The 48414-nt window shown below is 66.4% G+C and carries 41 protein-coding genes and 4 tRNA genes; 31 read left to right on the top strand and 14 right to left on the bottom strand.

Going from position 1 to position 48414, the window contains the following annotated elements; translation table 11 throughout:
• Positions 1 to 44: 44 nt before the first annotated feature.
• Positions 45 to 950, bottom strand: a complete 906-nt coding sequence (locus O3656_RS08630) for a LysR family transcriptional regulator (RefSeq protein WP_500063585.1) — start codon at positions 948 to 950, stop codon at positions 45 to 47.
• Positions 951 to 1038: 88 nt separating this feature from the next.
• On the opposite strand from O3656_RS08630, the gene O3656_RS08625 reads away from it, so the two are divergent.
• The 4 genes from O3656_RS08625 to manA all read left to right on the top strand — a co-directional run bounded on the left by O3656_RS08625 (position 1039) and on the right by manA (position 6880).
• Complete coding sequence (locus tag O3656_RS08625) at positions 1039 to 2100, top strand: YeiH family protein (protein WP_500063584.1); 1062 nt, start codon at positions 1039 to 1041, stop codon at positions 2098 to 2100.
• Positions 2101 to 2220: 120 nt separating this feature from the next.
• Positions 2221 to 3822, top strand: coding sequence for an ABC transporter ATP-binding protein/permease (locus tag O3656_RS08620; RefSeq protein WP_500063582.1), 1602 nt, complete (start codon positions 2221 to 2223; stop codon positions 3820 to 3822).
• On the top strand, positions 3819 to 5582 hold the full coding sequence (gene cydC, locus O3656_RS08615; RefSeq protein ID WP_500063581.1) for a thiol reductant ABC exporter subunit CydC: 1764 nt from the start codon (positions 3819 to 3821) through the stop codon (positions 5580 to 5582). Before O3656_RS08620 ends, cydC begins: the two co-directional genes overlap by 4 nt.
• 80 nt (positions 5583 to 5662) lie before the next feature.
• Positions 5663 to 6880, top strand: coding sequence for a mannose-6-phosphate isomerase, class I (gene manA / locus O3656_RS08610; RefSeq protein ID WP_500063580.1), 1218 nt, complete (start codon positions 5663 to 5665; stop codon positions 6878 to 6880).
• Between the two features lie 214 nt (positions 6881 to 7094).
• Here the strand turns inward: manA and O3656_RS08605 are convergent, their stop codons facing one another.
• The 6 genes from O3656_RS08605 to O3656_RS08580 form a co-directional block, all read right to left on the bottom strand.
• Positions 7095 to 7787 carry a type 1 glutamine amidotransferase gene (locus O3656_RS08605; protein WP_500063579.1) on the bottom strand — a complete coding sequence of 231 codons (693 nt, stop codon included), beginning with the start codon at positions 7785 to 7787 and terminating at the stop codon, positions 7095 to 7097.
• A 33-nt stretch (positions 7788 to 7820) separates the two neighbouring features.
• Positions 7821 to 8894 carry a hypothetical protein gene (locus O3656_RS08600; RefSeq protein ID WP_500063577.1) on the bottom strand — a complete coding sequence of 358 codons (1074 nt, stop codon included), beginning with the start codon at positions 8892 to 8894 and terminating at the stop codon, positions 7821 to 7823.
• Entirely contained in the window at positions 8891 to 9523 is a 633-nt protein-coding gene (locus O3656_RS08595; RefSeq protein WP_500063576.1) for an ABC transporter ATP-binding protein, read from the bottom strand. Before O3656_RS08595 ends, O3656_RS08600 begins: the two co-directional genes overlap by 4 nt.
• Positions 9508 to 10551 (bottom strand): hypothetical protein, encoded by a 1044-nt coding sequence (locus tag O3656_RS08590; RefSeq protein ID WP_500063575.1) that lies wholly within the window; start codon positions 10549 to 10551, stop codon positions 9508 to 9510. The genes O3656_RS08595 and O3656_RS08590 overlap by 16 nt, the downstream gene beginning before the upstream one ends.
• Before the next feature lie 24 nt (positions 10552 to 10575).
• Entirely contained in the window at positions 10576 to 11199 is a 624-nt protein-coding gene (locus tag O3656_RS08585) for a hypothetical protein (protein WP_500063574.1), read from the bottom strand.
• Positions 11200 to 11524: 325 nt separating this feature from the next.
• Positions 11525 to 12718: a cobalamin-independent methionine synthase II family protein gene (locus tag O3656_RS08580; protein ID WP_500063573.1), complete on the bottom strand. Its 1194-nt coding sequence runs from the start codon at positions 12716 to 12718 to the stop codon at positions 11525 to 11527.
• Between the two features lie 322 nt (positions 12719 to 13040).
• On the opposite strand from O3656_RS08580, the gene ilvD reads away from it, so the two are divergent.
• Positions 13041 to 14888 (top strand): dihydroxy-acid dehydratase, encoded by a 1848-nt coding sequence (gene ilvD / locus O3656_RS08575; RefSeq protein WP_500063572.1) that lies wholly within the window; start codon positions 13041 to 13043, stop codon positions 14886 to 14888.
• Between the two features lie 23 nt (positions 14889 to 14911).
• The gene (gene lplAB / locus O3656_RS08570) at positions 14912 to 15961 is read left to right on the top strand and encodes a lipoate-protein ligase LplAB (protein ID WP_500063571.1); all 1050 of its coding nucleotides are present in this window, start codon (positions 14912 to 14914) and stop codon (positions 15959 to 15961) included.
• A gap of 67 nt (positions 15962 to 16028) precedes the next feature.
• Here the strand turns inward: lplAB and O3656_RS08565 are convergent, their stop codons facing one another.
• Positions 16029 to 16649 (bottom strand): MarC family protein, encoded by a 621-nt coding sequence (locus O3656_RS08565; protein WP_500063570.1) that lies wholly within the window; start codon positions 16647 to 16649, stop codon positions 16029 to 16031.
• Between the two features lie 47 nt (positions 16650 to 16696).
• On the bottom strand, positions 16697 to 17395 hold the full coding sequence (locus tag O3656_RS08560; RefSeq protein WP_500063569.1) for a YggS family pyridoxal phosphate-dependent enzyme: 699 nt from the start codon (positions 17393 to 17395) through the stop codon (positions 16697 to 16699).
• A 115-nt stretch (positions 17396 to 17510) separates the two neighbouring features.
• Here O3656_RS08560 and O3656_RS08555 point away from each other — a divergent pair, with 115 nt between their 5' ends.
• From O3656_RS08555 to O3656_RS08530, 6 genes are all read left to right on the top strand, one after another.
• Positions 17511 to 17900, top strand: a complete 390-nt coding sequence (locus O3656_RS08555; protein WP_500063568.1) for a YccF domain-containing protein — start codon at positions 17511 to 17513, stop codon at positions 17898 to 17900.
• A 19-nt stretch (positions 17901 to 17919) separates the two neighbouring features.
• Positions 17920 to 18429: a Cys-tRNA(Pro) deacylase gene (gene ybaK / locus O3656_RS08550; RefSeq protein ID WP_007589475.1), complete on the top strand. Its 510-nt coding sequence runs from the start codon at positions 17920 to 17922 to the stop codon at positions 18427 to 18429.
• A gap of 154 nt (positions 18430 to 18583) precedes the next feature.
• Positions 18584 to 18862, top strand: a complete 279-nt coding sequence (locus O3656_RS08545; RefSeq protein WP_500063566.1) for a type II toxin-antitoxin system RelB/DinJ family antitoxin — start codon at positions 18584 to 18586, stop codon at positions 18860 to 18862.
• 28 nt (positions 18863 to 18890) lie between these two features.
• Positions 18891 to 19151 (top strand): type II toxin-antitoxin system YafQ family toxin, encoded by a 261-nt coding sequence (locus tag O3656_RS08540; RefSeq protein WP_500063588.1) that lies wholly within the window; start codon positions 18891 to 18893, stop codon positions 19149 to 19151.
• A gap of 41 nt (positions 19152 to 19192) precedes the next feature.
• Positions 19193 to 19876: a Pr6Pr family membrane protein gene (locus O3656_RS08535; protein WP_500063565.1), complete on the top strand. Its 684-nt coding sequence runs from the start codon at positions 19193 to 19195 to the stop codon at positions 19874 to 19876.
• A 53-nt stretch (positions 19877 to 19929) separates the two neighbouring features.
• The gene (locus tag O3656_RS08530) at positions 19930 to 20394 is read left to right on the top strand and encodes a bleomycin resistance protein (protein WP_500063564.1); all 465 of its coding nucleotides are present in this window, start codon (positions 19930 to 19932) and stop codon (positions 20392 to 20394) included.
• Positions 20395 to 20437: 43 nt separating this feature from the next.
• Here O3656_RS08530 and O3656_RS08525 read toward each other — a convergent pair whose 3' ends face one another.
• A complete protein-coding gene (locus O3656_RS08525; RefSeq protein ID WP_500063563.1) occupies positions 20438 to 23188 on the bottom strand; it encodes a DEAD/DEAH box helicase in 2751 nt (916 codons plus the stop codon).
• A gap of 253 nt (positions 23189 to 23441) precedes the next feature.
• Between O3656_RS08525 and O3656_RS08520 the strand changes: the two genes are divergently transcribed.
• The 4 genes from O3656_RS08520 to O3656_RS08505 all read left to right on the top strand — a co-directional run bounded on the left by O3656_RS08520 (position 23442) and on the right by O3656_RS08505 (position 28153).
• Positions 23442 to 24926: an alanine/glycine:cation symporter family protein gene (locus O3656_RS08520; protein WP_500063562.1), complete on the top strand. Its 1485-nt coding sequence runs from the start codon at positions 23442 to 23444 to the stop codon at positions 24924 to 24926.
• 116 nt (positions 24927 to 25042) lie between these two features.
• The gene (locus O3656_RS08515) at positions 25043 to 25810 is read left to right on the top strand and encodes a fumarylacetoacetate hydrolase family protein (protein WP_500063561.1); all 768 of its coding nucleotides are present in this window, start codon (positions 25043 to 25045) and stop codon (positions 25808 to 25810) included.
• 103 nt (positions 25811 to 25913) lie between these two features.
• Positions 25914 to 27359: a purine-cytosine permease family protein gene (locus O3656_RS08510; protein WP_500063587.1), complete on the top strand. Its 1446-nt coding sequence runs from the start codon at positions 25914 to 25916 to the stop codon at positions 27357 to 27359.
• Complete coding sequence (locus tag O3656_RS08505; RefSeq protein WP_500063559.1) at positions 27356 to 28153, top strand: purine-nucleoside phosphorylase; 798 nt, start codon at positions 27356 to 27358, stop codon at positions 28151 to 28153. Before O3656_RS08510 ends, O3656_RS08505 begins: the two co-directional genes overlap by 4 nt.
• Positions 28154 to 28235: 82 nt before the next feature.
• Here O3656_RS08505 and O3656_RS08500 read toward each other — a convergent pair whose 3' ends face one another.
• Complete coding sequence (locus tag O3656_RS08500; protein ID WP_500063558.1) at positions 28236 to 29408, bottom strand: MalY/PatB family protein; 1173 nt, start codon at positions 29406 to 29408, stop codon at positions 28236 to 28238.
• A 144-nt stretch (positions 29409 to 29552) separates the two neighbouring features.
• Here O3656_RS08500 and gltX point away from each other — a divergent pair, with 144 nt between their 5' ends.
• The 5 genes from gltX (at position 29553) to pulA (ending at position 35771) form a co-directional block, all read left to right on the top strand.
• On the top strand, positions 29553 to 31058 hold the full coding sequence (gene gltX, locus O3656_RS08495) for a glutamate--tRNA ligase (RefSeq protein WP_500063556.1): 1506 nt from the start codon (positions 29553 to 29555) through the stop codon (positions 31056 to 31058).
• Positions 31059 to 31257: 199 nt separating this feature from the next.
• A tRNA-Gln gene (locus O3656_RS08490) sits at positions 31258 to 31329 on the top strand.
• A gap of 27 nt (positions 31330 to 31356) precedes the next feature.
• A tRNA-Glu gene (locus O3656_RS08485) sits at positions 31357 to 31429 on the top strand.
• 20 nt (positions 31430 to 31449) lie between these two features.
• A tRNA-Glu gene (locus tag O3656_RS08480) sits at positions 31450 to 31525 on the top strand.
• Positions 31526 to 31682: 157 nt separating this feature from the next.
• Entirely contained in the window at positions 31683 to 35771 is a 4089-nt protein-coding gene (gene pulA, locus O3656_RS08475) for a pullulanase-type alpha-1,6-glucosidase (RefSeq protein WP_500063555.1), read from the top strand.
• A gap of 79 nt (positions 35772 to 35850) precedes the next feature.
• Here pulA and O3656_RS08470 read toward each other — a convergent pair whose 3' ends face one another.
• Entirely contained in the window at positions 35851 to 36588 is a 738-nt protein-coding gene (locus O3656_RS08470; RefSeq protein ID WP_003793025.1) for an IclR family transcriptional regulator, read from the bottom strand.
• Positions 36589 to 36759: 171 nt separating this feature from the next.
• Between O3656_RS08470 and leuC the strand changes: the two genes are divergently transcribed.
• From leuC to O3656_RS08445, 5 genes are all read left to right on the top strand, one after another.
• A complete protein-coding gene (leuC, locus tag O3656_RS08465) occupies positions 36760 to 38160 on the top strand; it encodes a 3-isopropylmalate dehydratase large subunit (RefSeq protein ID WP_500063554.1) in 1401 nt (466 codons plus the stop codon).
• 75 nt (positions 38161 to 38235) lie between these two features.
• Entirely contained in the window at positions 38236 to 38868 is a 633-nt protein-coding gene (gene leuD / locus O3656_RS08460) for a 3-isopropylmalate dehydratase small subunit (protein WP_016461243.1), read from the top strand.
• A gap of 68 nt (positions 38869 to 38936) precedes the next feature.
• Positions 38937 to 40262 carry a UDP-N-acetylglucosamine 1-carboxyvinyltransferase gene (gene murA, locus O3656_RS08455; protein WP_500063552.1) on the top strand — a complete coding sequence of 442 codons (1326 nt, stop codon included), beginning with the start codon at positions 38937 to 38939 and terminating at the stop codon, positions 40260 to 40262.
• A gap of 4 nt (positions 40263 to 40266) precedes the next feature.
• Positions 40267 to 41211, top strand: a complete 945-nt coding sequence (locus tag O3656_RS08450; RefSeq protein WP_500063551.1) for a diacylglycerol/lipid kinase family protein — start codon at positions 40267 to 40269, stop codon at positions 41209 to 41211.
• A 50-nt stretch (positions 41212 to 41261) separates the two neighbouring features.
• The gene (locus O3656_RS08445) at positions 41262 to 42035 is read left to right on the top strand and encodes a lysophospholipid acyltransferase family protein (RefSeq protein ID WP_500063550.1); all 774 of its coding nucleotides are present in this window, start codon (positions 41262 to 41264) and stop codon (positions 42033 to 42035) included.
• Here O3656_RS08445 and O3656_RS08440 read toward each other — a convergent pair.
• Complete coding sequence (locus tag O3656_RS08440) at positions 42032 to 42673, bottom strand: AMIN-like domain-containing (lipo)protein (RefSeq protein WP_500063549.1); 642 nt, start codon at positions 42671 to 42673, stop codon at positions 42032 to 42034. The two genes, O3656_RS08445 and O3656_RS08440, sit on opposite strands and share 4 nt — an antisense overlap.
• A gap of 64 nt (positions 42674 to 42737) precedes the next feature.
• Between O3656_RS08440 and O3656_RS08435 the strand changes: the two genes are divergently transcribed.
• The 5 genes from O3656_RS08435 (at position 42738) to O3656_RS08415 (ending at position 47222) form a co-directional block, all read left to right on the top strand.
• Complete coding sequence (locus tag O3656_RS08435; protein WP_500063548.1) at positions 42738 to 43757, top strand: NAD(P)H-dependent glycerol-3-phosphate dehydrogenase; 1020 nt, start codon at positions 42738 to 42740, stop codon at positions 43755 to 43757.
• Between the two features lie 50 nt (positions 43758 to 43807).
• On the top strand, positions 43808 to 44944 hold the full coding sequence (locus O3656_RS08430) for a D-alanine--D-alanine ligase family protein (RefSeq protein ID WP_500063547.1): 1137 nt from the start codon (positions 43808 to 43810) through the stop codon (positions 44942 to 44944).
• A gap of 52 nt (positions 44945 to 44996) precedes the next feature.
• Positions 44997 to 45914 carry an ATP-grasp domain-containing protein gene (locus tag O3656_RS08425; RefSeq protein WP_500063546.1) on the top strand — a complete coding sequence of 306 codons (918 nt, stop codon included), beginning with the start codon at positions 44997 to 44999 and terminating at the stop codon, positions 45912 to 45914.
• Between the two features lie 91 nt (positions 45915 to 46005).
• A tRNA-His gene (locus O3656_RS08420) sits at positions 46006 to 46081 on the top strand.
• 82 nt (positions 46082 to 46163) lie between these two features.
• Complete coding sequence (locus O3656_RS08415; RefSeq protein ID WP_500063545.1) at positions 46164 to 47222, top strand: NAD(P)-dependent alcohol dehydrogenase; 1059 nt, start codon at positions 46164 to 46166, stop codon at positions 47220 to 47222.
• 444 nt (positions 47223 to 47666) lie between these two features.
• On the opposite strand, the gene O3656_RS08410 is transcribed toward O3656_RS08415, so the two are convergent.
• Positions 47667 to 48011 (bottom strand): IS3 family transposase, encoded by a 345-nt coding sequence (locus O3656_RS08410; RefSeq protein WP_500063543.1) that lies wholly within the window; start codon positions 48009 to 48011, stop codon positions 47667 to 47669.
• Between the last annotated feature and the right edge of the window lie 403 nt (positions 48012 to 48414).

The following is a 48414-nucleotide window of genomic DNA, read 5'->3' as shown; positions in this document are numbered from 1 at the left end:
CGAGGCCGTGGCTTCTTTATGTGGTCGCGATGCAAAATTGGTCGTTACCGGTCAGTTCGCGCGATGACGTCCAGGAAGTCTCGTATGTGAGGGGGCGGAGTCGTCCCGGCCCAGATGGCGGTGAGCGGGCGGGTGATCTGGAGATTGTTGATCCGAACTCGCACGAGTCGGCCGGCGCGGGCGTCCTCGGACACGGCGAGGGAGCTCAATACGCCGGGGGCTATGCCGGCCATAATCGCGCTGCGAACGCCGAGCGTGGTCGTCAGCACGGCTGCGGGCTCGGCTGCGAGGGGAAAGCCCGCCTCGGTGAGGGCGTTCTCGAGCGCTTGTCGGGTGCCGCTGCCGGTCTCGCGGAGCACCAACCCAGTGCCCGCCAGTTCACGGACGGACACCCGGCGGGTCTTCGCCCATCGGTGACCGTGCTGCACAACGACTTCGATGGTGTCGTAAGCGACGGTGACCGACCGGAGGCCGGCGGGAACGACAGGGGTCTCGACGAGCCCGAGGTCTGCGGTTCCCTCGCGTATGGCCTCGACGACCGTGCTGCTGTTGGCGGCTGTGAGTTGAACGACCGGGCCGTCATTGCCGTGAGAGATGCGCCACCGGGCGATCCAATCCGGTAGGAGGTGTTCTGCGATCGTGAGGCTCGCGGCGATGCGCATCATCTTCCCGCGATCCGTGCGGAGCGAGTTGACAGCATCCGAGAACTCGTCGGCCGCTGTCAGCAGCGTTGTTCCCCAGCCAACAACCAGCTCGCCTGTCGGAGTCAGTCGGGAGCCCCGTGCGGAACGCACCAGCAGTCGCATGCGCAGATCTTTTTCCAGGTTCCGGATGCGCAGAGATATCGCCTGCTGACTCACGCCCAACTGCGCGCTTGCCGCCGACATGCTGCCTTCCTTCGCGACGAGCGCCAAGACTCGCAGTGCCTCCAAGTCCGGCTCGTAGCGCATCTTCCACCTCCCAGCCACAAGCATAACTTGTATAGCGGACCGTATCTGCCTCTACTCGCGCAAGTGAGTCCCATGAAACAATGGATGCATGACACAGACACAGAACATTGCGACTGCCCGACCGGAACACACGCTGCTTGCCCGAGTCCGCGCGCTCCTGCCCGGGCTTGTCCTCTGCCTGGCCGCGGCCGGAGCATCGTACGGGGTCAGCCTGCTGCTGCCGGGAGTCAGCCCGTTCATTATCGCGATCGTGCTTGGCATACTCCTGGCCAACGTCGTCCGGCTGCCAGCAGCGGCCTCCGACGGCATCGACTTCTCCGCGAAAAAGCTCCTGCGCGCCGGCATCGTCTTCCTCGGACTCCAGCTGGTACTGACCGACATCCTCGACCTCGGAGCCCCAATGCTGGTCGTCGTCGTGTGCATTGTCGCCGGCGGTCTGCTCGGCACCGTTCTCCTGGGGAGGCTGCTGCGGGTTCCATCCGGGCTCTCGCTGCTCATTGCCTGCGGATTCTCCATCTGCGGCGCGGCAGCCGTGGCGGGCGCGGCAGGGGTCACCGACCCGGACGACGAGGCCGAGGAAGACACCATCACCGCGGTCGCCCTCGTGGTGATCTTCGGAACGCTGATGATTCCCCTCGTCCCACTGCTCGCGAACCTGCTTGGCCTGGGCTCCGAGACGGCCGGGATGTGGGCCGGGGGTTCCATCCATGAAATCGCGCAAGTCGTCGCGGCCGGAGGCATCATCGGCGGCGGAGCGCTCACGGTCGCGGTCATCGTCAAACTCGCCCGAGTGCTGCTGCTCGCCCCGGTCGTGGCCATCCTCAGCATCCGGGAGCGCCGTCTCAGCCGTACGGCAGGCGAACCCAGTCAACAGAGGTCGAGTTCGAAGCTGCCGCCCATCGTCCCGCTGTTCATCATCGGGTTCATCGCCATGGTGCTCCTGCGTTCCTTTATCCCTCTGCCGGACTTCGTGCTGACGACCGGCAGGCTGCTGCAGACAGGGTTGCTGGCTGCAGCGATGTTCGGACTCGGCTGCGGCGTCAAGATTCGGAACCTCATCAAGGTGGGCCTCAAGCCCTTCGCCCTGGCCGCGCTCTCCACCCTCCTCGTCGCCACCATCGCCTATTGCGGAGTCACCCTCGCCGGCTGAACATGGCTGGCACCAGGGCGTCACTACGCGCCGCAAACGGTCCAAAGTGACACTGGTGTCAGAACCTAACTAAGGCTATCCTTGGTTGTGTACTCGTGTGTGTCATGCGATAGGAGAACGATGAAACGCGCGATCGTGGTCGTCTGCTCATGGGCAGCGGCCCTGTGCCTGGCGCTCGCCTACCTGGCGATCGGCTGGGGAATCGACAGTGTTGTCGACGGGCATTCCTGGTCGACGTGGTGGATTGCCGTGCTCGGCGCTCTCGGATCGGGTGGGTTCGCGTGGGCGGTCAGTGCCCTGGGCGCATCTCAGATGAACCAGATGGAGCCCGCGCTGCGTCATTCGATGATCCGCCAGGTCTTCGCCCTGGGGCCCTCGCAACGCACCAACGAGCGCGCCGGACGCGTCGTCAACTCTGCCACCGACGGCGTCGAGCGCGTCGCCGCCTACAAAGGCATTTTCCTGGCCCCCATGATTGCGTCGCTGACGACCCCGATCCTCGTCGTCATCGTCATCGCCCTCACGATCGATCCGGCCTCGGGCGGATTCCTCGCGATCGCGATCCCGCTGGTCCCGATCTGCGTCATGGGCTTCCGCAAGGCTTTCAAGCCGGTGTCCTCGCGCTACCGGCACTCCTCCCGCCAGCTCGCCGCCAAGGAACTCGACGCCATCCAGGGCCTGGGCGACCTGGCCCTCATGAACGCCGGCAAGGACATGGGTCAGCGCCTGGCCGAGGCCGCCGAAGAAGTCCGCTCGAAGGTCATGAGCTACCTGGCCGGTAACCAGCTGATCCTCCTCGTCATCGACTCCGTCTTCTCCCTCGGCATGATCACCGGCGCGATCGCCCTCGCCCTCATCCGCTACCGGCAGGGCGCGATCAGCGTCGGCGAGGGCATCTCCCTCGTGCTCCTCTCCTCGATCATGCTCGACCCGCTGGACCGCATCGGCCAGTTCTTCTACATCGGCATGGGCGGCATCGCGGCCAACAAGGAAATCAAGAAATTCATTTCTCAGACTCCTCCCGTCACCGATGAGAAGGGAGTGAAGGTACCCGCGCTCCCGTCCGCCCCCGGCGAGATCGCCCTGTCTGACGTGTCCTTCTCCTACACCGCGGACACCCCGGTCCTGCAGGGCGTAAACCTGACCGTCACCCAGGGCGAGCACGTCGCGCTCGCGGGTCCCTCGGGTGCCGGAAAGTCGACGATCTCGGCGCTGCTGCAGGGCTTCCTGCGTCCGACTCGAGGCCGCGTGAGCCTCAACGGCGTCGACCTGGCTTCCGCGCCCCTGTCGTGGGTACGAGCCCAGAGCGCGGTCGTCGAGCAGACCACGTACCTGTTCTCCGGCACGCTGCGCGACAACCTGCTCCTGGCCGCCCCCGCGGCCACGGACGATCAGCTCATTGAGGCCCTGCGCGCCGCCCACCTCGGCGAATTCTTTGAGTCGCTGCCCGGCGGCCTCGACGCCCGCGTGGGTGCCCGAGGCCTGGCCGTGTCCGGCGGTGAGGCCCAGCGCATCGCGATCGCCCGCGCATTCTTGAAGAACGCGTCGATCATGATCCTGGACGAGCCCACGGCCCACGTGGACCTGGCCTCCGAGCGCGAGATCCTCGCCTCCCTGGAGACCGTGTGTGCCGGGCGCACGACCCTGACGATCTCTCACCGTGACGCCACCATCAAGGGTGCCGACCGCGTCGCGACCCTGCAGGAAGGAACGATCCGATGACCCGCAGGCAACTGTCTCTTCGACTCCTGTCGATCACGCGGCGCGTCCTGCCGCCCCTCGCGGCCTCCATCGCCGCCCGCATCGTCTTCCTCATGATCGGCATCGCCCTGTTCGCCCTGGGCGGCTGGGCCGTCGCCGGCCTCGCGTCGGGGGAGAGCGCGTGGAGCATCGCGCTGATCATCGGCTGTGCGATTGGCCTGAGCTTGCTCAAGGGCCTGGCCCGCTACCTCGAGCAGTTCGCCGGTCACTTCGTGGCCTTCCACTGTCTGGCGATGCTGCGCAACTACTTCTACGACCAACTTGAACCCCAGGCTCCGGCGGGCACGGACCGCCTGGATTCGGGCGACATCATGAACCGCGTGACGAAGGATATCGACCGCGTCGAGGTCTTCTTCGCGCACACGCTCGCCCCCGTCACCACTGCGATCATCGTCCCGATCCTGTCGATCGTGTGGATGGGCACCGCGGTGTCCTGGACGCTGGCCGCCGTGCTGGCTCCCTTCCTGCTGATCGTCGGCGCGGTCATTCCCTTCCTGGGTTCCGGCTCCACCGCGCGCGCGGCGCGTGAGCTGCGCGAGGCCCGGGGCGCGATTGCCGCCCACGTGACCGACTCGGTGCAGGGCGTGCGCGAGGTTCTCGCCTTTGGGGCCGAGGATCGCCGCGAGGCCGAGATGAGCGTGATCGAGGAGCGCATCTCCTCGGGGCTGGGCACCCAGGGCCGCTGGATCGCGCTGCGCCGAGGCCTCAACCAGGCCGCCGTCGCCCTCGGCATCGTCACGGTTGCCATGGTCGCGGGCTCGAACGTGCTCGCCGAAACGCTGACGCTGCCCCAGGCGGGCCTCGCCCTCGGTATCGCGATGGGGTCCTTCGGCCCGGTCCTCGCGGTCGAGGAGTTCGCCGCCGACCTGGATCAGGCCTTCGCCTCGGCCGCCCGGGTCTTCGCGATCACCGACCGCGCGCCCGTCGTCGCCGACCCGGCCGACCCCAAGCCGCTGACCCCCGGCGACATCGAGATCACCGACGTGACATTCGCCTACCCGACGGACGAGGACGTGCCCGCGCCCGCCCCCACGGTCCTGCACGGCGTCAGCATCCACATCCCCGCCGGCAAGCGCACCGCCATCGTGGGCGCCTCCGGATCGGGCAAGTCGACGCTGGCCTCGCTGCTGACCCGCACGTGGGACCCTGCCTCGGGCACCGTCACCATCGGCGGAACGAACGTGGCCGAGGTGTCTTTGCACGACCTGCGCGCGACGGTCGCCTCCGCCCCCCAGCGCCCCTACCTGTTCAACGACACGCTGCGCGCCAACCTGCTGCTCGCCGCGCCCGACGCGAGCGAGGCTGACCTGGAGCGCGCGCTGGAGGCCGTGGACCTCACCGACTGGCTGGCCACGGAAAAGGACGGCCTGGATACCGCTGTTGGCGACATGGGCGAGCGCCTCTCGGGCGGCCAGCGTCAGCGACTGGCCCTGGCCCGCGCGCTCCTGCGAGACGCCCCGATCTACGTGTTCGACGAGGCGACGAGTCAGGTCGACCCGGCCACCGAGGCGCGCGTGCGCGAGGGCATCGCCCGCGTCGCGAAGGGCCGTACGATTGTCGAGATCGCCCACCGCATCAGCGCCGTGCGTGATGCCGACCAGATCATTGTCATGGACGCGGGCCGCGTCGTGGAGACCGGCACCTACGCCGAGCTCCGTGCGCGCGGCGGGGCGCTTGCTGCCCTCGAGGCGCGCGAAACTGCTGCTCAACCCAACGCCTAAGTGACGCGAGCGCGCGGGGGATGGGGCCACGGCCTCGTCCCTCGCGTGTTTGAGCGCCCGATACCGATAGGATTCGACCTATGGAAAGACTGATCGGCTGGACGAAAGCTGACGCGTGGGGCTCCACGAACGCGATCCCCGAGTTCCTGGGGGCCGCCGCCGGGGACGACCCGGTGTCCGAGGTGTGGTTTGGCGCCCACCCGGACGGACCGACACTGCTCACGGGCGGGCAGACCCTCGCCGAGCACATCGGCGAGGACCCCAAGCGAGCCCTCGGCGGAGGCCTGCTCTACGCGTTCGGACCGACACTGCCGTACCTGGCGAAGATCATCGCCCCCGCCCAGACCCTGAGCCTGCAGGTGCACCCGACGAAGGAGATCGCGCGCGAGGGCTACCTCCGCGAGGAGGTCCTGGGGATTGAGCGCACGGACACGCGCCGCGTCTACCGGGACATGAACCACAAGCCCGAGATGATCTACGCGCTCACCGAGTTCAGCGCGCTCGTGGGCTTTCGCGTGCCGCGCAAGGCCCGCCAGCTCCTCGTCGGCCTGGAGGGCGAGCTCGCCGACCGCCTGCGTCACCGCCTCAAGCTGTCCACCGTGCGCGGGGGCCTGCGCTCCCTGGCGACCTGGATCTTCGACGAGGACTCCCCAGCGACCCCCGAGCTCGTCGAAGAGTTTGTGGCCGCGTGCCGCTCCCGCCTCGCGTCCGGCACGTCCCCCTCGCCGCGCACCGACGAACTCGTGAGCGTCCTGGGCGAGAAGCACCCGGGCGACCCGGGCATCATCGTCGCCTTCCTCATGAACCCGGTGTCCCTGCGCCCGGGCGAGGCCGTCTACATCCCGCCGCGCCAGATCCACGCCTACCAGTCGGGCCTGGGCATCGAGGTCATGGCCTCCTCCGACAACGTCGTGCGCGCGGGCCTGACCGGTAAGTACGTGGACTCCGCCCAGCTCGTGGAAATCACCGAGTTCTCGGCCCTGCCGCCCGTGCGCGTGGCACCCGAGCACCCCTCGGCGACAACGGACCGTTTCCTGGCACCCGCCCAGGAGTTCGAGCTGTCGGTGACGACGCTGGCACCCGGCAAGCACGCCTCCCGCGTGGACGAGGTCGCCGTGCCAGGTGAGGGCCCGCGCATCGTCATCGCGACCTCCGGTTCGGTCACCCTGCACGTGAGCGAGGAGCAGGGCGGGGACAGCGTGGAGCTGAGCCGTGGCCAGGCCGTGTTCGTCTCGGCCGCCGAGCGTCGCGTGTGGGCGTACGGCACGGGCTCGTTCGTGCAGGTCGCGGCCCCCTGACCGGGTGCGTCGCGCGCCGCGACGAGGCTGTGAATGGGAACGTTGTCAAGTCGTCCCACGTGGTGGTCTTGGTTCCTGGAAAAGCCTTGTAGCTGCGGCTTTTTCCTTTAAAATAGAAGCCGGGCCTCATCTCCGCTCGCTGCGACGAGGCCCGATTGTCAATCGCAGTGTGGGTACCGCGTGGGGGTGCCCGCACTGCGATTCTGTGTGCGCCTTAGAAGACGCCGCTGACCCAGTCGGCGAGCGTCTTGCAGGTGGAGGCCAGCTCGCCCTCGTGGGCGTCGTATCCGGCCACGATGTCTTCGGTATCAACGTCCTCGTTGTTCACAGCCCACACGGTCGCGGTCTCGCGCGTGACCTCGGGGTGGAACTGGACGCCCAAGGCCGTGCCGTAGGAGAAAATCTGCGTGTATTTGTCCGAGCGCGCCCACTCGCGCGCGCCGTGGGGGAGCTCCACGATGGCGTCGCCGTGGTCGGCGAACACCGTGTGGGTCGAGGCCAGGGCCATGCGCAGGGGGACGGCTCCGCCGCCGCCCGCCTGGTCGTTCGTGCCCCAGGCCAGGGAGATGACGCCGTATTCGGGGCCCGCCGGGTCAGCGACGCTGACGCGCCCGCCGAAGGTCGCGGCGATCAGCTGGGCGCCCAGGCAAATGCCGAGCACTCGGATGCGTGCGGCGACGCAGCGGCGCACGAGTTCGCGTTCTGCTTCCAGCCACGGCCAGGCCTCGTCGTCGTAGGCGTTCGCGCGGCCACCCAGCAGGATGAGGGCACCCGGCAGGGGAGCGACCGCCAGGTCCTGGAGACGCTGCGGGTCCTCCCAGGCGCGCACCACCTCGTGACCGCCGAGGAAGGCGGACAACTGACCCACCGGAACGATCGGGTCGTTTTGAATCACGAGGATGTTCATACATCAATTGTAGTCGCGATCACGCGCAGACACCTATCGGCCCTTAAAGAACGTGAACAGCTGGCGCTCGCGGATCGTCATGGAGGCAATCACGACACCTATGAGCGTCCACGACGCGGCACAGACACCCTCGGTTGCGACCAAACGGATGAGATCGGAGCGATCGTCGGGCGCTGCTCCGCTCAGGATCGTCAGACATATGCCGGAGGTGAGGATGCATGCGCCGCCCACCCACGCCACGGCCTCGAACAGTTGGAGGACCGTCGTATCCGACGTGCGGAGCCCAGCGTGCAGAGCCGAGGCGATCTCGAGGCGACGCCACCATGTGGCAGCGGCCCCTAGCGCGGCACCGATTGCGCTCGCGGCGATCCACGCCCACCAGGTCGGCCTATATCGCAGTCGCCCCGCCGCGTCGAAGGTCGTCCCGCGCGTTGGGTTCATGGCCAGGACCTGGGCATTCTGGTCGTCGCTTCCAACGAGGGTTGAGCGCACCAGGGCATCGACGTCGTCGCTGTGCGGCCAGGATTCGTACCAGCACTCATCGAAGGTCCCCATTGCTGGCACGGGGGCGAGAGCAGCGTAGGCGTAGCCGGGACGACGCCCGTCGTTCTCGTCCCACGGGTACGTGCCCGCGACCTCGGCCTGCCCGTGTGCGAGGGGGAGAAGGGTTCCTTGAGTGGTGCCGAGGTCCTCGGCTACCTGCTCAGGGAGCAGAATTCCCGTCGGATCGGCCGTTGTTGTCCCCAGGAGAGAGACGGTTCCGGGCGTGGCCTCATACAGAGGTAGCGACGAGGCAGGAAGGGCGAGCGGGGACAAGCCGGATTCGACCGAGCGAACGGCTCCTGCACGCACCCCGGGGATTCGCGACAGCGCATCGCAAGTGGCCCCGTCGATGCCGCCTTGCGATTGGAGGACCCGCACTGATCCCAGATGGACACGGAAAGAGGCAGCCTCAACGCTGACGGAACGAAGGGAGAACGCATCGGCGCAGATGATGCCTCCGACCAGGGCGGTGGCGAGGACGGTCAGAATCCCAATGCGGGCCGTCCCGCTCAGGCAGTCCCTCCAGGCCTCGGACAGGAGTGCGCGCCACGAGAGTGTGCTCATCGCTGTTCCTCCTCCTGGAAGTGGGCGAGGTCGATGATGGCATCGCACTGCGCGCGAATCGACGGATCGTGCGTCGCGATCACGACGCTCACCCCGTCCTCGCGCAGCGAGCCGAGCGTGGAGGCGATGTCGCGAGCCGTGGATTGATCAAGCTGCGCGGTCGGTTCATCCACGAGGAGCAGGGTGGGGGAGCATGCGAGCCCGCGCGCGAGGAGCACACGCTGAGCCTCGCCGCCCGACAGATCCCGAAATGGGCGGGTCGCCAGATGCGCCAGATTGAAAGCGTCGAGGAGCCGGTGTGCCTCCACATCGGCCTGCGCCCGGCTCATGCCGCGGGCCAGCAGGGGCAGCGCCACGTGGTCAATCGCGCTGCGCGCGCGAACGCCGAACGGGTTCTGGAAGACCCACGCAATGCGGGGGTTCTGCTCACCAGACGGATGGGGGACGCTGATCGTACCCTCGGCTGGAGTTTCCCATCCCGCGATCAGCGACAGCAGGGTTGATTTGCCAGAACCGGACGGGCCGATGATGGCGGTGAGGGCACCGTCCTCGCAGCGGGCGCTCAGATGGCGAAAGAGCCACGGGCTTGCGGCGAACTTGTGCCCGACGTTGTCTAGCTCGACGGACATGAGCGTCCCTCGACGGCGGTGTCGACGGCGGAGAGCGGGGTCGTTGGCAGGACGTAGGTTCGGCCAAGCTGTGAAGAAACGATAGAGACGGGGATTGGCGCGCCGTCCTCGAAGACGCACGCGTTCGTTGCGTCTCCGACTACTGAGGCCGGCGGGATGACCGTGACGGTGATGGGGGAGGCGAGCTTCCAGGAGACGGGCAGCTGAACGGGTCCATCGCCGCTCGGTGTGGAACGGATGAAGGCTGTGTATTCGCGCGAGGAGAGGATCGTCGCCGTCAGGGTGGGGTCGGTGATGATGCCGTCAGAGGGGACCGGGTAGTCCGTATCCCCCAGGGTGATGACGTGGTCCTCGGGATACGCGTCCGGCGGGACGGAGAGGCGCAAGGCGTCGCGGGAGTCCTCAAGGGTGAGGAGAACGGTCTGTGTATCGACGCTGTCACCCAGGTGAACGGGGACCGACGAAGGGGTGACGGTCGGCGCTGGAATCCACAGGACGCGAGAGGCTTCGATACGGGAGGGGACACCTCCAGCTCCGTCGCTCACGCCCATCGCCGAGGCCAGGGCCGCTCGCGTGGCGGCCGTGACCCGCTGAGAATCTGCGGGAGCCGCATAGCCGAGCCGCGCAAGCTCAGCGTTCAGGGCCGCAATGTCTGGTCCGGTCGCTCCGTCCACCACGTCCTGATAGAGAGGAGTGGACAGGGCTAAGGCAAGAAGGGGAAGGCCATCAATTTCGCAGGGAATGGAACCTGACGTGATGGGAGTTCCCGGTGCTGCCTGGAGGGCCGTGATGCGCCCGGCGATGGGGGAGGTAAGTTCGTGAGGCGAGGCCGGGGGAATTGTGAGGGTGAGGGAGCGCGTGTCGGTGAACTCGCGTGTGGTGACGGGGACCGTCGACGGAGCAGATGACGATGCCAACGAGGCCGGGGTGGGCGGCGAGGCAATGAGGATACCCGCGCTGACCCCGCCCGCACCGGCGATGAGAGCGACAAACGCGGTGAGGGCGAGCCAGCGGCGAGAAGATGCCATCTCAACTCCTGAGGGTGGTTGTGGTCATTTGCTGGGGTCTTCGACGCATCGTTGCCAAATGTCGGGACCCTGGGATGGGTCGATGAAAGGCAGTGCGCTGTCGAGAGGCGTTCCGCTCTCGCGAGCGCGCGCGAGCTCTTGGGCCGTGAAGGACGGCTCAACCGCCTTATTACGGATCAAACACTGCGTGTACAGCTCGTTGAAATCCCGGTGATCCGGGTTGACTCGCATGTCGAACTCGAGCGCCTCGATGATCGGCTGACCGGCATCGGTGGAACAGCTGGAGACAAACTCCTGTTGCTGTTCGGCGGATATGGAGGAGCCAACCGGCTGATCGGGGACGCTCAGCGTGCCACCTGGGCCGAACGATGCGCCGGTGACGCCCTTGTCTGTTAGGCAGCTCAGCACTCGCTGACGCATGTCCTGTAGTTCTGCCTCGCTGATGGCAGAGTCGGCGAGGACAGATTGGACAAACTCGTTGGACGCCCACTCACTGCGCGCCTGCTCAATGTCGGCCGCCCACGGCCCCTCCGCCGCGGGCGTGGTCTGTTGGCAGCCACAAGCCGTGGCGACGATGACAAGAGCGGCAGCGAGCAAACCAACGCGCGAACGGATGGAGTACGTGCCCTCCCTGGTGTTTGCTCCCATGATGTTCTCCCTCGAACAGCCTCGACAATGGGTGCTTACTTCCAGAATAACGAAGAAAGGGCTCCGTTTTCCGCATGACGGAGAAATGAATTGAGAGGGGGATGATCAGATGACCCCAGACGTGCCGCAGCCCCCAATCCCGGAACCCGACGCGGTGTGCGATCCCCACCGCGGCGAGCCGACCCGGAAACGGGGGCTGCAACACACAATCCATTGTGTGACGCCAAGCTCAAAGAACGGGGAGCTTTGGCTGAGAAAACCCTGGGAAAAGCGCGCGGGGTGGATACTCATCCACCCCGCGCGCCCCAGGCCAGCAGTCAGGCGATCACTTCGATGCGAGACGAGCGCCCTCGGCAAGAGCCTCCAGCTTCGCCCACGCAATCGACGGGTAGATGCGGCCGCCCAGGCCACAGTCCGTCGACGCCACTACACGCTCGTCGCCCACAATGTCCGCGAACTGGCGGATACGCTGAGCCACCAGCTCCGGGTGCTCCACAACGTTCGTCGAGTGCGACACGACGCCCGGGATCAGGTACTTGCCCTCAGGCAGTTCGATGTCGCGCCAGATCGTCCACTCGTGCGCGTGGCGAGCATTCGCCGCCTCGAACGTCAGGCCATTCGCGTTCACCAGCAGAGCCAGATCCACGATGTCCTTGAACGGGATATCCGTCGTGTGCGGGCCGTGCCACGAACCCCAGCACACGTGGAAACGCACCAGAGACGGGTCAATGCCCTCCAGCGCGTGGTTCAGCGCGTCAATACGCACGCGCGAGAATGCACGGTAATCCTCAACAGAGGGCTCCGGGTTCATCTGATCCCAGCCCTCCGCGATATCCGGCGCATCAATCTGCACCGTCAGGCCCGCGTCCGTAATGCGCTTGTACTCCTCGCGCAGCACATCCGCGCACGCCCACACCACGGCCTCGTCGTCCTCGTAGAACGCGTTGGCCACGCGAGCCGCCGAACCCGGCGAAATCGCCGCCACGAAACCATCCGACACGGGCTTGCCTGCCGCCTCCAGCGCGTGCTTCGTGCCCGTAATATCGCGCTCCACGGCCTCGGCACCGATATAGGTCAGCTCACCCGTGATCGTCGGGAACGCGATCGGGTTGCGGTTCGCAATGTGAATACCCGAATCCGGATCCGCGTATGCGTCCGCGAAACGCTGCCAGTCGCGGCGCTCAGCGAACGACGAGAAAGACAGGCGACCGTCACGGCCAGCCGGAGGACGCACATCAAAACGCTGCACGTCCTCAAAGGACAGCCCACCGAAACGCGAGAAGGAATACGTCCACCACGCGCCGTAATCAACCGTGTCGATCATCGCGTGACCGTACTCGCCGTCATTGACGATATCCAGGCCAATCTCAGCCTGACGCTTCACAACGCCGTCAACCTGATCCTGCAGCAGCGACGTGAAGTCAGCCTCGCCGAGCGAACCCTCACGGCGCGCACGATTCGCCTCGATCAGCTCGGGGGTGCGGGGCAGGGAACCAACATGAGTGGTGCGAATGGTCATCGCAGTCCTTTCTCTAATCTGTGCACCCAGCCTACGTTTCGCGCGTCGAGAACGAGGCCGAATGTCCGAAGCGTGACCAATGCGATCAACTACTCATCTGACAAGACGCTAATTCACGCACGTGCTCCTTGCGTTTTCCTTGCAATCACGCCCACAAGCGTCCACCCACTGACACGGCGACCCACTCACCACAGTCCCCGAAATCCCGCGCGAAAACCGCCCCCACCCAGCCCCGGCCTCGTCCATGAGACGAAACCCGCACGGAAACGCAGCGCCCACGCTCCTACTGTTGAGTCATTACAAGGCAAAAGAAAGGCACATCATGAGTCGCCCGCTGCGCTCGGCAACATCCACTCAAGGCCGCAACATGGCCGGAGCGCGCGCCCTGTGGCGCGCCACGGGCATGACGGACGGCGACTTCGGCAAGCCGATCATCGCCATCGCCAACTCCTACACCCAGTTCGTCCCCGGCCACGTGCACCTGAAGAACATGGGCGACCTCGTCGCCGGAGCCATCGAAGCGGCCGGCGGCGTCGCCAAGGAATTCAACACGATCGCCGTCGACGACGGCATCGCCATGGGACACGACGGCATGCTCTACTCCCTGCCCAGCCGCGACCTCATCGCCGACTGCGTCGAAACCATGGTCAACGCGCACCGCGCCGACGCCCTCGTGTGCATCTCGAACTGCGACAAGATCACCCCCGGCATGCTCCTGGCCGCCATGCGCCTGAACATCCCCACCATCTTCGTCTCCGGCGGCCCCATGGAATCCGGTGCCGCCGTCGACGGCGTCGTCGAGCACCGCCTCGACCTGATCGACGCCATGGTCATGGCCGTCGACGACTCCGTCAGCGACAACCAGCTCGCCAGCATCGAAGCCAACGCGTGCCCCACCTGCGGCTCCTGCGCCGGCATGTTCACCGCGAACTCCATGAACTGCCTCAACGAGGCCATCGGCCTGGCCCTGCCCGGCAACGGCACCACCCTGGCCACCCAGATCGAACGCAAGAAGCTCTTCACCGAGGCCGGCACGCGCATCGTCGACATGTGCCGCGCCTACTACGACAACGAGGACGACTCGGTCCTGCCGCGCTCCATCGCCACCAAGGAAGCCTTCGAAAACGCCATGAGCCTGGACGTGGCCATGGGCGGCTCCACCAACACCGTCCTGCACATCCTCGCCATCGCCAACGAGGCCGGCGTCGACTTCACGCTCGACGACATCGACGCGATCTCGCGCCGCGTGCCCTGCCTGTGCAAGGTGGCCCCCAACTCCACGACCTACCACATCGAGCACGTCCACCGCGCCGGCGGCATCCCCGCCCTGCTCGGCGAGCTCGACCGCGCGGGCCTGCTCCACCGCGACGTCCACTCCGTCCACTCTGACAACCTGGAGAACTGGCTGGGCGCGTGGGACGTGCGCAGCGGGAGCGCCACCGACGAGGCCAAGCACCGCTTCCTCGCCGCCCCCGGCGGCGTGCGCACCACCCAGGCTTTCTCGACCGCCAACCTCTTCGAGTCCCTCGACACCGACTCCGTCTCCGGCTGCATCCGCTCCGTCGAGCACGCCTACACGAAGGATGGCGGCCTGGCCGTTCTCTACGGCAACATTGCCGCCAACGGCGCGATCATCAAGTCCGCCGGCATCGACGAGTCCCTCTTCCACTTCGTCGGCAAGGCCTTCGTCGTCGAATCCCAGGAGGAAGCCGTCGAGGCCATCCTCAGCAAGCAAGTCAAGGAAGGCGACGTCGTCGTCATATTGTACGAGGGCCCCAAGGGCGGCCCCGGCATGCAGGAAATGCTCTACCCGACCTCCTACCTCAAGGGCCTGGGCCTGGGCAAGAAGTGCGCCCTCATCACCGACGGCCGCTTCTCCGGCGGCACGTCCGGTATTTCTATCGGTCACATCTCGCCCGAGGCCGCGGCCGGGGGTGCGATCGGCCTTGTGCGCACCGGCGACGAGATCGAAATCGACGTCAACAACCGCGTCCTGCGCGCTAACGTGAGCGACGAGGAACTCGAGCGCCGCCGCGCCGAAAAGGGCGCCGCGCCGTGGAAGCCCTCCAAGCCTCGCCCCCGCCAGGTCTCCGACGCCCTGCGCGTCTACGGCATGCTCGCTGCGTCCGCCGACAAGGGCGGCGTGCGCGTCCTGCCCGACTGGGCGTGAGCGGAGCGCCTACAATCGTGGGCATGCATGGAGAGTACAAAGTCCCCGGAGGAAAGCTCGTCGTCGTCGACACCGACGTGGAGGAGGATCGCCTCGCGCGCGTGAGCGTGTCCGGCGACTTCTTCCTCGACCCCGACGACGCGCTCACCCGGATCACCGCGTCCCTCGAAGGGGCCCCGGCCTCGTCGAGCGCGAAGGATCTGGCTGCGCGCGTGGAGGGTGCCCTCCACGAAGGCGACACCCTCATGGGGGTGACCCCCGAGGCCGTCGGCATCGCCGTACGCCGCGCGCTGGGTGCCGCCCTGTCGTGGGACGACATCGACTTCGACGTCATCCACGGCCCCGTCGTCGACCCGATGATTAACGTCGCCATGGATGAAACCCTGGTCGAAGACGTGGCCGCGGGGCGCCGCAAGCCGTTCATGCGCCTGTGGGAGTGGAACGGCCCGCAGGTCGTCATTGGTTCCTTCCAGTCCTACCAGAACGAAATCCAGCAGGACGGCGTGGATCGATACGGCATCACCGTGTCGCGGCGCGTGACCGGCGGCGGTGCCATGTTCATGGAGCCCGGCAACTGCATCACCTACTCGCTCGTCATCCCCACCGCCCTCGTGGAGGGAATGAGCTTCGAGCAGGCCTACCCCTACCTGGATCAGTGGGTCATGGAGGTCCTCGAAAAGCTGGGCATCAAGGCTAAGTACGTGCCGCTCAACGACATCGCCTCCGAGTTCGGCAAGATCGGCGGCGCCGCGCAGAAGCGCTGGGCCAACGGCTACATGGTCCACCACGTGACCATGGCCTACGACATCGACGCCATCAAGATGAACGAAGTCCTGCGCATCGGCATGGAGAAAATCCGCGACAAGGGCACCCGCAGCGCCGTCAAGCGCGTGGACCCCATGCGCTCTCAGACCGGCCTTCCCCGCGAGGAGATCCTCCAGGCGTTCTTCGATCACTTCAAGGAGAAGTGCAACGCCACGGTCGGCACCATCACCGACGAGGACCTTGCAGTTGCGCGCGAGCGCTGCGAGACGAAGTTCGCGCGTGAGGAGTGGGTGCACCGCATCCCCTGAGCGCCCGCGTTTTCGTGGCTGCCCGCTTCAGTTTCGTCTCATCGACGAGGCCGGGGCGGGCTTCCGCTTAGAAGAGCTGGAGTGCGCGCACCCCGTGGATGATGAGCTCGACGCCGATGACGAGGATCAGGAAGCCCATGATGCGCACGATCGCGCCGACTCCGGTGGCACCCAGCTTGTCGATCCAGGGCGTGCCGTAGCGCAGCAGCAGCGCGATGACGGCGGCTGTCACCGCGATTCCCAGGACGATGCCGACATGAAAACCGATGGCCGTGTTGCGGGCGGCCAGCGCGATAACCACGCCGATCGAGCCGGGCCCCGCGATGAGGGGGAGTGCCATGGGGGAGAAGGATACGTCCGGCTTGGAGGTCGCGTGCTGAGCCTCCTCGTGGGTGGCACGGCGCTTGTTTTCCAGCATCGAGAAACCCGAGTGCGCGACGACCAAGCCACCCGCGATCTGCAGCGAGGGTAGGTCGAAGCCGAAGAAATGCATGATGAGCGAGCCGCTGACCGCGAACACCGTCAGGATGGCGAACACGTAGATGCCTGTCTTCCATGCCTGCGAGCGCACAGCAGCCGGAGCATTGTCGGCGGTGAGTCCTGCGAACGCCGCGAGACCCCCGATCGGGTTGGTGATCGGGGCGAGCGCAAGGATCGCGGCGGACATTCCAGCGAGAACAGTCATCATGCGGACAATCCTAGTCGTCGCTGTGCTCGCGCGAACGAGCGGTCCGCTCAGGCGCGGCGTTCTCCGAAGATAGCGGTCCCCAGGCGCACGATTGTCGCCCCCTCGGCGATGGCCCACTCCAGGTCGCGGCTCATGCCCATCGAGAGCGCCAGGTCCGACTCTTCGACGCCCAGGCGAGATGCGGCCTCGTCCCTGATGCCGCGCAGCTGCGCGTAGGCGGCGCGCACGTCGGCCTCGACAGGGGAGTTCAGGCCCACCGTCATGAAGCCCGCGAGCTGCAGGTGGGCCGAGGCCTCGACCGCGTCGATCAGCTCGGAGACGTCGGCGGGGTCGCAGCCGTGCTTCGTGGCCTCGCCCGAGACGTTCACCTCAACGAACACCGGGAGCGTGCCGGTCGCGCGCGCGTCGATCTTCGCAGCCAAAGAGGGGGAGTCCAGCGACTCGATCGCGTCCACGCAGGCCAACGCGTGGTTGATCTTGTTGGACTGCAGGGGGCCGATTAAGTGGATGCGCGCGCCGGGCACCTCGCGGATCGCCTCCACCGTCGCGCGCGCCTCCTGCACGCGGTTGTGGCCGAGCAGGATGGGCAGGCCCGCCTCACGCAGGGCAGCGGCGGCTTCGCGGCATTCCTCGGGCGTGCGCGTCTTGACCGCCAGCTCCAGGTGCACCGAATCGGTGCGGCCGCACGCGGATGTCGCGCGGTCGATGCGGTCGCGGGCAGCGGCGATGGCCTCGGGAATACTCATGCCCTCATGGTACGCGCGGAGTAACTTTCAGGGGCCAATCAGGGGCGACTCAGGGACATCTGAGCGGCGCGGCGTGTCAGACTAGTATGTTCACAGATCAACGAAAGGACACGCCATGCGTACCCTGCTCAACATCATCTGGTTCCTCTTCGGAGGGCTCCCGCTCTTCCTGGGATACCTCCTCGCGGGTGTCGTCGCCTGCATCTTCATCGTCACGATCCCCGCGGGCGTGGCCTGCTTCCGCATCGCCGGATACGTGCTGTGGCCCTTCGGTAAGAGCGTCGTCGACCAGCCGGGCGCGGGCACGGGCTCGGCTCTCATGAACCTCGTGTGGTTCCTCGTTGCGGGCCTGTGGCTCGCCATCGGCCACGTCACCACCGCCGCCGCGCAGGCCATCACGATTGTCGGCATCCCGCTGGCCATCGCCAACCTCAAGATGATCCCGATCACCTGCTTCCCCTTCGGCAAGGCCGTCATCGACGACCCGAGCGCATCCATCCTCTGACGCGTCCTACACTGGGGTCATGGCTCGGAAACACAACAAAGAACACGGCGGCGGCCCCACCCACGCCATCGAGGCGCTCACGGCGGCCGGCGTTGCTTTTACCATCCACGAGTACGAGCACGACCCGGCCGCCCGGGCGTTCGGTGAAGAAACCGTTGAAAAACTGGGCATTGACCCCACCCAAGCGTTTAAGACGCTCATGGTACGCCTGGAGCCCACCGGCGAGTTCGTCGTCGGTTGCGTGCCCGCCCTGGCTCACCTGTCCATGAAACTGATCGCCAAGGCCGCAGGTGCGAAGAGCGCCGCCATGGCCGACCCTGCCGTCGCACAGCGCCGCACCGGCTACGTCGTGGGCGGGATCAGCCCACTCGGGCAAACCACTGCGCACCGGCTGTTCATCGACTCGGCGTGCCTGGACCACGAGACCATGATCGTCTCGGGCGGGCGCCGAGGCCTGAGCGTCGAACTGAGCCCCCTCGACCTCGTCGAGCTGACGGATGCTGAGGTCACGGACCTCGCCCAGGTCTGACCCCGGCCGGATTTAAACTCCGACTCGGCTGTTTGAGCATGCCGACTTCAATTGCGGGAATCCAGTCGATACCCGTGCATACTCAGGCATCTGTCACACATCTGATGGGCGTTGTACAATGAAAGTCGTACATTCGTCTGAAAGGTGTGGCGATATGAAAACGGCGACGCTGAACATGCGTGTGGATCCAAGTGTGAAGGAAGAAGCTGAGAGGGTGTATGCCCAGTTCGGCATGAACCTCACGGATGCTGTCAATGTATTCCTTCATAAGTCGATCATGGAGGGCGGCTTGCCCTTCGACTTGCGCCAACCTCGCTATAACGCTGAAACTGAGCTAGCTATGCGCGAGGCTCGCGACATCGCCGCAGGGCGTGTTGCCGCTACCCGTTACGCGTCCGCGGCACAAGCGTTCGCGGATGTCGATGATGAGTGAGCCTCAGCGGGGCCAGCGTGCCCTCGTGATGACCAGTCAATTCAAGAAGGATTTGAAGAGGGCTCGTAAACGAGGGCTTCCTATCAAGGAGCTTGAAGCGGTCATTGACCTCATTCTTGCGGGTGAAGTGTTGCCTCCCCAGCGGAGGGATCATCTCCTGACTGGGAACTATGCGGGTTTTCGTGAATGTCATATTCGGCCAGATTGGCTGTTGATTTATCTGGATGAGCCGGAGATCTGCGTCGTGACGGCAATTCGTACGGGATCCCACTCAGACCTGTTTCAATAACCGCTGTTTGCTTCCGTGAGATACGAGATCATATGGTTGACATGACTGAACTAAGCCGCCGCGGGCGCGCCGCCTACTGGGTGGTTGCCGCCCTCGCCTGGGCGGGCGTCGCTGCCACCCTCATCATTACGGCCTTCGATGGCTACGCTGCGCCGACATACGTCGAGGAGGGCCTGTTTGCAGGCGCCGCTCACGGCTGGGCGGGTGCGCCCGAGCGTCTCATCAATTGCCTGTCCTACTTCACCGAGCTATCCAACATCATGGTTGCGATCATCTCGACCCTCCTCGCGCGCCGAGGCCGCGTCGGGGCGTGGGGGAGGGCCACGCACCTGTGCGCGCTCATGATGATCACCGTGACCGCCATCGTTTATGCGATCCTCATCGGCCCCTACGAGGTCCTCTCCGGCTTCGCGCTCGTCACCAACCCGCTGCAACATATCGTTGTCCCCGCCGCCTTCGTGGGGACTGCTGCGCTCGCGGGTCCGCGCGGCGGCATTACGTGGGCGACGCTGGGACGCGCCCTGCTGATTCCGGTCGCGTGGGTGGCGTACACGCTCGTGCGAGGCTCCTTCACGCACCAATACCCCTACGGCTTCGTGAACGTCTGGCGCATCGGCTACGCGCAGGTCGCCATCAACATCGTCGCGATCCTGATCGGTGCCCTGCTTTTCATGGCGCTCTTCGCGGGCGCGGACTGGCTGATTCGCAAGGCGTCTCGGCGCTGACGGTCTGTGCGTCTCCCGGACACAGTCCCGTATGGGGTTGCTAGAGTGAGGCAATGAGCAGCGAACCCGGCCTCGTTCCAGAACTTGCAGTCACGGACTACGAGGCCTCCAAACGATTCTGGTGCGACCTCGTTGGCTTCTCTCTGAGATACGAGCGTCCCGAAGAGGGATTCGGATACCTCGTTTTAGGTAGCGCGCACCTGATGCTCGACCAGATCAACCAAGGCAGGACGTGGGCGACCGGCACGCTTGAGGCCCCACTCGGTCGCGGGATCAACCTCGAGATCCAGGTTGCACCTCTGGACGCCGCGTGGGAGCGCCTCACGCAGGCGCAGTGGCCGATCTTTGTTGAACCCGAAGAGAAGTGGTACCGGGCGGGCGATGTGGAGATCGGCGTCCGGCAGTTCCTCATCCAGGACCCCGACGGATATCTCGTGCGCCTCCAGGAGGAGATCGGAGAGCGGCCCATGTCCAAGGCGCATCCGGATCGGCCGTGGGATCTACACAGCAGCGACTGAGGGCCGCTGTTTCGCCCACGCGGTGAAGGTGGGGTGACGAACCCTAGCGCGGCCCGACCGTGACCGTCGCCAGGGCAACCCTGCCAGCCTCGTCCGAGGCGGGCACGTCCACGAGGGCGACGATGCGCCAGTCCATGTCCTCCTCCGGGTCGAACAGGGTCTGCGTGGCCAGCCAGAACGTGCCGGCCGCAGCCTGATCGACTGCGTCCGCGATCGCCTCGATGCGCACGGCCTGGGCGTGCTCGAAATCAGAGGAAACCACAGCGGGGGCCAGCTCCAGCACGTCCTCGCGGGTCGGGGCCTCGTTCAGGGAACACAGTGACAGGGCGCGCGCACGCTGGTCGATGCCGATCCACTCGTGCTCCGCCCAGTAGCGCTCGAGCACCGCGTCCCACTCGTCCTCGCCCCACGGGGCGACCACCGGGGTGCGCGAGGCCTCGTCCAGACGCGCCAAGGCCTCGACGTTGTCGCGGCTCATCGCCTCCACGCGCTCGAACAAGGCACCGCGGATCGCCGTGCGGAACGCGTGACGGTTCGCGCTGAAGGGAACGGTCCCGTCCTCCCGCGCGCCAAACGCCAGCTCCGCGCCCTCCGTGCCGTCGCCCTCGGACGCGGGGAGGGCCTGACCCGTGGACATGGCCTCCCACTCGTCCAGCAGCGAGGAGTCGACCGCGCGGATCAGCGCCGACAGCCACGCAATGATCGAACGCAGCTCGTCCGTCATCAGCTCGTCCGGCACGATCTGGCGCAGCGCACGGTATGCGTCCGTCAGGTAGCGCAGCACGATGCCCTCGGAGCGACCCACGTCGTAACGGCCCACGATCCCCGTGAACGTCAGCGCGTTCTCGATCATCTCGCGCACCACCGACTTCGGGGAAATCTCCTGATCCTCAATCCACGGGTTCGCGTGCAGGTACACCGCGAACGCGTCGCCCAGCAGATCAGCCAGCGGGCGCGGCCACGTCACCTCTTCCAGCGCGGCCATGCGCTCGTCGTACTCCATGCCCTGCGCCTTCATCGCGGCCACGGCCTCGGCCCGTGCCGCCTTCTCCTGCGCGAACAGGAGCGGACGCGGATCCTCCAGGACCGACTCGATGACCGAAACGACGTCCAGGGCGAAGGTCGGGGACTCCGGATCCAACAGTTCGAGAGCCGCCAGCGCAAAGGGGGAGAGCGGCTGGTTGAGCGCGAAGTCATCCGGCAGGTCGGTGGCCGCACGCAGGCGAGGCTCACCCGACGCCGAGGCCTCGGCTGAAGACACGTGCTCGACGACGCCCGCCTGCTTCATCGACGTGTAGATCTCACCTAGGCGGCGCAGGTGCGGGTTGCGATCCGTGGGCGGATCGTCGTTGTTGCGCGCCAGCCACACGAGGTGCTCGCCCGGGTCACGCCCGGCCGTAGGCGCACCGGCCAGCACGTTGAGGACCATCGCGTGCGTCATCTCGAAGCGACTGGTGAGCTGCTCGGGAGCCGCATCCACCAGGCGCTCGAAGGTCGAGCGCGTCCACGAGATCTCGCCCTCGCCCGGGCCCTTGCGTTTCTTCGCGGACTTCTTCGCGGCGCGCTTGGCCTCGCGGGCGTCGCGTGCGGCCTCCTGTGCGGCGCTCAGGCGTGCGCGCTCGCGGGCGGCGTCGACCTCGTGCTCGGGGGCCAGGACGCGCACGAAACCGACCGTGTCGAAGCCGGCGCGGCCCGCGCGGCCCGCGATCTGGTGGAACTCGCGCGCGCTCACGTGACGCATGCGGCGCCCGTCGTACTTGACGAGCGACGTCATCAGCACCGTGCGGATCGGCACGTTGATGCCCACGCCCAAGGTGTCCGTGCCGCACACGATCGGCAGCAGGCCCGCCTGCGTGAGGCGCTCGACGAGGCGGCGGTAGCGCGGCAGCATGCCCGCGTGGTGCACGCCGATGCCCTGCGCGAGCAGAGACTTCAGGGTCTGCCCGAAGCCCTTCGTGAACGACACGCCCGCCAGCTGGGCGGCAATCGCCTTCTTCTGCTCGGGCGAAATCAGCGAGGAACGGTCAAAGGACTGCGCGGTGGCCACCGCGTCGCGCTGGGAGAAGTGCACGATGTAGACGGGCCAGCGGCCCTCGCTCAGCAGCCGCTCCACCGTGTCGGGCAGGCGGTCCACGACGTACTCGAACTCGAGGGGCACGGGACGCTCCGCGTCGTCGATGAGGGACACGTCGCGCCCGGTGCGCTCCTTCCACGCGCGCTCGAAACGCGTCGTGTCGCCCAGCGTCGCGCTCATCGCCACCACCTGCGGGGTCCGCAGCTCCAGGAGCGGCACCTGCCATGCCCAGCCGCGCTGACGGTCCCCGTAGAAATGAAACTCGTCCATGACGATCATGTCCGCATCCAGCGTGGGCCCCTCACGCAGCGACTGGTTCGCGAGGATCTCGGCCGTGCAGCAGATGATGGGCGCGTCGGCATTCAGGGAGACGTCACCGGTCACCATGCCGACGTTATCCGCGCCGAACAGGGACACCAGATCGAAAAACTTCTCCGACACCAGTGCCTTGAGTGGTGCCGTGTAGTAGGACCGACCCCCGTGTGCCATCGACGTGAAGTGCGCGGCCAGCGCGATCATCGACTTGCCCGACCCCGTGGGGGTCGCCGCAATCACGTGGTTACCCGCCAGGATTTCGACCAGGGCCTCCTCCTGGTGGGGGTAGAGCGGACGCCCGGTTCCCTGCGCCCACGACACGAAGGCCTCGTACAGGGCATCGTCGTCGCCCAGGCGGCCCTCGTCCTCCAGGTCGTCCAGGATCTCGTTCAAAGTCGCGCTCATACTCCCATTGTCCCAGAGTGCGCCCACGTCTGCGTCCCCGCACCGCCGGGCCCTTCCCGCAGCTCATCGACGAGGCCTGGGCCAGTCAGGCGGAGACGCGTGGCCGTGCACGTGGCGAGACGTCGCCTGCCGGGTACGAAGCCCTGTGGCAAGATGAACGGGTCCCATTACAACGCGCGGGTGCGTCCCGCGAAGCGCGCGAGGCCCCGCGACGCAACCATGGCCTCGTCGATAGACACCCCGGGAGGCTCCTGTGGAACACATTGCCCAGATCGAGCAGCACATCGCTGACTGGATCACGATGCACCTGACGATCTTTATCCTGATCGGCGTGGGCCTCGTCCTGACGGTCGTCTCCCGCGCCGTGCAGCTGCGTCTCTTCCCGGAGATGGTGCGCACGGTTCTCGGATCGCGCAAGGGAGCCGACGGCGGCATCTCCTCCTTCCAGGCCTTCGCGATCTCACTGGCCGCGCGCGTGGGCATCGGCAACGTGTTCGGCGTGGCCGCGGCGCTTATGTTTGGCGGCCCGGGCGCGATCTTCTGGATGTGGGTCGTGGCCCTGGTCGGCATGGCGACCGCGTTCTTCGAGGCGACGCTGGCCCAGATCTTCAAGGTGAAGCACTCCGATGGTTCCTTCCGCGGCGGCCCGGCCTACTACATCAAGCGCGGCATGAAGAACCGCGTCCTGGCCAACGTCTTCGCCGTCATCACGGTAGTGACCTGCGGCGTCGTCATCACGTCCGTGCAGTCCAACGCGATTGCGGGCACGCTCACGAGCGCCTTCGGGGAGGCCGCCAAGCAGCCCCTGCCCGGCGCGGGCGGCTTCTCCGCCGCCCAGCTCACGGTCGCCGGCCTCATCTTCGTCTTCTCCGCGATGGTCATCTTCGGCGGCATCCGCACCGTCGCCCGCGTCACCGAGTGGATGGCCCCGATCATGGCGACCGTCTACGTCATTATGGTCGCCATCGTCTGCCTCATGAACATCACGCAGTTCGGCACCGTGCTGGGCCAGATCTTCACCTCGGCCTTCTCCGTGGACGCCACCGTCGGCGGCCTGGGCGGCGGCATCATCGCCGCGATGGTCAACGGCACCAAGCGCGGCCTCTTCTCCAACGAGGCCGGCCAGGGTACCGCTCCCAACGCCGCCGCGACCGCGACCGTGTCCCACCCGGTGCGCCAGGGCCTCATCCAGTCCCTGGGCGTCTTCATCGACACCATCGTCGTGTGCACCGCGACCGCCTTCGTCATCCTCATCGCAGGCGAAAAGGTGTGGGGCAGCGCGGACGTGAACCCCTCGAACCTGACGACCCTGGCCGTCGCCCACGAGCTGGGCGCGTGGACGATCGTCCCCATGGCGATCCTCATCTTCGTCCTGGCCTACTCCTCAATCATCGCGGCCTACGTCTACTCCGACACGAACATGTCCTTCGTCTTCGGGGATGCCCGCTGGGCGAGCTGGACCGTGCGCGTCGTGTGCGTGCTCTCTGCGACGATCGGCGCGCTGCTGACCCTGGACGTCGTGTGGAACGCCGTCGACATCGCGATGGCGGTCATGACGATCACGAACCTGGTCGCCCTGGTCTTCCTGGCCCGCTGGGTGCTCGGCGCGCTGCGCGACTACGAGACTCAGCGTCGAGGCGGCATCGAGGAACCCGTCTTCGTGGGCGAGAAGAACCCGCTGCTGCCCGGCGACGTTCCCGGCAGCGTCTGGAAGCGTCCCAAGCACAAGAAGAAGTAATAGCTGCCGACCACCTCGCCGGGTGCGCCGGGCACATGTCGTGCCTCGCGCACCCGGCGTCGTGTATGTCGGCGCTGCTCGGCGCAACGCTCGCGCGGCTGCGTTAGGCTACCGGCATGAGAATCGCACGTTTTTCCGATGGTACGAACCCGGTGTACGGCGCCCTCGAGGAGGGCTCGACGAGGCTCGTGGGGCTCAAGGGTGACCCGCTGTTCTCGCCCGTGGAGCCTTCCGGCCAGATCTACGAGCTGGACGATGTCCGCCTGCTCTCCCCGGTGATCCCGCGCTCGAAGGTCGTGGGTATCGGCGATAACTACTCGGATACCCCGATTCCGGCCGATGAACGCCCCGAGCCGCCGATCTTCCTGAAGGCCAACACCTCGGTCGTGGGCCCCGACGACCCGATCGCGATCCCCGCCTGGTCGAACAAGGTCGCCTTCGAGGGCGAGCTCGCGATCGTCATCAAGTCCCTCGCCAAGGACGTGAGCGCCTCGGACGCGCCGCAGGTGATCCTCGGTTACACGATCGCCAACGATGCGACCGCCCGCGACGCGATGACGGGCGGCCCCTGGTCTCGCGGTAAGTCCTTCGACTCGGCGTGCCCGCTGGGCCCGTGGATCACGGTCGACCCCGCCCTGGATGTTACCAATCTGTCGATCCGCTCCTACCTGAACGGCGAGATCGCTCAGGACAGCACGACGGCGCACATGATCTGGAACCCGTTCGAGCTGGTGTCCTACGTGTCTCACCAGATGACGCTGCTGCCCGGCGACGTGATCGCCACGGGTGCGCCCGCGGGTGCGCAGGTCGTTCAGGCTGGTGACCGCGTGGAGATCGAGATCGAGGGGATCGGGCACCTGACGAATCCTGTCGTCCGAGCCTAATCGTGTGACCTGTGTGATAGGATTACGTCGTTCTGACAATATCTCCGTCGCATAGGAGCACACCGTGAGCGAACCCCAGTCATCGGGCGCTCTGGCCGTCGAAATGGCCGGCCTGGACGTCATCCCCGAATCCGAACGTAAGGGAAAACCCTCTGACCTGTTCATGCCGTGGTTCGCGGCGAATATCTCGGTCCTGGGCATCTCGTGGGGCTCGTGGGTCCTCGGCTTCGGACTCTCCCTGGCCCAGGCGATCGTCGTGTCCGTCGTGGGTGTCGCGCTCTCGTTCGTCGTGTGTGGCCTTGTCGCCATCGCGGGCAAGCGCGGCTCCGCCCCGACGCTGGTCCTGTCGCGCGCGGCCTTCGGTTTCAACGGCAACCGGATTTCCGCGGCGATCTCGTGGATCCTGACGGTGGGCTGGGAGACCTTCCTGGCGATCATGGCCGTCCAGGCCACGGCCACGGTCATGGGAGCGCTCGGCTTCACGAATCACGTCGTCGCCCAGATCATCGCGCTGATCCTCGTCGTCGTCCTGGCGGCCGGCTCGGGCATCCTCGGCTTCGAGGCGATCATGAAGGTCCAGACGTGGATCACCTGGGCCACCGCAGCCCTGACGATCGTTTACCTGGTTTTGGTCGCTCCCACGATTGACTTCGCGGTCCTCTCCTCGCGTCCGTCGGCCCCGCTGACCGCGGTGCTCGGCGCGGGCTGCATGCTCCTTGTGGGCTTCGGCTTCGGCTGGATCAATGCGGCTGCGGATTACTCGCGTTACCTGCCGCGCGCTGCCTCGACGAAGGGTGTGGTCGGCTGGACGACGCTGGGTGCGGCGCTTCCCACGGTCGTCCTCGTCTTCTTCGGCATCCTCCTGGTTGGCTCGGCCGATGAGTCCCTCTCTGAGGCGATCGGTAATGATCCGATTGGCGCGCTCACGACGCTGTTGCCCACCTGGTTCCTCGTGCCCTTTGCTCTGGTTGCGATCCTGGGCCTGATTGGCGGCATCGTCATGGACATCTATTCCTCGGGCCTGTCGCTGCTGGCCACGGGCGTGCCCGTCTCGCGCCCCGTTGCCACGGCCATCGACGGTACGATCATGACGGTCGGAACGATCATCGTCGTGTTCTTCGCGGATTCCTTCCTCACGCCCTTCGCGGCGTTCCTCACGACCCTGGGCGTCGTCATCGCCGCGTGGGGCGGCGTCATGCTCGCGGATATCGCGCTGCGTCGCAAGGACTACGACGAACCCTCGCTCTTCACCCCCTCGGGTCGCTACGGCTCGGTGAACTGGGGTGCCGTCGCCTCTCTGATCGTCGGCTCGCTCGTGGGCTGGGGCCTCGTCGTGAACGCGAAAGCCTCCTGGCTGTCCTGGCAGGGCTACCTCCTCGGCCCCCTGGGTGGCCGCGAGGGTGACTGGGCGGGCGCCAACATCGGTATCCTCCTGGCGATGGTCGTGGGCTTCGTCGGCTACTGGCTGACCAGCGCGGGCCGCGTGCGCGCGCAGGAGAAGCTTCCCTCGCGCACCTACGCTGAGGGCGCAGAAGAGGGCGAGCAGTGAGCGTCGACCCGCGCTTCACTGAGGCTCTCTTGGACGACGAGGCTGTGGTCGGCGGTCGCGTCCTCACCTCCCTTGCGGGACGCCCGGATGCGCTCGTCGTGCTTGGTTCGGGCCTGGCCGAGGCCCTCGACGAGGCCTGGGGCGCGCCCGTCGCCACCGTTGCCCTGGGTGACATCCCCGGCGTCGTCGCGCCGGTCGCGGACGGTCACGGCGGCGAGCTTCGCGCCTACGAGACGCGTAGGGGAGTAGTCCTCGTGGCCACGGGCCGCACGCACCTCTACGAGGGGCTGGGGCCTCGTCCCGTCACTGCCCTGGCCCGTGCAGCTGTGGCCGCCGGTATTAGCCGCGCGGTTCTCACGAACGCGAACGGGTGCCTGAAAGACTGGGATCTCGGTGACGTCATGGCGATCACCGACCATGTGAACGTCAGCGGTGCCTCGCCCTTCGACGGGCCGCTGTTCTTGGACGTGTCGGCCGTGTGGGATGCGCAGATGACGGATGCGCTGCGCGGGGTGTGCCAACGCGAGGGAACGTACGGCATCCTGCGAGGCCCCGAGTATCAGACCATGGCAGAGAGCCGCATTCTCGCCGGCCTCGGCGTGGATTGCGTGGGCATGTCAACCGTCATGGAGGCCATCACGCTGCATGCCCTGGGCGTGCGCGTCGCCGGAATGTCGGTCGTCTCCGACCTGTCGTTCGCCGACGCGCCCACGGATCCGACCGCCGTCGTCGAGGCAGCCTCTGCCGCCCGCCAGACCGTGGTCGCAGGCATCGAGGCGGCCCTGAGCGCCTGAACGTGCCGGCACAGACGAGGCCGTGGCCGGGAGGTGGATAACCACCGTTCCCGGCCACGGCCTCGTTTCGCGCGAGAGAAGATCAGAGCAGGCCGAGGACCCGCTCGACGATCCGCGAGGCCACGTCGGGGGCGCACGCCAGGTTGATGCGCGCCCACGAGGCGTAGTCCGCGCCGAGGGTGCGGCCCTCGTTGGCGGCGATGTGGGCGCGCTCGCGCAGCGTCGCGGCGGGGGAGAGGGGTCCCAGGTCGACGCCTTCGAAGCCCCACCAGGTCAGGTACGTGCCCTCGGGGCGCACGAAGTCGATCGGGGTGTCGGCCAGGGCCCGTTCGACCAGGTCTACGTTCGAGCGGATCAGGTCCTTGACCTCGCTTTGCCAGGCGTCGCCGTGCTCGTAGGCGGCGATGGCGCCGAGCGTGCCGATGACGTTGGCGTCGTGGCGCACGTCGGCGGCGAACACGTCCCAGCGCTGCCGCAGCGCCTCGTCGGGCAGGATGACCTGAGCGGAGGGAAGTCCCGCGATGTTCCAGCCCTTCGACGCGGCGGTCGCGGTCACCGTGTGGGAGGCAAACGAGGGGCCGAGAGAGGCGTAGGAAACGAAGGGGATCGACTCATCGAGCACCAGGGAGGAGTGGATCTCGTCGGAGAACACGAGGGCGTCGTAGTCGGCGACCACGTCGTGCAGGGCGCGCAGCTCGTCCTCGCGCAGGACGCGGCCGACCGGGTTCCACGGGTTGCACAGGATGACGAGACCGGCCCCGGCCTCGAGCCCGGCGCGGATCCCCTCCAGGTCGAGCGCCCACCCGCGGCCCCCCGCGCGCGTGCCGCGCAGCGAGGGAACCTCGATGACGGGGTGGTCGAACTTGCCCGGAATCGTCAGGAAGGGCATGTAGGCGGGCGTGGGCACGATGATCGGGGCACCCGGGCGCACCAGGTGATTGATCGTCGCCTCGAGCGCGGGCAGGACCGAGGCCACGAGGCGCACCTGTGAGGCGTCCACATCCCAGCCGAAGCGACGCTTCTGGAACTCGGCGGTCGCCCCAGCCAGGCGCGGCTCCAGCCAGGTCGGCTGGTAGCCGAGCAGACCGTCGTCGATCGCTCCCTTCATCGCGTCGGCCACTTCCGGTGCCGTCCCGAAGTCCATCTCCGCCACCCACGCGCCGATCGTCGGTTCACCGCTCGCGGTCGTGATGCCCGTCCACTTGAGGGATCCGGTGCGGTAGAGGTGGGAGTCGGAAAAGAGTCGAACGGACACGCTGTCCTCCTGGATGAGTCGGTGGATGCGGCGCGGGCCGATCCCTGTGATGCAACCAGGGTATCCGCGCTCCCACCACGCGTCGCAGCGCGCCCACCCATCAAGCAAATGCAACAGCCACCGCTGGAGTAGGATGGAGGAATCATGAGTGAAACAACTGCCACCGGTGCCGACGTTCGCGTCCGCTTCTGCCCCTCGCCCACAGGAACCCCTCACGTCGGCATGGTCCGTACGTGCCTGTTCAACTGGGCCTACGCCCGCCACACGGGAGGAACCTTCGTCTTCCGTATCGAAGACACGGATGCCGCCCGTGACTCCCAGGAGTCCTTCGACCAGATCATCGAGTCCCTGCAGTGGCTGGGTCTCGACTGGGACGAGGGTATCGGTAAGGGCGGCCCGCACGGCCCCTACCGCCAGAGCGAGCGCATGGACATTTACCGTGACGTGGCCGCCCGCCTGCTTGAGGCCGGTTACGCTTACGAGTCCTACTCGACCCCCGAGGAGATCGAGGAACGCCACCGCGCCAAGGGTGAGGATCCGAAGCTCGGTTACGACGGCTTCGACCGCGATCTGACGGAGGAGCAGATCGCCGCCTACCGCGCCGAGGGCCGCAAGCCGGTCCTGCGTCTGCGCATGCCCGACGAGGACATTACGTTCACGGACCTGATCCGCGGCGAGATCACCTTCAAGGCCGGCTCTGTGCCGGACTACGTGATCGTGCGTGCCAACGGCCACCCGCTGTACACGCTGGTCAACCCCATCGATGACGCGCTCATGGAGATCACCCACGTGCTGCGCGGTGAGGATCTGCTCTCCTCGACGCCGCGCCAGATTGTCCTGTACCGCGCGCTCGAGGCGATCGGCGTCGCGAAGTTTATGCCGCGCTTCGGTCACCTGCCCTACGTCATGGGCGAGGGCAACAAGAAGCTCTCCAAGCGCGACCCCGAGTCGAACCTGCTGCTGCACAAGGCTGCCGGCATGATCCCCGAGGGTCTCAACAACTACCTGGCCCTCCTGGGCTGGTCGATTGCCCCGGACCGCGACATTTTCTCCATGGAGGAGATGGCCCAGGCGTTTGACATCTCGGACGTGAACCCGAACCCGGCGCGCTTCGATCAGAAGAAGGCCATCGCCATTAACGCCGAGCACATTCGTCTGTTGGATGGCGAGGACTTCCGCGGTCGCCTGGTTCCCTTCCTGCATCGCGACGAGCTGGTGTCGGCCGACTCCTTCGAGGCGCTGACCGATCGCGAGCGTGAGATCCTCACGGAGGCCGCTCCGCTCGTCCAGACGCGCATCCAGGTGCTCGGTGAGGCCTCGGGTATGCTTGGCTTTCTTTTCGTTGCTGACGACGCGCTGGAGATGGACGAGAAGGCTGTCTCCAAGCTGAAGGACAACGCCGTGGACGTCCTGGACGCCGCCATTGAGACCGTCGAGGGCCTCGGTGAGTTCACGACCACTTCGCTGGAGGAGTCCCTGCGCGCTCGCATCGTCGACGAGATGGGTGTCAAGCCCCGCCTGGCCTTCGGCCCGCTGCGCGTCGCCGTGACCGGACGCCAGGTCTCCCCGCCGCTGTTCGAGTCCATGGAGATCCTGGGTCGGCAGTCCTCGCTGGCCCGCCTGCGCTCCCTGCGCGCCTCCCTGGCCTGATCGCTGCGTTCGGCCCCGGCCTCGTGTCCTTTTTTCTGGGACGAGGCCGGGGCTTCGTCGTGCGTGGAGGAGGCTCGGTCGTGGGGGAGTAGCGCATGGGTGATCGGGACCACTGGCCTTCGATTTGGCATGGGGGCCTCAGTCCGCTACAGTTATCTCCTGTCGCCAGCGACGTGAAAACGAAGCGGGTGATACCCAATGGGGTATGGTGTAATTGGCAACACAGCTGATTCTGGTTCAGCCATTCTAGGTTCGAGTCCTGGTACCCCAGCGATCTGAAACGAAAGTTTCAGTGAAGGCCCCCATCGTCTAGCGGCCTAGGACGACGCCCTCTCACGGCGTTAACGCCGGTTCAAATCCGGCTGGGGGTACGGTTCATCAGTGAATCAAGGCCCCCATCGTCTAGCGGCCTAGGACGACGCCCTCTCACGGCGTTAACGCCGGTTCAAATCCGGCTGGGGGTACCAGTAACCTCGTCACCATTGTAGTGACGAGGTTTTTTGTTAACCACTCGGTCCGCGTTTTGTCTTGTCCTTTGCAGAAAAGTTTCGGAACCGTTGCAGTGTGTCTAACCTAGAAGCAGCCCCCATGGGAGGGGACCGCTTTTAGACGAGGGAGTCTGTCGTGACATACCGACTCAACAGGACGACGCTGCGCCGAGCGCTGGGCGTTGGCGCTGCAATTGCTGTGATGGGGGGTGTTGTGCCAGCCGCGTGGGCTGCTCCCGAGACGGATGCGTCAAACCAGGGCAGTGTGGCGACTACCGCCGATGCGGGAGGTGCGCAAGCGAGCGCGGACGTCCTGGTGACAATCCCCGGCAGCCATAACAAGGCGATGGGATGCGACGCCGATTGGGCGCCAGACTGCGCTAAGGCGGCGCTCACGCGTGACGCGACCGGTGTCTACAGCGCGACGTTCACCCTGCCGGCCGGAGACTACCAGTACAAGGTCGCTGAGGGTGGCTCCTGGGATACGGCCTACGGTGCCGGGGGCGCAGCGGGGGGAGCGAACATCTCCTATACACTCAACGAAACGACGTCTGTGACCTTCTATTACGACCGGGCGACGCACCGCGTGTGGAATACGGCGACCGATCAGACGGTGACGCTGCCCGGTACGTTCCAGAAGGCGCTCGGCTGTTCAGACAACTGGCAGGCTCAGTGTCTGGCGCCTCTGTTGGAGCCGACGGGCGATGGCACGTACACGTATTCGACCACCGCGTTGCCCGAGGGTGACTACGAGTTCAAGGTTGCCATCGGCGGATCCGACAACGAGAATTACGGGCAGGATGGCACCGTCGGCGGAGCCAACTATCAGTTTGCAACGAAAGCGAACAAGCTCGTGACCTTCACCTACGATTCTTCGACGCACAAGGTTGCTATCGCCAGCGCTGACGCCCCGGTCGCAGGCAACGGTGAGCAGCGCGCCTACTGGGTGACCTCGAACATTCTCGCGTGGCCGACCTCCCTTCTGCCTGAAGGCGTCACACGGGCGCAGGTGCTGGACGGCTCTGCGAAGCTGTCCTACGAGCTGGTGACCGCCCCTGAGGGTGGCGCAGGACTGTCGAACGGTGCGGTCACTGGGGCCACGACGACCGCCCTGACCGTGGCCGGCGACCTGCCCGCTGAAGTGACGACGGCGCATCCCAATCTCAACGGCTACATCGCGCTGAAGGCCCCCATCGACGAGGCCGTGGCTCGCGAGGCCCTCACCGGTCAGATCGCGGTCGCCCAGAAGTCGGGGGAGAGCGTCAACGCTTTTACCGGCGTGCAGATCGCTCCTGTCCTCGACTCCCTGTACGCGCAGGCGGCCACCCAGGCCTCGTATGGCGTGAATTGGAACGAGGCCGGAAACCCGACGTTCGCGCTGTGGGCACCCACGGCGAAGAGCGTGGCGCTGGTGTCGTGGAACACCTCCACGCCGAGCGGTTCCGACGCTGATATCCCAGGCGATGGCCTGCGCACCGAAGCGGTGCGTGGCGACGACGGTCGTTGGAGCGTGGACAACGCTGCCGGCGAGATCCACGAGGGCGCCCAGTACCTGTGGGAGGTCACCGTCTACGTGCCCGAAACGGGCAAGGTCGAGAAGAACCTCGTGACCGATCCCTACTCGGTGAGCCTGACAGTGGACTCGACGCGTTCGGTCGCAGTCAACATGAATAACCCTTCAACCGTGCCCGCCGTGTGGACGAACTCGAAGGCACCCGTCATCCAGGATGATGCGCAGCGCTCGATCTACGAGCTGCACGTGCGCGATTTCTCCGCTGCCGACACCTCGGTGCCCGAGTACATGCGCGGCACCTACATGGCCTTCACGCAGTTCGAATCCAACGGCATGCGTCACCTGGACGAGCTGGCCCGCGCCGGCATGAACACGGTGCACCTGCTGCCCACCTTCGACATCGCGACGATCCCCGAGAAGCGCGCCGAGCAGAAGACGCCAGCAATCCCCGAGGATGCTGGCCCGGCGTCCGAGGAACAGCAGGCCGCGGTGTCCGCAGTGGCGGACCAGGACGCCTACAACTGGGGTTACGACCCGCTGCACTGGATGGCCCCCGAGGGCTCCTACGCGACGTCCTCGCATCAGAACGGTGGCGCGCGCGTGCGTGAATTCCGCTCCATGGTGGGCGGGCTGCACTCGATCGGCATGCAGGTGGTCCTCGACCAGGTGTACAACCACACGCCCGCGGCGGGACAGTCGGCCACCTCCGTGCTTGACCGAGTCGTGCCCGGCTACTACCAGCGCCTCAATGCCTCTGGCGGTGTCGAGACCTCGACCTGCTGCTCGAACGTCGCGACCGAAAATGCGATGAGCGAGCACCTCATGATCGACTCGATGATCCACTGGGCGAAGTACTACCACGTCGATGGCTTCCGCTTTGATCTCATGGGCCACCACCCGGCCGCTGAGATGAAGCGCGCGCAGGAGGCTCTGAAGTCCCTGACGCTCGAGAAGGACGGTGTGGACGGTTCGCGCCTGTACATCTACGGCGAGGGCTGGAACTTCGGTGAGGTCGCGAACAACGCGCTGTTCACCCAGGCCACCCAGGGTCAGCTGGACGGCACGGGCATCGGCGCGTTCAACGACCGTCTGCGTGACGCCGTGCACGGCGGCGGTCCCTTCGACGAGGACCACCGCGTCTTCCAGGGCTTCGGCTCGGGCGCGTTCTCGGACTTCAACGGCCTCGACACCCGCCCGGAGTCGGAGCGTCGCGCCGACTACCTGCACCGCGTGGACCTGGTGAAGCTGGGCCTGGCGGGCAACCTGAAGGACTACACGCTGACCACCTACGACGGCAAGACCGTCTCGGGTGCCCAGCTGGACTACAACGGTCAGGGCGCGGGGTTTGCCTCCCAGCCTGCCGAGAACGTCAACTACGTGGATGCTCACGACAACGAGACGCTTTTCGACCTGGTCACCTACAAGATGCCGGCGGATGCTCCCATGGAGAACCGCGTGCGCATGTCGCTGATCAGCCAGGCCTCCGTGGCCCTGTCGCAGTCGCCCTCCTTCTGGGCGTCGGGCACGGAGATGCTGCGCTCGAAGTCCCTGGACCGCGACTCCTTCAACTCCGGTGATTACTACAACGCGATCGACTGGACCATGCACGACAACGGTTTTGGCCACGGCCTGCCCGTGAAGTCAAAGAACGGCGCGGCCTGGGATCACATGCGTCCGCTGCTGGAGAACCCCGATCTGAAGCCGAGCCCCGAGCAGATCGATACCTCCTCGGAGATCGCGATGGACTTCCTGCGCGTGCGCTCGTCCTCGCGCCTGTTCACGCTGGGCAGCGCCGATCTGATTCGTTCCAAGGTGTCCTTCCCGAACTCGGGTGAGGGGGCCGTGGACGGCACGATTGTCATGCTCATTAACGACGAGGCCGGGGCGGGCAACGACGTTGACGCGGCGCTCGACGGTGCTCTCGTCGTCTTTAACGCGACGGATAAGACCATGACGACGGCTGTTGATGGCCTGGCAGGGCGCGTCTTCAAGCTGCACGAGGCTCAGGCGAATGGCTCTGACGCGGTCGTCAAGGACGCATCCTTCGACGCGAAGACGGGTTCCGTGACGGTGCCCGCTCGCACGGTTGCTGTCTTCACGCAGGCGGCGGGCGACCGCATCGATCCGAACGCCAACCCGGCTCCGGACCCGGAGACTGCCCAGTGGGTCGCCTCCGGTGATGGCCGCTGGTGGCTGCGCTACGCGGACGGAAGCTACCCCGCGAACGAGCGCGTTGTGCGCGGAGGCGTCACCTATTCCTTCGACGCGAATGGCTGGATGAAGACCGGCTGGCAGGTCGAGGACGGCGCATGGCGCTACTACGCCCCGTCCGGCGCGATGGCGACCGGTTGGGCTGCCGTGGGCGGCACCTGGTACTACCTGGATCCCGATACCGGGGCCATGGCGACCGGCTGGCTCAAGGATGGCAACATCTGGTACTACCTGAACGGAAGCGGTTCGATGGCCACCGGCTGGGTGAACCTGGGCGGTGCCTGGTACTACCTGAACGGTAACGGCACGATGGCCACCGGTTGGGCTGCCGTGGGCGGCTCCTGGTACTACCTGACGGAGTCGGGCCAGATGGCGATCGGATGGGTCAAGGACGGCGACAGCTGGTACTTCTGCCAGGCGTCGGGCGCCATGGCGACCGGGCGTGTCGTCATCGGCGGCACGGCCTACACCTTCGACCGTTCTGGTCGCTGGGTCGCGTAGCGGGAGCCCTGAAACGGCGGGTGGGCCGGGACGATTCAATCGTCCCGGCCCACCCGTTTCTGTTGTCGGCGGTTGCGGCTTACAGGTCCGCGGCGTCTTCGACGGTGGAGAGGAACTCCGTGAGCCTGTTGGCGGCCGCCATGACGGAGGGGCCGTGCTGGCGTCCGGGCTGGCGACCCATGCGCTCGATGGGGCCGGAGATCGACAGGGCTGCCAGGACGCGGCCGGACGGGCCGCGCACGGGTGCGGAGACGGAGGCAACGCCCGGCTCGCGCTCGCCCACGGACTGTGCCCAGCCGCGGCGGCGCACCTCGGAGAGCATCGTGGCGTTGAAAGACGCACCGTATAGGCCACGGTGGAGACGGTCGGGCTCTTCCCAGGCCAGTAGAACCTGAGCGGCAGAACCGGCGCTCATGGAGAGCGTGGCGCCCACGGGGATCGAGTCGCGCAGGCCCATCTCGCGTTCGGACGCCGCCACGCACACGCGGTAATCTCCCTGGCGGCGGAAGAGCTGGGAGGATTCCTTCGTGTGGTCGCGCAGTGCCTGGAGGACCGGCATGGATGCCTGGAGGAGGCGGTCTTCGCCGGCGGCGGAGGAGAGTTCCTGGAGGCGGGGGCCGAGGATAAAACGTCCCTGCATGTCGCGGGCGACCATGCGGTGGTATTCGAGGGCAACGGCCAGTCGGTGGGCGGTGGGGCGTGCGAGCCCCGTGCTGGAAACGAGTTGGGCGAGGGTGGCGGGTCCTGCTTCAAGAGCGCTGAGAACCAGCGCAGCTTTGTCAAGAACGCCAACGCCACTGGATGTTTGCTCTTCCATACAACTATTTAATATCTCAGCTTTTGAGATAGCAAATTGTCGGATAGTGAAACAGGTCAAAGGTGCGTCCGAGACGTGAGATCAGCGGGTCGCATGGCGGATAAGGCGGTTCCATTGATTGCGACGTACGTATGACACCGTGTCTCCAAAGTGGGGACCAGAGGAGGAATAATGAGCGGAACGATGGCAGAAAAGGTGTGGCGAGACCACATTGTGTCCAAGGGGGAGAACGGTGCCCCCGACCTGCTCTACATCGACCTCCACCTCGTGCATGAAGTGACGAGCCCCCAGGCGTTCGAGGGGCTGCGCCTCGCCGGACGACAGGTTCGCCGCCCCGATCTGACGATTGCGACTGAGGATCACAACACGCCCACGGTCAACATCGACCTGCCCATCGCAGACATCACGAGCCGCACCCAGATCGACACCCTGCGCAAGAACGCCGAGGAGTTCGGCATTCGCCTGCATTCCCTGGGGGACGCCGACCAGGGCATCGTTCACGTCGTCGGCCCTCAGCTGGGCCTGACCCAGCCTGGCATGACCATCGTGTGCGGCGACTCCCACACCTCCACGCACGGCGCGTTCGGCGCACTGGCCTTCGGCATCGGCACCAGCCAGGTTGAGCACGTGCTCGCCACCCAGACCCTGCCGATGGCCCCCTTTAAGACCATGGCGATTACGGTGAACGGATCCCTGCCTGAGGGATCGACGGCCAAGGACATCATCCTCGCCGTCATCGCCAAGATCGGCACCGGCGGCGGCCAGGGTTACGTCCTGGAATACCGCGGTCAGGCGATCCGCGAGCTCTCCATGGAGGGCCGTATGACGATTTGCAACATGTCGATCGAGGCCGGTGCCCGCGCCGGCATGATCGCCCCCGATCAGACGACCTTCGACTACATCAAGGGCCGCCCCCACGCCCCCGAGGGCGAGGACTGGGATCGCGCCGTCGAATACTGGTCCTCCCTCGCCTCCGATGAGGACGCTGTCTTCGACGCCGAGGTCGTCCTCGAGGCTGCCGACATCGAGCCCTTCGTCACCTGGGGCACCAACCCCGGCCAGGGCGTGCCGCTCTCGGCCACCGTCCCCGCCCCCGAGGACTTCGCTGACGAGACGGCCCGCGCGGCCGCCGAGCGTGCCCTCGAATACATGGACCTCACAGCCGGCACCCCGATGCGCGAGATCGCCGTGAACACGGTCTTCATCGGCAGCTGCACGAACGGGCGCATCGAAGACCTGCGCGCCGCCGCCAGCGTCGTCAAGGGCCGCCACAAGGCCGAGGGCGTGCGCGTCATGGTCGTGCCCGGCTCCGCCCGCGTGCGCCTGCAGGCCGAGGCTGAGGGCCTCGACAAGATCTTCACCGACTTCGGCGCCGAATGGCGCAACGCCGGTTGCTCCATGTGCCTGGGCATGAACCCCGACACGATGAACGCGGGAGACCGCTCGGCCTCCACCTCCAACCGCAACTTCGAAGGCCGCCAGGGCAAGGGCAGCCGCACGCACCTGGTGTCCCCGCTCGTCGCGGCTGCCACCGCTGTGCGAGGCACCCTGTCCTCCCCGGCCGACCTCTGAGGCCCGCCCTCCGCCACCCGACAGCGGGGGAGGGCCCCGGCCTCGTCCCCCACGGAAGAAAAGACTGACGTACCCATGGAAAAGTTCATCACCCACACCGGCATCGGCGTCCCGCTGCGCCGCTCCAACGTCGACACCGACCAGATCATCCCCGCCGTCTACCTCAAGCGCGTGACCCGCACCGGCTTCGAGGACGCTCTCTTCGCTGCCTGGCGTGGCGACCCGGAGTTCGTCCTCAACCAGGACGCCTACAAGAACGGCTCCGTCCTGATCGCCGGCCCCGACTTCGGCACCGGCTCCTCGCGTGAGCACGCCGTGTGGGCGCTCAAGGACTACGGCTTCCGCGTCGTCCTGGCCCCCAAGTTCGCCGACATTTTCCGCGGAAACTCCGGCAAGCAGGGCCTGGTCACCGGCATCATTTCCCAGGAGGACTGCGAGTCCCTGTGGAAGCTCCTCGAGGCCGAGCCCGGCACCGAGGTCACCGTGTCGCTGGAGGATAAGACCTGGCGCGCCGGTGCGATCTCGGGCACCTTCCAGATCGACGACTACGTGCGCTGGACCCTCATGGAGGGACTGGATGACATCGCCCTGACCTTGCGCCACGAGGACGAGATCGCGGCTTACGAAGCGGCGCGCCCCTCCTTCAAGCCGCGCACGCTGCCGGCGAAATTCCTGCCCAAGGAAGACGTCGTCTCCGCTCGCGACTGAACGCACTGCGCATACTGGCCCCTACCTAGCTAGAGTAGGGGCCAGTTACGTCATAGTGAGGAGCACTCATGTCATCGATCCTTCAGGTTGAGGGCGGCCATCCGCTGCGCGGTGAGATCACGGTGCGCGGCGCGAAAAACTTCGTCCCCAAGGCGATGGTCGCGTCGCTGCTCGCCGACACCCCCTCTGAGCTCTACAACGTGCCGCTGATCCGCGACACGGACGTGGTCTCGGATCTGCTGAGCCTGCACGGCGTCCAGATCGACTTCGATCAGGACCGCGGCACGCTGCGCATGGACCCCTCCAACGTCAAGATTGCTTCGCGCTCGGATATCGACACGCTTGCCGGTGCCTCGCGTATCCCGATCCTGTTCTGCGGCCCGCTGCTGCACCAGCTGGGCGAAGCGTTCATCCCCGAGCTGGGTGGCTGTGCGATCGGTGGCCGTCCCATCGACTTCCACCTGGAGACGCTGCGCAAGTTCGGCGCGATCGTCGACAAGCAGCCCGACGGCGTGCACATCACGCGTCCCGCCTCCGGCCTGCACGGCGCGATTATCGAGCTGCCCTTCCCGTCCGTGGGCGCGACCGAGCAGACCCTGCTCACGGCCGTGCGCAACGAGGGCATTACGACGCTGAAGGGCGCGGCGATCGAGCCGGAGATCCTCGACCTCATCAACGTCCTGCAGAAGATGGGCGCGATCATCTCGGTGGACACGGACCGTACGATCCGTATCGAGGGCGTCGCGAAGCTGACCGGCTACCGTCACACGGCTCTGCCGGATCGCATCGAGGCTGCCTCGTGGGCGGCGGCCGCCCTGGCTACCCGCGGCGACATCTACGTGCGCGGCGCGCACCAGCCCGACATGACGACGTTCCTCAACACCTTCCGCAAGGTGGGCGGCGCCTTCGACATCGACGCTGATGGCATTCGCTTCTACCACCCGGGCGAGCCGCTGCACTCGATCGCCCTGGAGACCGCCGTGCACCCGGGCTTCATGACGGACTGGCAGCAGCCCCTCGTCGTGGCGCTCACCCAGGCCGAGGGCCTGTCGATCGTGCATGAGACCGTCTACGAGAATCGTTTCGGTTTCACCGAGGCGCTGCGCAAGATGGGCGCGAACATTCAGGTCTACCGCGAGTGCCTGGGTGGAACCCCCTGTCGTTTTGGTCAGAAGAACTACTACCACTCGGCCGTCATCTCGGGTCCGACCCCGCTGCACAGCGCGGATATTGAGGTCCCGGATCTGCGCGGTGGTTTCTCGCACCTGATCGCAGCCCTGGCCGCGACGGGCACGTCCACTGTGTCGGGTATCGACGTGATTTCTCGCGGCTACGAGCACTTCACGCGCAAGCTCCATCAGCTGGATGCGCGCGTGCGTTACCTGGACGTCTGAGATCATGGGCGCATCGGGCGCGCGACGCAGCATTTTGTTGCTGGTCTCGTCGATGTCGGCGGGCGGGCGCAGCGTGCGCCTGGGCCCGCGCATCGTGCGCATCCTGCGTGGTGGCGGCTGGGAGGTCGCGGTTCGCCTGACGACTCCCGGTGACGACCCGGCGGCGATCGCCGGTGGGGTTGCCGCGGGCTCAATCGTCGCGGCCTTGGGCGGGGACGGGTATCTGAGCGCGGTTGCGCGCGGGTGCCACGAGTCCGACGCGATCTTCGCTCCCATGCCGGGTGGGCGCGGTAACGACCTGTGCCGCGCGCTGGGTATCGGCACGGATCCGCTGGCCCGCGCACGCTCCCTGGCGCGCCTCGGCTTGACGTCCGACGAGGCCGGGGCGCTCTCCTCCGATTCCCTGACCTCTCGGGTGCGTCCCCTGGACGGTATGTGGGTGCGCTCGCGCGAGGGCGTGCGCCTCGCCCTCGGGGTCGTGTCGATCGGCCTGGATGCCCGCGCGAACATCCTCGCGAACGAGTCCTCGCTGACGTCTGGACCGCTGGCCTACGGCTACGGGGCCTTCGCGGCCCTGGCCTCGCACGAACCCACCGAGATCGTGGTGACCGTGGACGGGGTTGAGCGCAACATGAGCGGCTGGATCGCGTCGGTGTCTAATTCGGGGCGTTTCGGCGGCGGTATCACCCTGGTGGAATCCTCCGACATGAGCGACGGCGTCCTCGAGGTGTGCCACGTCGGCCCCCTGCCTCTCTCTCTCGCTCTGCCGGTGCTCGCCAGCGTCGTCGCCGGACGAGCGAAGGCTCACCCCGCCATTGAAGTGGAGAGCGCGCGTGTCGTCTCTTTCGCCGCGCCCATGGGAACCATCGCGATGGCAGATGGGGATCGTGTCGCCTCGATTCCCTTCACCGTGGATGTTGCCCCGGGAGTCGTGTCCGTCCTCGTGTGAGGTCCGTGTGGGCCAGCGCGCCGGCGGAGCGGTCCCCGTAGAATGAAGCCATGAGTGCTGTCTCCGGCTTTTACACCTTCGCGAAGGGCGTGCTGACGCCCATCATGACGCCCTGGATCAAGTTCACCGTGACGGGCGAAGAGAACCTGCCCGCCGAGGGCGGCTTCCTCCTGGTGCCCAACCACCTGTCCAACGTGGACCCGCTGTGCCTGTGCTGGTACTTCATGAAGCGCGACACCGCCGTGCGCTTCCTGGCGAAGAAGTCGATGTTCTCCGTGCCCGTGTTCGGCTGGATCATCAAGGGCATGGGGCTGATTCCCGTCAACCGCGACTCCAACCCCTCGGCCGTCCTGGCACCCACCCGCGAGGCCCTGAAAGCCGGCGAGGTCGTCGGCATCTTCCCCGAGGGCACTCTCACGCGTGACCCCGACCAGTGGCCGATGGAATTCAAGTCGGGTGCCGCCCGCCTGGCCCTCGATACGGGCGTGCCCGTCATTCCCGTCTCGCAGTGGGGGCCGCAGGACATCATGGCTCCCTACAACGCCAAGGGCATCGACATGCGCCCGGGGCGCCCCGTCTCCTACCACTTTGGTGAGCCGGTCGACCTCTCCGACCTGATGAGTCCCGCGGGCTCCGAGAACCACGAGGCCGTCAACGAGGCGACCAAGCGCATCAGCGACGCCGTGCGCGCGGGCGTGGGTAAGCTACGCGGCCTGCCCGTCCCCGAGAAGGTCTGGGACCCCGCCACGCAGGCCGGTCCCTGGTGGGAGGAAGAACTCGCCAAGAAGGCAAAGAAGACGAAGAAGGCCCGTAAGAAGGGCTAATCGCGGATATCGATCACCATGCGCACCGGGTTGGACAAGAATCCGATCTGAAAGTCGCGCGCTGCGGGTGCACCGATGACGACGTGCGTGTTGTCCTCGAAGGCGCCGTCCGAGACGATATCAAGGTCCCCGGCGCGCGTATGCGTCCCGCTCGGGTAGGGGGTGTCGGAGGCCGTCATGGGCGTGCCGTCGATGACCAGATCCAGGACCGCACCTCCCTCTACCTGGATGGGCAGGCCTCGGCCCTGTTCGACGGCCTCGTCCGTCCACGCGGCTGTGCGAACCCCGGGCGTGCCCTCGCCCGAAAACTCTAGGACGACGCGTGTGAATCCCTTGTGCACTGCGGCGCGGATCCCCGTCAGCGCCAGGGCCTTGGCCGGATCATCCGGGCGCACCGGCGGCAACCCCTCCACGCTCGACATCCAGTTGTCGGCGTTGATTGGCCGCGTGCTGTCAAGCCCCGGCTCAGCAGTGGGAGCGTCGCTCGCGGACGTGGACGCTGGCGCAGTGGGGGAGTGGGAGGCGTCCGACGAGGCCGGAGCTGACTGAGGCGTATTCGTGCGGTCCCCGGGCGTACACGCGCCGAGCAGGAGGATGCAGGCCGCTGCGCTCGCGGCGAGGCTTCGGCGGTGAGACACAGTTCCTCCAGGTAACAGTCGGTTGATTCAATCCTAGTAGAATGGCCCTGACAAGGAGGTCTCGATGAGTATGACAACAGCAGCCATCCTGGGAACGGGCGCGTGGGGAACGACATTCGCGCAGGTGCTCGCCGACGCGGGTGTGGACGTGACCATGTGGGGGCGCAACGCCGACACCATCTCGTTCATCAACGGGGGAGAGAACCCGACGTACCTGCCGGGCATCGCGCTGTCGGATCGCATCAGTGCGACCGCCGAGATTACCGAGGCCGTGGCCGGTCACGAGCTCGTCGTCGTGGCCGTGCCCGTCAAGGCCGTGCGCGCCACCTTGAGCGCCGCCCGCGAGGCTTTTGCGCCCGGCGTTGCCCTCCTGTCCCTGGCCAAGGGCCTTGAGCTTGGCTCCCTCAAGCGCGTCGACGAGATCATTGCCGAGGCCTCGGGCGTACCGGCCTCTCGCATCGCGGTCCTGTCCGGCCCGAACCTGTCGCGAGAGATTGCGGAGCGCCAGCCCACGGCCACGGTCGTCGCAGCATCAGACGTGGAGCTCGCCAAGGAGATCGCGAAGGCCTGCCACAACCCCTACTTCCGCCCGTATGTTTCCACCGACGTTGTGGGCACCGAGATGGCGGGCGCTACCAAGAACGTCATCGCGGTCGCTATCGGCGCGGCCGAAGGCATGGGACTGGGGATTAACACGCGCTCGACCCTCATCACCCGCGGCCTGGCCGAGATGACGCGACTGGGTACCGCACTCGGCGCGGACCCCGCGACCTTCGCGGGCCTGTCCGGCATCGGCGACCTCGTCGCCACGTGTTCATCGCGGCTCTCGCGTAACTTCTCCCTCGGCCACCGCCTCGGCTCCGGCATGGGCCTGGCCGAGGCCCTGGCGCTGTCCCCGGGCGTCGTCGAGGGCGTTGCCTCGGCCGCCCCGATCCTGCAGGTCGCCGCATCCGTGGGAGTCGACATGCCGATCACGGGTGCCGTCGTCGAGGTCGTTGAGGGGCGCGCGAGCATCGAGGACATGGGCCGTATGCTGCTGGCACGCCCGCAAAAGATGGACGGCTGGAAAATCGAGCTCGTCTGAACGGTGTGCACGCGGGCGACAGATGCCTCCCGCGCGGTAGTCTTGGACTCATGACTGCAATTTCTCGTCCTCGTGTCCTCATCGTTTTTGGTGGACGCTCCTCCGAGCACGAAATCTCCTGCTCGACCGCCGCCGGCATCCTCACCGCCATTGATCGCACCAAGTGGGATGTCATCCCGCTGGGCATCACGCGTGACGGTCAGTGGGTGCGCGTCGCTGACGACCCGTCGGCGCTGGAATTCAAGGACGGGAAGGGCCAGTCCGTGACCGCTGGATCCACCCGCGTTGCCCTGACCCCGGGCGAGGGCAACCTCGTCGAGCTGACGTACGAGGGTGACCCGGACGCGCCGGATTCGCGCGTCGTCGGCGTGGAGGACCTGGGGCACGTGGACATCGTCTTTCCGCTCCTGCACGGCCCCTACGGCGAGGACGGCACCATCCAGGGCCTCTTCGAGATGGCGGGTGTGCGCTACGTGGGCTGCGGCGTGACCTCCTCGGCGGTGTCGATGGACAAGCATCTGACCAAGACCGTGCTCGCGGCCGCCGGTATTGACGTGGGCCACTGGGAGCTGGTCACGGCCCGTCAGTGGGACGCTGACCCCTCCGCCTGCATGGACCGCATCGAGCGCCTCGGATTCCCCGTCTTCGTCAAGCCCTGCCGCGCCGGCTCCTCCGTCGGCATCTCGCGCGTTACCTGCCGCGAGGACCTGCCCGTGGCCATCAAGGAGGCCGCGAACCACGACCCGCGCATCATCGTCGAGGCCTCCATCTCCGGCCGCGAGGTCGAGTGCGGTGTCCTCGGATCGCGCTCCGACTGGCGAAGCGGCACCGCGCCCCTGGGCGAAATCGTCATCCCCGAGGGCGAGTTCTACGACTACGAGCACAAGTACGTCGACGACGTGGTGGGCCTGTCCTGCCCGGCCGACGTGTCGCCTGAGTACGCCGATCGCATCCGTGAGACCGCGTGGCGTGCCTTCGACGCGCTCGAATGCGAGGGCCTGGCGCGCGTCGACTTCTTCCTCGACGAGGCCACCGACACCGTCATCATCAACGAAGTGAACACGATGCCCGGTTTCACCCCCATCTCGATGTACCCGCAGATGTGGGCGGCCGCCGGCGTCTCCTACTCGGATCTGCTGACCGAACTCCTCACCGAGGCCGCGCAGCGCCCGCTCGGCCTGCGCTGAGTTCCCAGCCACTGCCTCGTTAATTCCTTCACCACACGATAGAAAGATAACTATGACGGCTCACCCCAAAGTCACTCTGGTGACCTGCTCGTCCATGCCTCACCTGTTCCCCGGCGAGGAGGGCCTGCTCGATGAGCTGGCGTCGCGCGGTTGCGACCCCCAGATCAAGGTGTGGAACGATCCCGACGTCGACTGGTCCGAGGCCGGCATGGTCGTCGTGCGCTCCGTGTCCGACTATGCCTCCGACCGCCAGGCCTTCCTCGACTGGACCCGTCAGCTGACCCGCGTGCAAAACTCCAAGGACGTGCTCAACTGGAACACGGATAAGCACTACCTGAGGGATCTGGCAGCTCTCGGTATGCCGACGATTCCCACGAATTGGCTCGAGCCCGAGCAGAAGCTCTCCAAGCACCAGATTCACACGCGCTTCCCGGCTTTTGGAGAGTTCGTCGTCAAGCCCGCGGTCTCCTCCGGCGTGCGCGACATCGGCCGCTACACGACCGTCGACACGCGCCAGCGCCAGGCCGCCATGCGCCAGGTGCAGGGGCTGCTCGGCGACGGCCGCTCGGTCATGATCCAGCGCTACGTTGAGGAAATCGACTTGCACGGCGAGATCTCGCTCGTCTTCTTCAACGGACTGGTCTCCCACGCCGTCGAGAAGCGCTCGGCCCTGCACCCTGCCTCCGTCACCAACCCGGAGATGCACGAGGCCGTGGTGACCGCCGAAGCCGCCGATTCCGTCGCGTGGCAGTGGGGCGAGGAGATTCGCCGCGTCCTGCACGGCTACGTGCGCTCCCGCCTGGGTCACGATGAGCAGTTCCTGTTCAACCGCGTGGACCTGGTTCCCGACGGCAAGGGCTCCTTCCTGGTCATGGAGGTCTCCCTCGTGGACGCGGACCTGTACCTGGGCGCCACCCCCCACGCGCTCGGTAATTTCGCCGACGCGATCTCCGCTCGCGCCCACTGGTGACGCACGCCACCGCCGTGAGGGTAGTGCTCGAGTTTTCAATCTCGGATGGGTAGTGCTAAGCTCTACCCGTTGCCTTCATGGCGACGCGATGGTGGCTGTAGTTCAGTTGGTAGAGCACCTGGTTGTGGTCCAGGACGTCGCGGGTTCGAGTCCCGTCAGCCACCCCATTGCCCCGGCGCTAGTGCGCCGGGGTTTTTGTTTCTGCAGTATGCTTGTAGCATCCTTAAATGACCGGACAAAGGAGTTGTCATGCCCCGCGTGATCGCCTACGGATGCGACGATGTCACCACCCAGTTCCACCCCCTGCAGATCGACATTCGCGAGCCCGGCGAGGGTGAGATCTACTTCGATGTCGCCTACGCGGGCATCTGCCACTCCGACATCCACTCTGCCCGAGGCGAGTGGGGTCCCGTCGTCTACCCCCTCGTGCCCGGTCACGAGTTCGTCGGCATCGTCGCCAAGGTCGGCCCCGGCGTCACCAAGTTCAAGGTGGGGGACCGCGTGGGCGTGGGTTGCTTGGTCGGATCTTGCGGTTCGTGTGAGATGTGCGAATCCGGCTATGAGCAGTGGTGCACGTCGACGCCCGGCACCCTGTGGACCTATCGCGCCGATGCCGACGGAAACCCGACGACCGGCGGCTATTCGCGCGGCTTCACCGTGCGCGAGGACTTTGCGCTCCACATCCCGTCCGAACTGGATTTTGCGGCCTGTGCGCCCCTCCTGTGCGCCGGTATCACCACATACTCGCCGCTCAAGCACTACAACGTCGGTCCCGGCTCTCGCGTGGCCGTCCTCGGCATGGGCGGCCTCGGGCACGTGGGCGTGCAGATCGCCAAGGCCATGGGCGCGGAGGTCTCCGTTATCTCTCACGGCCGTTCCAAGGAAGCCGACGCCCGCCGCTTCGGTGCCGACCACTTCTACGCGACCAGCGAAGAGGGGACTCTTGAATCGCTGCGCGGATCCTTCGACCTCATCCTGTGCACCGTCTCCGCCGACGGCCTCGACTACGCCGGATACATGGCCGCCCTGCGCCCCTACGGCGTCTTCGTCGACGTGGGCCTGCCCACCGAGCCCGTTTCCCTGCCGCTGCGTGCCTTCGTCAACGGCGGCAAGTCCTTCGCGGGCTCCCAGATCGGCGGCATCGCCGAGACTCAGGAGATGCTGGACTTCTGCGCCGAGCATGGCGTCATCCCACAGGTCGAAATGATCACCGGTGAGGAGATCACCGAGGCCTACAACAATGTCGTCGCCTCGCGCGTGCGCTACCGCTACGTCGTCGACACCTCCACGTTCCCCGAAACTGCGTGAGGCGCGCGTGCCTCTGATGAGACATCCTCGGGCTGGGACTGTGTGCAAGTTGTTGACGGTTTGTTTATGCGACTGTTGTCCAGGCCGCTTGGTGTCGTTCGTATTCGATGGGGGGTGCCGCCCAGGCTGGTGTGGATGCGGCGGCGGTTGTAGAAGTCTTCGATCCAGGTGGCGACCCCCGGTGTAGACCTGGTCGCGGGTGGTGAAGGCGCGCCGGTAGTAGTACTCGGTTGTGAGGGTGGCCCACAAGGATTCGGCCATGGCGTTATCCCAGCACACTCCGGCCTGCCTCATCGACACGGTTCCTTTCACGGCGCGCATGTAGGCGGCCAGTTTCTGGGAGGTGAACTGTGTTCCCCGATCAGCGTGGGGCACGACCCCTGTGGGGAAGCCGCCACGGGTGGTAGCGGCCATGTCGAGTGCGGTGATAACCAGGTCGGTGCTTTACTGCTCACCCATGGCGTATCCGAGCAGTCGGCGCGAGTGCGCATCGCGCACGGCGCACAGGTAGACCCAGCCTTGCGCGCACCGCAGGTAGGTGCAATCCGTGATCCACACTCGGTCCAGGGCGCCTTGGTCCCACTGACGGGCGCAGTGATCCTCATGGGCCACTGGGGGACGCCCACCGCGCCTAGCTGGGCGCGGGTGCGTGTTCAGGCCTGACAGGCCTTGGCGGCGCATCGACGCGGCGACCGCCCGCACACCTACATCCACGCCCGCGCGCGTCAGGGCATGGCGGATGCGAGGAGCCCCATAGGTGCCACCCGACACCTCGTGTTCCCAGGCCACCGCCTCATCCAAACCCCTGCGCACTAGCGCGCGCTCACCCCTCACAACACGTGGAGGGGCATGAGGAAGCCGGAAAATTGGGGTATTGGAGCACTCTGACGCGTGATGTCTGCGCGCTTCTTGGCTACCGCAGCAGCTACGTACTAAACTGGTCCTACCAGTACCGGCTCGCCACGTCTTCGGATGTGGTCAGAGCCGGTCATCATGTGCCGAGGGTGTCCTATCGGAACAGAGAGGCCAAGCCCCTGGCGCAATCGTGACCTAGTGCGTGCTCGGCATCAGTGTGCTAACATGGGTGTCAACACGACCGGTTCCGCTGCCCATCTCGGTGGGAGTCCAGGGCCGGTCCCTTTCTATCTTCACGAGGTCGCATGGGGACAAAGCCGTTCAAGAGCTATGAGGA

The organism is Pauljensenia sp. 27098_8_83 (assembly GCF_041432695.1).
Taxonomy (GTDB): Bacteria; Actinomycetota; Actinomycetes; order Actinomycetales; family Actinomycetaceae; genus Pauljensenia.
The sequence above is the reverse complement of the archived record's forward strand: the minus strand, read 5'-3'. Positions and strand labels throughout refer to the sequence as shown.

Bases quoted from the DNA above. Each gene is read 5' to 3' on its own strand.
- O3656_RS08540 (WP_500063588.1), top strand. From the start codon at position 18,891: ATGACCAGTCAATTCAAGAAGGATTTGAAGAGGGCTCGTAAACGAGGG.
- manA (WP_500063580.1), top strand. From the start codon at position 5,663: ATGGAAAGACTGATCGGCTGGACGAAAGCTGACGCGTGGGGCTCCACG.
- leuD (WP_016461243.1), top strand. From the start codon at position 38,236: ATGGAAAAGTTCATCACCCACACCGGCATCGGCGTCCCGCTGCGCCGC.
- O3656_RS08605 (WP_500063579.1), bottom strand. From the start codon at position 7,787: ATGAACATCCTCGTGATTCAAAACGACCCGATCGTTCCGGTGGGTCAG.
- O3656_RS08585 (WP_500063574.1), bottom strand. From the start codon at position 11,199: ATGGGAGCAAACACCAGGGAGGGCACGTACTCCATCCGTTCGCGCGTT.
- O3656_RS08415 (WP_500063545.1), top strand. From the start codon at position 46,164: ATGCCCCGCGTGATCGCCTACGGATGCGACGATGTCACCACCCAGTTC.
- O3656_RS08435 (WP_500063548.1), top strand. From the start codon at position 42,738: ATGAGTATGACAACAGCAGCCATCCTGGGAACGGGCGCGTGGGGAACG.
- O3656_RS08630 (WP_500063585.1), bottom strand. From the start codon at position 950: ATGCGCTACGAGCCGGACTTGGAGGCACTGCGAGTCTTGGCGCTCGTC.
- O3656_RS08595 (WP_500063576.1), bottom strand. From the start codon at position 9,523: ATGTCCGTCGAGCTAGACAACGTCGGGCACAAGTTCGCCGCAAGCCCG.
- O3656_RS08565 (WP_500063570.1), bottom strand. From the start codon at position 16,649: ATGATGACTGTTCTCGCTGGAATGTCCGCCGCGATCCTTGCGCTCGCC.
- O3656_RS08580 (WP_500063573.1), bottom strand. From the start codon at position 12,718: ATGACCATTCGCACCACTCATGTTGGTTCCCTGCCCCGCACCCCCGAG.
- O3656_RS08510 (WP_500063587.1), top strand. From the start codon at position 25,914: ATGGCCGGCCTGGACGTCATCCCCGAATCCGAACGTAAGGGAAAACCC.
- O3656_RS08470 (WP_003793025.1), bottom strand. From the start codon at position 36,588: ATGGAAGAGCAAACATCCAGTGGCGTTGGCGTTCTTGACAAAGCTGCG.
- murA (WP_500063552.1), top strand. From the start codon at position 38,937: ATGTCATCGATCCTTCAGGTTGAGGGCGGCCATCCGCTGCGCGGTGAG.
- O3656_RS08445 (WP_500063550.1), top strand. From the start codon at position 41,262: ATGAGTGCTGTCTCCGGCTTTTACACCTTCGCGAAGGGCGTGCTGACG.
- O3656_RS08525 (WP_500063563.1), bottom strand. From the start codon at position 23,188: ATGAGCGCGACTTTGAACGAGATCCTGGACGACCTGGAGGACGAGGGC.
- O3656_RS08535 (WP_500063565.1), top strand. From the start codon at position 19,193: ATGACTGAACTAAGCCGCCGCGGGCGCGCCGCCTACTGGGTGGTTGCC.
- O3656_RS08545 (WP_500063566.1), top strand. From the start codon at position 18,584: ATGAAAACGGCGACGCTGAACATGCGTGTGGATCCAAGTGTGAAGGAA.
- O3656_RS08450 (WP_500063551.1), top strand. From the start codon at position 40,267: ATGGGCGCATCGGGCGCGCGACGCAGCATTTTGTTGCTGGTCTCGTCG.
- gltX (WP_500063556.1), top strand. From the start codon at position 29,553: ATGAGTGAAACAACTGCCACCGGTGCCGACGTTCGCGTCCGCTTCTGC.
- lplAB (WP_500063571.1), top strand. From the start codon at position 14,912: ATGCATGGAGAGTACAAAGTCCCCGGAGGAAAGCTCGTCGTCGTCGAC.
- O3656_RS08590 (WP_500063575.1), bottom strand. From the start codon at position 10,551: ATGGCATCTTCTCGCCGCTGGCTCGCCCTCACCGCGTTTGTCGCTCTC.
- O3656_RS08555 (WP_500063568.1), top strand. From the start codon at position 17,511: ATGCGTACCCTGCTCAACATCATCTGGTTCCTCTTCGGAGGGCTCCCG.
- leuC (WP_500063554.1), top strand. From the start codon at position 36,760: ATGAGCGGAACGATGGCAGAAAAGGTGTGGCGAGACCACATTGTGTCC.
- cydC (WP_500063581.1), top strand. From the start codon at position 3,819: ATGACCCGCAGGCAACTGTCTCTTCGACTCCTGTCGATCACGCGGCGC.
- O3656_RS08600 (WP_500063577.1), bottom strand. From the start codon at position 8,894: ATGAGCACACTCTCGTGGCGCGCACTCCTGTCCGAGGCCTGGAGGGAC.
- O3656_RS08430 (WP_500063547.1), top strand. From the start codon at position 43,808: ATGACTGCAATTTCTCGTCCTCGTGTCCTCATCGTTTTTGGTGGACGC.
- O3656_RS08625 (WP_500063584.1), top strand. From the start codon at position 1,039: ATGACACAGACACAGAACATTGCGACTGCCCGACCGGAACACACGCTG.
- O3656_RS08515 (WP_500063561.1), top strand. From the start codon at position 25,043: ATGAGAATCGCACGTTTTTCCGATGGTACGAACCCGGTGTACGGCGCC.
- O3656_RS08530 (WP_500063564.1), top strand. From the start codon at position 19,930: ATGAGCAGCGAACCCGGCCTCGTTCCAGAACTTGCAGTCACGGACTAC.
- ybaK (WP_007589475.1), top strand. From the start codon at position 17,920: ATGGCTCGGAAACACAACAAAGAACACGGCGGCGGCCCCACCCACGCC.
- ilvD (WP_500063572.1), top strand. From the start codon at position 13,041: ATGAGTCGCCCGCTGCGCTCGGCAACATCCACTCAAGGCCGCAACATG.
- O3656_RS08620 (WP_500063582.1), top strand. From the start codon at position 2,221: ATGAAACGCGCGATCGTGGTCGTCTGCTCATGGGCAGCGGCCCTGTGC.
- O3656_RS08560 (WP_500063569.1), bottom strand. From the start codon at position 17,395: ATGAGTATTCCCGAGGCCATCGCCGCTGCCCGCGACCGCATCGACCGC.
- O3656_RS08425 (WP_500063546.1), top strand. From the start codon at position 44,997: ATGACGGCTCACCCCAAAGTCACTCTGGTGACCTGCTCGTCCATGCCT.